We start from the raw sequence: 56,528 nt of genomic DNA on the forward strand, positions 1-56,528 counted from the left end.
TGACAACCTTGCGATCTCAAAATCGCCCAGTGTTAGATTACTTGGTTGAGGCATGTCGGGCTGCTCGCCAGGGAGAACCTGTTCCATCCTTGCTGCCTACTGATACCCCCACCCCGTGAACGATTACGTGAGATCTAAGACAAAACCCATCAACTCCCACTTCAGAAAAAAGTATCTTGATCCACTGATCAGCAAAGGAGGAGAGTTTGTTGAACTGAAAGAAGAAGAAATTAAACCTCTGCTTGCTATACGTTCTATTTATCAGAAGCGTGAATCAGACTACAAGGTAACAGAGGAACAAATTTCCAAGTTCATTCAGGAAAAGGGGGCTGACCATGCTTTAGGAGTTTACAACAAGCTACTTCTAGACATTTTGAGCGATCCGTCTTATCAGATGCCTCAAAATATCGCAGATGAGCCTGAGTCTTCAGTAGGTTCTGACAACAATCCTATCAACGATCCTGTCAACGATCCTGATGTAACTGAAGCTAATGATTTGAAAGAACTGTGGACTGAGAGTGATAACTCCTGATGATTGAACCAGTTTTGCTCGATCGGGCATTGTGTCTACCTGCTCCTGATATTACTGCGCTGCTTGAAGGGCAAAACATTGTGGCTATTCCAAAAGTAGCGGTGCAGCGAGGGTGGACATTCGCTCTTTATCCTTGTGATCTGTTAATAGATCATTTGTCTGTTCAGCAGCAATATCATTCTTATACTCACACATCGGCTCAAGCCGCTTTGGCTAGTTTAAACACTTCCACTGTCAAAATTGAAGCTTGGGCAAGGTGTGAGCTTAGTACGATGATTCATACCGCAGAGCCGTTAGAAGTTCTTTCCTGTTCCACTGTTTGGACAAAAGCAGCTCTACAAGAAGCCCTAAATCAGAGGCAACATATCTTTTTGGCGTATCTGAAAGTTTATAGGTTAGCCGAACCTGTTTCGGTTTCGGCTAATTTTGTTGCTTCTGATAAACGTGGAAAATTTGTTAGTTTGACGAGCTTAGTTTTAGAAAATAAGCTTTTGACTTCTGTTAAGGTTACTGAGTTTCTCCCCGTATTAGCTGAAGCTATTTTTTCACAGCGAAAGCAACAGTTAGAGGAAAGAAAAAAGCCTCCTTGTTTTGAATTAAGTAAACTAGTAGAAGTCATTTCTCTTAATACAAGTACTGCTGCTAAAGAAATCAGCCAGGAGGCTAGAGCTTTACTGGGTTGGCAAGCTAGTAGTAAAATTAGTCACCAACCTGATCCGGACTTAATTTGGATTGGTCGAATTGCTGAAGTTGGAAACTCAAGCGAAGGCAATGAATTTGAAAAGCTGGTTCGTAAAAGCCTTATCAGGCTTGGCTTCAGCAATTCTATTCCGAATCCTAAAGCGAGTCTTGATCCGGAAGCTACGGGCGGTGCTGGTGGTATTGACGTTTGTTGTAGAGAACCTTATCCCTTAATTGGTGAGTGTAAAGCCAGCAAGAATCAAAATGTACCTACTGATGTTTGCTCACAGCTGACCTATCTAGGTCAAACTCATTTTGCAGATGAATACGACAATTCAATTAAGGTCATTTTTGCTGCCGGATCTCTAACATCTCCAGCCAATAGAGTTGCAGTTGGAAACAAAATGAATGTTATGCGTCCAGAAACCTTACAAAGACTGCTTGAAGTTAAGGCAAAACATGCGGGAGCGATCGATTTATTAGTGCTGGAGCCTTGTTTAAGGGAAGCTCCGTTTGGAGAAGAGGCAGACACCAAAATCAATCGCTATATTGATAAAGTCTTGCAGGATATCAAACTGCGGTCGCAACTTGTTCATATTGTTAAGCAGCTCACCCAACCTGATAAAAAGCAACTAGAAACGGCACAAATTTGCAGTGCCTACAATTTCACTGTTTTTGGATTAGCCCATCAAAGTGATTGGCTCGACAATCAAACCGTTTATGAACTGCTAATCGAACTCTCCTCACCGCTAACTGGTTATCTGGGACGGCTTCAAACTGGTAATTTGAGTAGCGATCGCTTTTACTATCTGCGTGATTTGCTTATAGAGTAGGGCTAAGTTGTACGTTTTCGTAAAAAATGGCGCGGCTTGAAATTCGTGGCGCAACTCCAGAAAGAAGCCCCCTTGTGGAACAAGGCTTTTATGAAAGTTGGGATATCCGTAGAGCCGACACTCCATAGTCTTGCTTGACCGAAGACATTTCTCCATTGTGTTTAACCTACTGTTGTTCGAGGCACTACCGTGATTTAGCTGCTTTGTCAGGTCTGCCTCCTTCGCCTATGCACCAGCGATCGCCGTTTTGATGGCAACTTTGGCATGGTGATCGCCCGACTATAGAGGTTCTCACCTGAACGGAGACTAGGGAATCTGGCGATCGCGTCTGTGATGGGTTCATACGGTTCTGTTGAACGATCGCAACGTGTTCAATGACTTGGGCAACGGCCTCTGGATGGAAAACCATCACTACATCTGAAGCCCCATTCACCACGATCGTCTGATTTGCGTTAGCACGCTCTGCCGTAAAAGATGGCGCTGTCGCCGGAATGTTTACAGCCATTTTCATTTGCATTCACCACACTTCAACCCCTACATCCCACACCCATCTTGGCGAGACTGTGGCTGACTCGATTGAGAACTGCTGTAAGTCGCGATCGCCGGAGGAGGTTCAAGAGCAAGAGGCCACCAGATGCCAAAGCCCGCTGGGGATGTAGGGATAGATCACCATCCAGAAAAGAATGACCTGGCTCACATGACCGGCTACAATTTGCCAACGGTTCTGCCGCTGTACCCAGACGCGAGTAAAACGATAGGCTGCTGAAAACGCTTCACCGCTGCTGGTTCCAGCCAGTTCTGCTTTGAGAGTAACCACGATGCAATTGCTGTCATATTGATGAATTTGGCGATCGCTCGTCTCCACTTTTGTGAACTGAAAGAGTCCAGAGCGGTGTGCATCCAGATCAAATTGCTTATTGACGACCTGCCCTGTATGCATCGTCCAAACCAGGTCGTCGGCAATCAGTTCATCCAGCACAGGAACATCACTGGTGAGCATAGCCTGTCGCAACTTTTCTTCCAGATTTTCAATCGTTGTTTCCATTGACATAGTATGGTTGGGTAGATCGTTATCTGAAATCGAGCGCTTCATCCCCTCACTGGGTCAGCAATGACAACCCCTTTTTTGCTTCATTTACCAACGACTCAACCCATTCCAATCATTGCCAGTTTGCCGCACAGTGGGTTGCTCGTACCGCAAGACATTGCTGATCAACTAGAGCCATCTTATCAGCATTATCTGCCCAATCAAGATTGGCATTTGGATAAGCTCTATGACTTCCTGCCCGGTTTGGGAATTACGGTGCTGCAAGCCATCTATAGCCGTTATGTGGTGGATTTGAATCGATCGCCCAATGAACCATTGTTTGGGAATTTTTGGCAATCGATTATTGCAGAAAAGACGGCCTTCAATGTGCCTCTATATCAAACTCTTCCGTCTCAACAGGAGATTCAGCAGCGCGTTGAGCACTATTACCATCCCTATCATGATCGGCTTCAGAGCTTGCTGAATCAATTCATGGAGCAGTTTGGCAGGGTGTATTTGCTGGATTTACATAGTTTCTTTGGTTTGATTGAGGATGAAATTTGCTTGGGCAACGGTAATGGCAAGTCCTGTGGCGATCGCTTCATTTCCTCAGCGGAGGCTGCATTTTGCTCGAAAGGCTATCAGGTGGTTCGTAACAAGGTGTTTAGTGGCGGATACATTACCCAACACTACGGGCAGCTACCGCAAGTGGAGGCGCTACAAGTGGAAGTTCGCTATCCGGTTTACCTGAATGCAAACCAACTGGATCGGGCTGCTGTACCGGATTGGAAGGTTCCAGAGTTCGATCGAGCGAAGCACTTATTTGAAGCTGTTGTCTGCCAAATGCTTGATGTATTTTTTCACGACTAATCCTTCCCTTATTTGATAAGTTGGGAGGTACAGCCCAGTGGTAAAGGGATAAACTTTCTGTGATACTTCTATTGGACTAAAAGCAGCGATCGCTTCTCCATTATCGCAGTTCTGATGGCTGAATCTATTTCACCAGAGCATTTTCAAGACAGCAAGATTGTGGCGAATCTTTCAGAATCCTACGCAAAGGTTAGATTAGTAGTGGATGGAAAGAAAAACACCTGAAAAGAGAGCTATCAAGCTTGAATTTACTAGAACGGATAAGAAGTAGATGGCAAATAATTGGGCAATCGTCATTGGCATAAATGATTACATACATCACCCAGAACGAAAACTCAAATATGCGGTCAACGATGCTCAACGAATTGGCGACTTCTTGGCTCAGCAAGCAGGTTTTGGTGAAGCTAACGTTATCCGCTTCTTAGGAGATGAGACTCACCAGAGTAGCCCAACTTATCCTACTTGTTCTAATCTGCTACGAGCACTCAAACGGGATTTTCGACCTGAGCGTCTGAGTGAAATTGATCGTCTTTGGTTTTACTTTAGTGGTCACGGGGTAAGTTGCAATGGTCGCGATTACCTGATCACCTCGGACTGTTTAGAAGATGAGCTTGAGCGGTTTGCCTTGCCGATCGATGAGGTGATTGCTACATTACGACTCCATCAGAACGCGGACATTGTTTTGGTTTTGGATGCCTGTCGTCAAGTGATGGGCAAGAAAAGCTTTGATGACTCAATTGGAGAACAGACAATTGCATCTGCCCAAGAGCGCGGAATCACAACCATTTTTTCTTGCGATTATGGGCAATATTCCTACGAGCTAGAAGGGCTGCGGCAAGGAGCGTTCACCTCTGCTTTGGTTGAAGGATTAACTCAATACACACTGCCTAACTCTTTAGAGAGCTATTTACGACAGCGTGTTCTAGCCCTTAATTCCCAGCATCGGCAAGATCACGTCGAACAAACACCCCGAATCCGAGTTGAACCTACCTCAAAAGCTTTTCAACCGTTACTACCTTATGCTGTGACATCAGCGGATATTGAAGTGCTTGTCAATCGAGCGAAAGAAGGCGAAATAGAGGAAGACTTTGAAGCTGCAAAAAAACTTTGGTGGCAAGTGATTGATGTGTCTCAACACTCTACTCAAAGACGAGAAGCCCAAACTGCGATTGAGCGAATTAATGGGAAAATAGCTCGATTAGGTCACAATGGCACTACAAGAACTACGCCATCTCAACCAAAACCTTACCAAATATCTGAGGCATCTAAAGTCTCCCTTCAATCAAATATTCAAAAAAACCAAGCCACTTTAAATCGATCGACTTCAATAACGCCCATTGTTCCAGGTCAAATCCCTGAATTAGTTGCTTCAAATCTTCAAGAGTTTATCTTTGATGTTTTAGAAATTGATTCTTATGGAAAAGTCATCTCCCAGTATGCCGATAAAAATTGGTGTCTCATCGAGAAAATTGATAAAGTAAATATTGAAATGGTATTTATCCCTGGTGGAACTTTTCAAATGGGTTTGTCTGAATCAGAAGATACAGGCTATAGGCATGCTAGCCCTCAACATACAGTAGAAATCAAACCATTTTTGATGAGCAAAGTCCCCATCACATTTGCTCAGTGGAGAGAAATTGCTCAATTGCAACCTAATCCTAGAAAATTAAAGCTACGTCCTTCACGTTTCTGGGGAGCAAATCGACCTGTCGTAGAAACCTCTTGGCATGATGCAGTAGAATTTTGTGGTATTCTATCTCAAAAAACAGGACATACATATCGTTTGCCAACAGAAGCTGAGTGGGAATATGCTTGTCGGGCTGGTACCACAACGCCATTTCATTTTGGACAAACTATCACTTCGGATTTGGCAAACTATGATGGTACTCATACATTTTGCTTAGAACAAAAGGGAATCAATCGAGCAAAAACATTACAGGTTGGAGAACTAAGATTTGCTAATCCCTTTGGTTTATTTGATATGCACGGTAACGTTTGGGAATGGTGCCAAGATCATTGGCATGAAAACTATTATGGCACTCCAACCAATGGGGAGGCTTGGATTGACAGCACTGACAATCAAAATCGTATAATTCGAGGCGGTTCATGGCTCAATGAGCCTTCTAATTGCTCTTCCTCTTATCGATTGTGGAAAAATTCAAACCAAGTTTCTCGACATATCGGTTTCCGAATTGTACAGAGCTTTTAAGTCAAGAAAAGTCTAAGCTGTTGCATTGTTGCTACCGGCATCAGTTCTGTTTGAACCTAACGTTTTGTTCTGTTCGAAGACAGTTCTACGATATTCATACGCCTGAGCCACCCGCTCAGATTTGAGGATATTCAACACCCCTGTTTGTTGATTAATTTCATCGATGGCTTGAGCAATTTCACTTATTGAGACTTTAAAGAATTCTCTCCTGTCATTGAGCAAATTCACTCTCCTATCCTGAAATCGACTATGCAGGCGTTTTAGCGTATCTGAGGAATCCTCCGAGAAAATTTTGAAGTGAATGTCAAATGGGAAAGGAAGAGCAGGGTTCATTTCACTGATGTAGTCATCTTGCCGGACACTTTTACATATTCTATAGATGTCTTGTCCCAAAGAACCTATATTTGAGATCACATAGATGTAACCTGCTTTTCGCGCCCTATAACGCGATGTAGCCTGCTCTGTTTCGGTTTGAGCCTTCTCTAACTCTTGCTGAAGCCGATTATTTTCCAACTCTAACTGCCTACGTTTCTCACCCTCAACCTGCTCTATAGCTTGACGAACTTCTTCAATTCTCTGTCGATAAATCTCCTCTTTCTGCTCTGACTTCCTAATCTCTTCCTCAGCTTTTGCAAGCACTTTACGTTCGTTATCGTCTTTCCTTCTTTCTTGCTCCTGCTCTTTTTCCTGCTGCTTTTTACAAGCCATTTCATACTGAAGATATAGCTCTGTCAGTTTTAGATCGAGGTATTGCTGTGTGATTTCACAAGTAGTTGTCTCTGCAAGTTTATTCAGTCTCTTATAACTTCTAACTATTCGTTCTTTTGAAGCTTGAATATTACTATGCTTAACTTTGAAAATTACGTCATCAGTTTCAGTATTGAAAGCTATTAGTATAAATTTTCGAAGGTTGTCGGTTAACTTCTGCCCTTTTTTTTCGCTGTCGTTGAAAACTAATTTAGTTTGGCTCACTACGGCAGTTCCTTTCTTTATCATGCTTTTCTGTTCAGACTTCACCTTTTTCAGGCTTGCTGCATAACCCTCAGAATTGATAAAGTCATATTTTGGTTCATAGAACCCGAATGACTGAACGTATGCTTCCTCCTCAAGGCCAGATAGCTTCTGCCGCAGGTTATTAACTTGTTTAGTAATCTCCTCTTTAGTCCGAATCAGTTCGTCAAGTTCTCCTTTAGAAGCCGATCTTTTGTATTGATCTAATTCTCTACTAAGCCGATCTTGTTTATTTTGCATGAGCATTAGCTGCACACCTGCTCCAATTAGGCCCAGAGTGGCTAGTAAGAGTGGTACATCCATAAACTGAGTCCAGACAATTCTTCTAAGTCTCTGTCCATCAGTGCTAATTAATAGCAACTCAAGGAGAACGATTGTACTGCTGAGGGTGCATCCCAGTTATACTTTAAGTACAACTACTTAAAGTATGCAACCCTTTGCTAAACAGTCTTTCCTGAAGGAGTATACATAATTCACAGCATTTGAAGGATTCTAATCGCTTCTCTGCATTTACATTTTCAAATATTCATGTATACGCATTTCAATCATATCTGTATTCCAATCCTCATTAGTTTTGCTAAAGTAACTCAACCTGCTATCAAACTCGAGAAACTAAGCAGCCGATCGCTCCAGTCTTGAGAGAGTTGGGCAACGTGCAGCCGATCGCCAGAATTCGACCATAACGTTGAAAAATGGAGTTTCCAGCGGCTCAATTGGCGTTGCAGTGCCACTAATTCGGTGGCTAAATCTGGCTCTGTTTCCAGGTTGAGGCTAGGCACGACCCACTCAATAAAAAACTGGCTCTCTCGAATCAGGTCTTGGGCACGCTGCTCCTCTGCACCCACCTGAGCGAATGCTTTGATTTGAGCCAGGTTTGCAGCCAACCTGTTAATCTGAGTCGCAGTGTCATTTTGCAGATATTGGGTTTTAAGGATAGCCAAATCTACTGCCATTGCACATTTCCTAACAACTCTTGAACAATGCGGTTGACCTGTTCTCGAATTACCGAGTCTTGGATTTCCATCGAGCGATTGCCAACACCAGGACGAATGTTAATCAACGATTCGTAGCCTACTCTTTGTTGGAAAGGATACCAATCTGCGCCCCAAATATAGGCTTGCTCACTGCCCGTTTCCAGCAACACTTGTTCACAGTCAACATGCAGTTCTCCTCCTCCCGCTAAAATGCCTCGTTGTATATCTACTGCCAGTTTAATGTAGATACCCAAAGTTTTCAGCATTTGTTGCATTTGCTCTGGAGTTGCTCGATCGCGAATGATTTGGATCATTAGAGAAGTAACGGTAGAAGCTTAGTTCTCTTCGATTTCATCAATTTTGTGGCGATCGATTAAATCTTGGTTGTCAGGTTTGGCAAAATGTTCTTCCAATGCAATCTGCACAGTTTCACTAATACTTTGATTTTTGATAGCACTTAGAACCCTCAGAATCCTCTCAATGTCTGAAGTCAGATATACTCTAAGGCTTTTCTTGTCAGCGGACATAAGCAGTACATAGATATACTTACCTATGCTCCCACAGAGCTTTAGTCACTTGTGCTTAAGTGACTAAAAGCATATAGTAAATAAAATACTGCTTTGGAGCTTTTCCGATGATTACACTCTCCGATGATGAGGTTGCATTGTTGCGATCGCTCCTGATTGCCTTGCGCGGCATCAAAGTTCGCGATATTGATAAAGCTCTGGTTGTGCTGGCAAAGGCAGACAGGGGCGCAAAGCCATGATTGTGCTAACCGACGAACAGGCTATGACTGTGCATCGCTTGCTCACCTGCGTCCTGCTGAACGAAACCTACCAACTAGCCGACGTAGAAGACGCACTGATTTGGCTATCTCCCGAAAACCGCCAAATCCTTTGTCCCTTCGATTCCCTCTGGTCTAGAAATTTGGCTCAAGAAATTGTGCGCGAATTGAAGCAGGGTTAAATTGCTCAAACGTTGGTGATTGCTGAACCAACATGCTCTTTTCTGTCACAGAACCCACATTCCGCCCGTTGACTGGCACACTCACAATATTCAAACTGAAGCCCTCTCCCTGAAAGGATTTCAGAAATTATTGGTTCACTTGAACTAACGAACAGTAGTTCTCAATCGAATCGCCTCATTCTCAATAAACTGAGGGGCGATCGCTATGAAACTGATTGCTTCGTCATCAATAGTCGATCTGCCAGTGAAGGACGGAACGTCAGGTATAGCTTCGGCTCTAGCCACCTCATTTAAAGAAAAAGAGTGCGGCGCAAAGTGCCGCACTCTTTTCTTGAAGTGGAGTTTTACATCATCTCTCTAAACTGCGTAACGGCCTCGGTGTAGCGAATGGGCAGTACATACTCCAGGTTCTCATTGGGACGCGCAATGATGTGAGTTGACAGCACAGCGCCGCCATTAACCCGCTTGACCGACTCAATACCCGCAGCGATCGAGGCTTGAACTTCGGAAACATTGCCCCGGACGATGACGGTGACTCGACCACTGCCGATTTTTTCATAGCCGACTAAGGTAACCTGAGCCGCTTTCACCATGGCATCCGCCGCTTCGACAACCGCCGGGAAACCCAGGGTCTCAATCATTCCAACAGCAATTGACATAAAGATACGTCTAACCTTTTTGATGTTTTGAGGGTTGATAGACACCCAGATGTCAGTCACTGATTCCATTTGAACAAATCTGCCTGATGGGTTGATACGGTGCCCAACTCATATTCATCAGGTGTCCTTTGTTGCCTGTTTTATGGAATGCTGTGCGTGTTAGCTAAGTACGGTGGTAGTAGTTCTAAGAACCACACACCAAAGCCTTCACACCCAATAGCGTTACGCAACACTATCCATAAAATTCAGGATACGGTATCAAATAAAATCTTGATTTCTCAAAAGTGTATCTAACCATTAAGTGTACCGTTGTTCGGTCACGATATGGAATCGAGAGCGGAAGTTTCTAAGCTTCACATTTCTCTCTACCTACAAAAAATCTGAGCCTGCGGTTGAGCACGATCGTTACAAAATTAAGACCTATAACTGAATGGCACTGAAATAAGTGCGTTCATTCCGGGCTTCGACTACGCTCAGCCCTCACCAACGAGGGCTGAGCGTAGTCGAAGCCCAGTCTATACTAATGGCGCAACTTTATTTCAGTGCCATTCACCTATAAATTTCCTTGAAAGAGTGCTGCTAAACGGTACTCTCTCAAGGAGAGTTATTTTTGTCAGAACCCCAGGGACTGCAAATAGAATAGAACCCGGAGTTTTGTATCCAACATTCCGCCTTTGACTGGCACACTGGGTATAAACGATACAGCAATCAGCTTTATAGCGATCGCCCCCAATCTTGTTGAGGAGACGGCACAATTGAGAATCGACCTTCTTTAGTTCAAGAGAACTAACAATTTCTAAACCCGTTACCAGAAACGGGCTTCGGCTTTAATAGTTTGAGTGTGCCTTAGAGTTTTTCCGATGATACCCCTCTTTGAGGATGAGGTTGTATTGCTGCGATCGCTCCCAATTGTCCTGCGTGGCATTAAAGTTCGAGCTATTGATAAAGCTCTGGTTGTGCTGGCAAAAGCAGATTTAGAGGATGTCTTAAAAGTGCTAAGCTCCAACTCGAACCGCCCCCTAATCTCCCAACGTTAGGGGACTTCCGAATTAATTCTGTTTCAAAGTCCCCCAATTTTGGGGGATTTAGGGGGCTAGTTTAGAATGTTGAGCCATTCTCAGACACCCTCTTAAATTGTTCAAACAAATGATGTCGCATTGACCACAGAATCGTTGAGAGATGTCCTTGCTTTGAGCCAAGTCACTCGTCAGGAAACTAGAGAAATTAAGGAGTCGATCGCGCCATTTCTGCGAGTTGCTGGTGATGAACAGGCGATCGCAAAAGCTTGCTCCATCCCTCTTTCAACCAACGCATACGAGCTGTAACACACCAAAATGATGAGGCAACAACAACGGGGTTGATGCTACCGTTGAGAAGGTATCCCCCTTTACACTGACGAAACCAATAAGACCCTGAGAATGAGACATGGCAACGACAAAAATTAGAAAGACCCCCGGAATCTGCAACGGAGCCGCTTGTATTGGTCGAACGCAAATTGCAGTGTGGCAATTAATCGCTTTGCGCTCACAGGGATGTTCAGATGCTAACTTGCTCAGCGACTATCCCCAGTTGACCCGCGATGATTTGAAAGCGGCTCAGACCTACTACGCTCAACATCCAGAAGAAATTGATGACGCGATCGCAGCCGCCGAGAACTTAGAAAGCTAGCACAGCCGCAGCCCTGGATAGTGTCAGAGCGTTGCGACTCGATGCACCATGCACGATCAAACGTTCAAATTTGACAGGATCTGGTCGTACTTTTTGCTCAAAAATGACTTGATGGCGATCGGTTCTTCTGCCCTGATGTTCGCTTCCCTTAACAGCGACCCCGGATGCACAACACAGTCATGATTCGTTTCACAGAAAAATGCGATCGAGTACCGTGTTTTTTGAAGTTGTTGAGGGTTGGTTACACGAACCCGATGAGGCGCAGCGTGTAATGTATCTCCACTCCACCGTTGCATGACCTCACTGGCAATGATGCCAATGCAACCGGGCGGAATGTCAATGGATATCCATTCCCGATTGGGCGTTAAAATCTCTAAGCCACCCGTAGCGTCTTGCCAGAGTAGGGTAATGCCTGAGTAGTCTTGGTGTGCCCCCAGCCGGATAGAGCCAACATTGAAGTGGGGAGCCGGAGGATAATGCAGTAGCCGCAAGGTGCTGTTCTTGCCGTGCCGCTCAACAAGACTGCCTCCAGGCTGCTCATATGCTGTCTCGATCGCCGTTAATACCTCATTGGCTTGTTTCTGAAAGGCATAAAAGACCTGACAGAGTAACTCAGATACCCTGGTTAACTCTTTCTGATCAACGAGGCTCTCCGGCGAAATAGAGTTACCTCTCTCCTGATTCGATCGCCGGTCTTTTAAGGTTTTGACCCACTGAGCATAGGTGCCATTCTCCAGGTTGAGGTCTAGCACTTCTTTATAGTCTTCCTGGTCATCGCTCAGTTGCTCTTCCCCTAACGCGATGTACACGCCTTGCCAGGGAGATGCTAGCCGTTGAGCCAGCGATCGCTTTTGCCACTCGTTTAGCCCAAAGAAGCTACGCAAACTGCCGAGCAAAGCACCGTCGTCGATCGACGGCGACACCGGAACGTAGGCCGCCCCTACCTGAGCCAGCGAATGCTGGAGATGCTGAGCAAAGTCTGCCTGGTAGACAGTGGGGTCAGGGAGGGTAGGAATATGGGTTGTGGTTTTCATGCGTCTTCGAGGAATTTGCGGGGTTGACGAGAAGGACTGGTTAAGGCTATTGAGAACGATTGGACTAAACTTACCCCATACAGAGAGCGGCTGCGATCGCAATTGGACTGGACACGGCAACCTGGAGCGATTGTATGGGTGTGAAGAAACCAAAGCCCCTATATCCACCTATGGCATCCAATAGAATAGCGCAGGGGCTTGGGGGCTGAAAGTGCTTCTACCCTTTTGCATTTCTCAGCAGCAATTGACAGCCACACGAGAATGGGTTCTGGCTCTCAATCCGAACGTCCTGAAGCACTTCGATCGGCAGGTTACTGTGATAAATTAACGAGTCGTAATCCATCAATGCGTTCCACTTAATCTTGTTGGTTGGAAAGCCAACCTGTGATGCGGCATCAGCGATCAACTCTTGCCATTTCTGAATTTCTGGATCTCGGGATTTACAGTAATCTAAAATGGCGATTAGGGCACCCGCTTTCGTTACCCGCAACATCTCTTGCAGCGATCGAACTGGATCATTAACCACACAGAAGGTAAATCCTGATGCTGCTGCATCAAAGCTATCATCTGAAAGATCAAGCTGTTGCAGATCGGCTAGCTTTAGAGTGACCTGAGCAGACACGGGCTTGGCACGCGCCTGATTCAGCATTTCATGGGAGAGATCAATCCCTGTAACAGACACTCCCTCAGGATACGCTGGAAGGTTAAGCCCGGTTCCTACGGCGGCATCTAATACGGTCTGCCCTGGACTCAGTTCTAAAGACGCAATCAATGGTTCGCGCTCAACATGCCAGTAGCGCAACATGATTGCTTCATAGTCTGCTGCACCATGATTGTAGGTTTCAATGACCTTTTCTGTTTGCATATGCCCTGTTCGTCAAATGCTTGCAGTCTACCATTCTGCATGGGATGTAGAGGATGTTTTGCAGGGCTAATTTATAGCCCAACAGTATACCCTGCGAGAAGCACGCTACGGGCAATAACGTCTGGGTCTATTGCAAGGGTTATCTGCCGAATGCTACGCCCTTACAGGAGACATTTTTCTTTGGCAACCGGATCAATGATGCTAAACAACCACATCCGCCCGTAGAGGCGCAGAGCAGTGCGCCGACGGACGGATGTGGTAAATAGAGAAGCAATGTGCGGGGCGATCGCCCCATTAAACGGTTCTAGACAAAATCTGAGGCTGTAATCGTATTGGCTCGCACACCAATTAAACGGGCTAACTGGTCTTGTCCATCTCTAATCAAAGTATTGCGACCTTGTTGAGAAATCGTGAGGCTGCCAAACTGCAACCCATTGGTTAGAGCCATGCGATCGTTGCCTTTAAAGTCTGTAACGATGTTGAGTCCGTTTCCTTTTCTCAACACAAATACATCGGCACCCCCTTTGCCCGTTAGGGTATTCCTGCCTAGACCACCATCGATCCTGTCTTTGCCAATACCGCCATCAATGACATCGTTGCCACCTAGCCCTCGAATGACATCATTTCCGGCTAACCCCTTCATGACATCCCTGCCGCCTGTTCCCACCAGTCGGTCATTCCCTTTGGTGCCCGTAATGGCATCCTTTGCGCCACCTTGTTGCTGCGATATCTGAAGTTGTCCTCGAACTTCACCTCCCGGGTTGCGGGTGGTATGGACGTTCCAATAAAGCCCAACATCCTGGTTTGGTGTTGCGCTTTGGATTTCTCCCACGAAGTTGCTGAGCGGCAGGGTCGAAGCATCCGTTTGCTCCCAAATGCCGGATAGGGTCACAGAGTTGTCGGCATTTCGGACAATCTTGAAGTCATCGGCATCCTGGTTGGCCGCTCCCGCCTGAAACAGACTGAGCGCAACAGGACCATTGACACCGCGATCGCCATCATGAATATGAATTAGCGTCACATCATCACTGGTATCGGGAGTGAACGGTGTTGTTCCCAGAACTCGACCAAAATCAACGCCAGATACCGTCAGGCTGTATCTCAGCGCATCGCCTGCTGCATTCAGTGCCAGAGAAGAAGAACCCGTTGCCCTGGAAGTATTGGGCGGAACCTCCTGAGTGCCGGTCAGCGAAGCAGACAGGTTAACTGGCTTCGAAGGCTGAAGCTGTCCTCGAACTTCACCCCCTGGGTTGCGGGTGGTATGGACGTTCCAATAAAGCCCAACATCTTGCTTGGCTCCACGAATCTCGTTTGCGAAGTTGCTGAGCGGCAGGGTTGAAGCATCCGTTTGCTCCCAAATGCCGGATAGGGTCACAGAGTTGTCGGCATTTCGGACAATCTTGAAGTCATCGGCATCCTGGTTGGCCGCTCCCGCTTGAAACAGACTGAGCGCAACAGGACCATTGACACCGCGATCGCCATCATGAATATGAATCAGCGTCACATCATCGCTGGTATCGGAAGTGAACGGTGTTGTTCCCAGAACTCGACCAAAATCAAGACCAGATACCGTCAGGCTGTAGCTGAGCGCATCGCCTGCTGTATTCAGTGCCAGGGAAGAAAAACCCCTCGCCGTAGAAGTATTGGATGGAACTTCCTGAGTACCTGTCAGCGAAGCAAACAGCGGAACAAAGCTGGTTCCAAGAGCAACAGGAAAGGGAGTGGTACCCTGACCGGGCGCGTCGTGAGTGTGGTTTGGATCTGTGCTGGGTGACATGGAAACTTCCTACCTTTTCAAGCTGTACGTTAGAAGGTAAACAGACGAAATTGTCAGAAATTGCTATTCAAGTCTCAGTTGTTTGCAGCAGAAAATTTCTACCCAACAACCATTGAAATGACAACTGTTCGATTCAATGAAGACACCTCAAAGCGATCGCTCAAGATGATCACTGTGAAACACCCATCAATTGCTCGATGCAGATTCAGGTTAGAAACGAAAACACTTTCGGCTCAAGCAGGTAGAGACGCTACATTCTTACGGTGATGAGAGCTAAATGCATAGAACAGCTATATCAGCAGTGCAATAGTTGCGTGAACAATGAAGGCGGTAAATGCAGAACTGTAGACTAACGCTTAGGCTGTTTTGCTCAACTTTCTTGCTCAACATTGTTCCTATTCGCCCCACAGTCTAACAGATCCAACAAGATTGGCAACAGTTACGCCCATTTGATGCTCAAACCGCTCAGCAATGCCCAAGATTCAATACGTTGCGGTGCCGTTCTGCGGTAGTTGGAACACGAAAGCTACATTGGTTCCAGTTAGCTTTATCGCCTCTCCAACTCTCTCCACTACCGACTGGAACCTGTGGGCAAAGTATACGTCAGCATTGCTGGGTGTGGCTGAATAGACATTGCTGGACGTATGAATATGGAGCGGTTATGGCTTTGAGCGTTCCCAAATTTCCTAAAATCAAAACTTTTCAGAATTGAGTATTCAAAGCTCGTCTCTTTTTCATAAATTACAGCCATTTTCGTTTGCATTCACCACATCTCAAACCCTATACCCCGCACACCCATCTTGGCGAGACTGTGGCTTACTCGATTGAGAACTGCTGTATCTTCTCTCCCGTTTGTTAAGCAGCTTCAAATCTCGCTTGTAGTTCATCAACTCCGTTCTCTTCTCTCAAATCAAGAGACTACGTCTGACCGCTTTGACCATGCGATGCACCTGAACGTCATACTATTATTGGTTGAACCACAAAGATGTATACGGCTCACTCTTTAGTAAAGTCGGTACACTCCAGTGATTGATGAGATGCGATCGTTAAAAAAATCTGCGAAGTAATTCGTTGGAGAGCAGTAATGGAAAAGTGGTACAAGGAAGATCTTGCGTACATTCATGATGTTGGACATAGTGACTACGCTCTCAAATCTGCTCCTGGTATCCTCGAAATTCTAGATCAAAACAGTATTCGAGAAGGACTGGTAGTAGACTTGGGCTGTGGAAGCGGGGTGTCAGCGTTAGAACTTACCAAGGCTCATTATCATGTTCTCGGAATCGATATTTCTGAGTCCCTCATTACTATTGCTCGAACTAGAGTCCCAAACGCTGAGTTTCGAGTTGAGTCCCTCTTTAAAGCTCACATCCCGACTTGTAGTGTTGTTATTTCAATTGGTGAATGTTTTAATTACCTGTTTGACGCAGATAACAATTGGCAAACGTTAGTTCAACTCTTCAATCGCATCTACACCGCATTGATGCCGGGGGGCGTTTTTATCTTTGACATTGCAGAACCAGGTCAAGTGCCAGAGGGCTATAAGACCAAAAGCTTCACTGAAGGAGACGATTGGATGGTTCTTGTTGAGAAGGAGGAGGATCGAGAGCAGTCAACGTTGATGCGTCGCATTATTACCTTACGAAAAACGGGTATACATTACAGGCGAGATGATGAAGTACATTATTTACGTTTATATAGAGCAACAGATATTGCTGAAAGACTTGGTCAAGTGGGTTTCCAAACTCAAGTGATGAATAGTTATGGTCACTATGAACTGCCAAAAGCCCATACGGCCTTCATTGCACGCAAGCCAATGTGACAGTGTTTGACTAATGCGAGGCGGATTGCAACCCCTTTTGGGGATCTCAAGTGGTTCTATATATTGACCTGCTCTTGATGACCCAGGCATTGTTATCAGTTCTGATAATACTGAATAGACTTTGAGGTTAGATTATCAGCAACGCCGCTTTTTCGTTAGTAAGCTTGATTTCGTGAGAGGTGCTACCCCATATCTCCTCAACGCTAATTCTCCTGTGCTTCGGCTACGCTTCAGCCTGTGAGAGCGCGGTTTGAGCATAGTCGAACCGCCTTCACGGCTCACGTCCAGGCAAACCCTCGGCTCAAAACGCTGCTTGAGGGCGATCGCCAATCCTTCGTCTGCGCCATTAATCATCGTAAATTCTGGAGAAGCCCTTTGTGCGGTTGAAGCTAAAACTGTCTCAACCGAAACCATTGCCCTTGGTATTCAATTTCATCTATCCATTCGCAAAACGCTATTACCATAGAGTTTGTTTGTGAACGTAGCAAACGTGCTACAGTCACTCCTCGAAATCCCCGGAACTGGAGGGTTAGCGCCTGTGTCAATTCAGCAGAGAGCGGTTTGAGTGCCCTCAGCCCCTTGAGAACATCCTTATAGACCGTAAGTGTCCGTTTAAGCAGGGATGCGTATGAACAGCACACCAGCATCTGTTAATCAACAAAGTAGCCATGATGGTTCCAGGCTTCGCCTGGACAACGAAATTTTTATCTCGTATTCTCGCAAAGATCAATCGTTTGTTAAGACATTAGACGCGGCATTGCGGCAGTTGAATCGTAACCCCTGGGTAGATTGGGATGACATTCATAAAGGAGAAGAATGGTGGGCTGCGATTCAACGGGGCATAGAGGGAGCCAATACATTTATCTTTGTAGTGTCTCCCGATTCAGTTGCCTCATCGGTTTGTCGAGATGAAATTGAACATGCGGTCAAGCATAACAAGCGGCTGCTGCCAATCCTGCGACGAGAAGGGTTTGCTCCAGAGCAACTGCACCCTGCGATCGCCAGTCACAATTGGCTGTTCTTTCGGGAAATAGAGGCGTTCAATTCAGCTTTTAGCGAATTAATTCAGGCGATCGACACGGATCTGGATTACGTTCGTGCCCATACGCGATTGTTGGTACGGGCGATCGAATGGCAAACCAAAGCACAAAATCAAAGCCGGTTGCTGCGGGGTATTGATTTAGACGAAGCTAAGCAATGGCTGGTTCAGGGCAACGGTAAAGACCCACAACCAACGGCTCTGCATGTTCAATACATTGAAGCCAGTCTTCAGGCTGAAACTGCTCAGTTGCGGGCACGGCAAAAAGCTAAGTGGATCGTTAGTTTAACCACCGTTGCTGTCAATATGGTGCTGGTTATTGCAGGATGTTCGTGGTTTTACAACTATGTCACCGAGCAGTCGTGGCAACGAGTGCAGGAGAATTTAGAGAGTGCTTTTAAAGCCGGACTGATTGGTATTGACGGAGACGACTTTGAAGAACTGTCAGACCTCGATGATGACGGTTCTCCAATGGATAGCGAATATTATCAGGAACATCAAGATTGGCTGCATACAGTTCACGCCGCTTTTCCTCGTGCTGTCCTGCGAACCTACATCCAAGCAGAGGCGGCCAATGAAATTATTTGGATTGGGGATAGCTCCAGAGCAACGCAGACTGTGGGCATTCAAGCTCTCGGCAGTTATTCTACTCAATTTAATACAAGCTACTCTCCGAACTATGGCAAACCGCGAGAACTAGAAGATATGTCCTTATCTGCGCTTGGGACGCAGATCAGCGAAGCTGTCAACATTGTGATTACACAACCCTACACGGATGAATTTGGCACCTGGGTTTCAGCCTATGGCGGGCCAATTAGAGACTCGGATGGAGAAGCCGTCGGTGGATTAAGGGTTGACTTCAGAGAAGACTACGTGAGGCAAGTCCAGCAAGATGCCCGCCAGGGCTTGATGGTGATTTATGTTATTAGTTTTATTTGGCTACTGCTGCTGAGTTCCATTATCCTGCGGGTTACACGTCCCGCTGAGGATAGGTTAACACGATCCCAGCGGCAATAACTTTACTCGTTTGCTGTGGAACCTGGATAGAAAAGCGATCGCCTTTGCCAATACCATAGGACAACATGAGCACAAGGCCGTGTGCCTATCAGGTTAGTTGGTGGCGGGCGATCGCTTCAATGGCTGACTCAATCACTGACTAAACTCAGACGTTACTTTTGGCTGGCGGTTTTATTGCCCCAGGCGATTGTGGCTCGTACCAAAAATACACCGACGGTAAGGGTGCCAACAATTACCAGCGTGAGGATAAGCGTCAGGGGCGTTAGCGTTGTTAAACTGTCCATAATTATCGGTTTGATCCAAACATTGCCTTTTGAGATTAAAAGTTATGCTCCGACTTTCCCTCTTACATAAGTAGGATCAATGGCTAAGAGGGTGTCTGAGAATGGCTCAACATTCTAAACTAGCCCCCTAAATCCCCCAAAATTGGGGGACTTTGAAACAGAATTGATTCGGAAGTCCCCTAACGTTGGGAGATTAGGGGGCGGTTCGAGTTGGAGCTTAGCACTTTAAGACATCCTCTAAGGAGTATTCCTGCCATGCTACCGAAGGTAATATCTCCACCTAATCTCTAACTAAAGGCAGAAGCGAGGTTGGCAGTAAATTACCCGCAAAAGAATAAACGGCGTTGCTGAATCATTGACGGTTATGAATTCGTCCCACAGCGTTCAACTTTAGACGTTCCGAATCTTCAAAGCTCATCAGAATGATGAGGTGTAGAGAGCGATCAGAGCCATGACTGCATTAATCTGTGCGGATATGGTTGCCGATCGCCCCTTAACAAATAGCCCCACTCATCTGGCAGTGAGTGGGGGTTAGGAGGGAGACAAAGCGTATCGCTAGTGAATCATTGAGATGATCACCGTTTATTAGCGATTTAAGGTACTGTCGCGTTCGCTATCAAACCGCTCGGTCAATCGGTTCAAGCCTTCGTTGAACTCATCCTGGTGGCGATCGGTCAGCCGATAGAGTCCACCATTGAAGGCATCTTGGTGACGATCAGACAGGTTCGTTTCAGTGGTTAGCCCCTTGTTCAGGTTGTCGCGATAGGATTCACTAAAGCGATCGGTCAGCCGATAGAGTCCACCGTTGAAGGCATCTTGGTGCCGATCAGACAGATTCACATCTGTCGTTAAGCCTTTGTTTAAGTTATCGCGGTACGAATCGTTGAAGCGCTCGGTGAGGGCTGAAGCGGGAGCACTGGCGATCGCAGATAAAGCAACAACAGACAAACTAGCAAGAATAAGGCGTTTCATGGTTTTAGCTCCTTCGTTCCTTTTGTGAGATGCAGGGGTTTCCTGGCTTGATTACTAGAATGCGCCTGAAGCCTGAACCTCACTTGAACGGCAACTGAGAGCAAGCTAATCCTTGGCTGAGAAAGCTGAGAAGGGCGATTGCCTTCTGCAAGTATGCCGGGAGAATCGTGAACCAGTGACTATAATCTGGCTAGCCCTGAGGATTGAATAGCAACCAGACAGGGCAGTCGTTTGGCGACAGAATAGTACCGTTCAGCTTTAAAAGTCTGCTATACAAAAGCTGAGGTAAATTGATGCGCTTTGGTAAAACGGTCTATGGTCAGGTGGCTTGGATTCAATCGTAAGAGGGAGCGAGCGCAGGCCTATGCGAATGGGCTAAAGCAAGACTTCAACAACCTGATTGACGAATTGAAGCTGGAGCCGTTGCAAACGCGATTCCTCAAGTCTCGCTGGCTCGAACAGGTTTTGTGGATGGAAGGACGCGCCGCCTACTGCCGCGATCGCTACTATAACCTGCGTTTAATGACCATCATTGGTGGTGTCCTTGTTCCAATTTTGGTGACTCTACAGGCAGACAGTGCAACAAATATCAATTATTTTTTTCGAATTGGGGCGATCGGTTTAAGCGGTTTAGTCGCCGTTAGCTCAGCGGTCGAAGAGTTTTTTCACTATGGGGAACGCTGGTATCATTACCGCCGAACGGTGGAGTCACTCAAGGCAGAAGGATGGCAGTTTTTTCAATTGAGCGGTATCTATCGCCCTTACGCGGTACAGGGGCACAGTGCTGCTTTTCCTCTCTTTTCTGAGCAAATTGAGGACATCATACGCCAGGATGTAGACATTTATGTAAATCAAATGACACGAGAAAAGAAAAAGGAAAAGTCAGAATCATAGGTTGCTCAGTGGGACTGGGGCAGTGATGGCTGGCTCAATGCCCCAGTGACATCCAGCGATCGCTCAATCAATCGATTTAAAGCGGATAGGTTCGTGGAGAATGCTGAACGGTAATCCAATGATCGGTAGTAAACTCTGCGATCGCCCAGTCGCCCCCAAAACGACCAATTCCACTATTCTTCTCGCCACCGAAGGGAGCATTGGGGAGATCATTGACCGTCTGATCGTTAATGTGCGTCATGCCCGCATCCATGCGTTGGGCAAAGCGGAGTCCACGTCCCTCATCACGGGTAAAGACTGCGCTCGCCAACCCATATTCTGTGTCATTCGCAACCTGCAGCGCGTCTGCCTCATTGCGGACTTTGATGATAGGAGCGATCGGGCCAAATAACTCCTCCTGAGCAATGTTCATTCGATTTGTGACCTCTGCAAAGACATGAGGTGGTAGCATCAACCCATCTGGATCGCCACCCAGCAATTGACGCGCACCTTCCTGCCGCCCATTTTCAATGTGCTGGAGATGAGCATTCAACTGGGCTTCATTGATGATGGGGCCGATATCAGTATCGGGGTCGTTTGGGTCGCCTAGCTTCAACTGACGGACGCGATCGACAAAGCGATCGACAAATTCATCATAAACATGCTCATCAACAATAAGCCGATTGGTACTCATGCAGATCTGGCCGGAGTTCAAAAACTTACCAAACACAGCCGCATTGACTGCAAGCTCCAGATCAGCGTCGTCTAATACAACCAGTGGACTGTTGCCGCCCAATTCGAGCGAAGCCCGTTTCATGATCGGGCTGGAGACTGCCAACTCGCCAATGTGTCGCCCCGCTTTCGTCGATCCGGTGAAGGTAACGACGCGCGGAATTGGGTGGCTGACGAATGCATCTCCAATCTCGCGGGCTGGCCCCGCTACAACGCTAAGCACACCGGGTGGAAGTCCCGCTTCTTCAAAAATCTTGGCAAAGATTAGCCCTCCCGTAACAGGCGTATTTGAGGGGGGTTTTAGCACCACCGCGTTGCCCAGCGCCAAAGCAGGAGCAACCGATCGATTGGCAAGATTGAGGGCAAAGTCCCAGGGGCTAACCACTGCCACCACACCCACTGGACGGCGATAGACGCGGCTTTCTTTACCGGGGATATCAGACGGAAGAATGCGTCCCTCAACCGCATAGGGAGCAAAAACGGCCTGTTCCATCACATCCCGTGCCGCCTTCCATTCCAGCATGGCTTTTTTGCGTGGGCTACCGGCCTCCCGAATAGACCATGAGATAATCTCATCCTGACGGGCATCCATGATGTCGGTTGCACGACGCATGATGTGCGATCGCTGACTGGGTGGAGTGTCTGCCCACGCCACTTGAGCCTGTTTCGCCTCTTGATACGCGTCTTCGAGATCACGTTGATTCGCCGCTGCAAGTTCCATAATCACGGTTTGGTGATATGGATTAATTGGTTTCAGTTTGTGTTCAGAGCGGCCTGTAACCCATCGCCCACCAATGAATAAGCGATCGAATCCGGTATAAGGAGTGGGTGAGTTGGCCGTTGAATCAGTCGTTTTGTTTGGGGTCGTTGCTGTCATGGAAAGTCTCCTGAGCAGTTTTCGGGCGGATACCGTCGATCTAAGAAGGGGATCAATCGGCAAGTCGTACCGAAACCTGAATAGTCCTAAATAGCTATGGACTTTCGTTTTAGCGGCGATCGCGGTTCTGCTTCATCTACCTTATGGTTCGAATGAGGTTAAAGAGGACGGTTCATGAGCGGATGAGCCGTCGGATTGGAGCGATCGGCGTTGGAGAGGAGCGATCGCCCCAATCTGGCATCATTTCATAGAGTCCTCCTGTACAATCATTCCATCCCAGGAAGCAGAACCGTCCATTCTGGTTTGGTTCTCTGTGTCTCAGTTCCTCATCCCCTTTTCCCTATGGAGACCGATCCGTCTGTCTATCTCCAAAAACAAGGTACTCAATTTGTGCGCGTCCTCTGGTGCGACAACGCCAACGTCATTCGGGGTAAAGCGTTTCATACGAATTTTCTAGCAGACCATTACCAGCATGGAGTCGGCATTTCGATCGCTCAACAAGCCATTCCAGTGATGTATGATGCTGTCGCTCCTGGCAGTGGTTTGGGGCCTGTGGGTGAAGTATGGCTGGTACCCGATTGGTCTACCTTAAATGCCCTGCCCTATGTTCCCGGTCATGCACGAGTAATGAGTGATATGCACCTGGCAGGCGAGCCTTGGGCGTTGTGCCCACGCGGGTTCCTGCGGCGGATGATTGCTCAGGCCGCCGCCGAGGGGCTGCAAATCATGGCGGCCTTTGAAAATGAATTTTACTTATTGCAGTTCACCGCAGACGGCATGTTTCCTGCGGATGATACGGTGTTTGCTTCTACCCTGGCGATGGATCTGAATCATGCCGTGATTGGAGCGATCGCCAATGCGCTGTTAGCTCAAAACATTCCGGTCGAGCGCTACTATCCCGAATCTGGCCCCGGCCAGCACGAAATCGCAATTCGCTACACCCACGCAATGCAGGCGGCAGACTGGCAAATCGCTTTTCGAGAAACGGTGCGGGGCGTAGCGCTTCAGCATGGATTACGAGCTTCATTCTTACCCAAAATTTTTGCTGACAAAGCCGGAAGCGGCTGTCATTTGCATTTGAGCCTCTGGCGCGATGGTCAAAACCTTTTACCCGCTGCGTCTGGAACAGGAGACCTCTCGCCGATCGCCCGATCGTTTGTTGCCGGAATTTTAGCTCATCTTCCGGCATTGATGGCGCTTACGGCACCCAGCCCAAATTCCTATCGGCGGCTTCAGCCCCACTTTTGGAGCGGTGCCTATCGCTGTTGGGGCATCGATAACCGAGAGGCGGCGGTCCGGGTACCCAGCAATCCGCAACCGCCCAGCCCCACGCACATTGAGTTAAAAACGGTGGATGCTTCTGCCAATCCCTATCTGGCTCTGGGTGCGGCGATCGCCGCCGGATTAACAGGGATTCGGCAACAGCTTGATCCGGGCGACCCGGTGAGCATTGACCCAGGTTTCCTGCCTGACCTGGAGCGGCAGCGACGGCAGATTGACCGTTTGCCCGACTCGCTAGGGCAGGCGATCGCTCACCTGACCCAGGATGATCTGTTGCTGCAAGCGCTTGGCGCTGAACTGGCTCAAGCTTTTCTGGCGGTGCGTACGGCTGAATGGCAAGCGATGAAAGGTATGGTACTCGAAGAAGAAATTAAGCTATTGCTAGAGCGGTATTGATGGAGCTAACCCATATTCCAGCGATCGATCAACATGCCCACAACCTGGTGCGCTCGGAAGTGGCAACCACCACACCTTACAGCGCTGCGTTCACTGAGGGCTATGCGGCTGAAATTCGCGATCGCCATGCTCGCCACACTCTGTGCTACCGTCGCAGCGTACGGGATGTGGCGACTCTGCTAGACTGTGAGCCAACCGAAGCGGCTATTCTGGCCTGTCGAACCCGGCTTGGCTTAGATACCCTGACCGATCGCTGTTTTAATGCCGCCAACCTGAAGTCGATCGTGCTGGATGATGGCTTTCTGCCCGATCAGATCCTGCCGTTGGCATGGCATCAGCAGTTTGTGCCCACCCACAGACTGTTGCGGGTAGAGTGGTTAGCCGAACAACTGATTGCTCAGGTCAATCGGTTTGAGATTTTTCTGGAATGGTTTCGCAGTGAACTGAACCCACCGCCCGCCGGAGTGGTGGGTTTTAAGAGCGTGGCCGCTTACCGTACCGGACTCGACATTCAACCGATTCCATGGGAGGTGGCAGAAGATGCTTTTTATGACCTCAAATATCGGTTCCCAGATGCGCGTGTGCGGCTATCCAATAAAGCTCTAATCGATTTTCTGGTTCATCAAACGCTGGCGATCGCCGCCCAGTACCAGCTTCCGGTACAGTTTCACACGGGCTTTGGTGATCCAGACCTCGACTTGCGGCTCGCCAATCCGCTGCATTTGCGACCCGTACTGGAGGAGCCGCTCTATCGGTCGGCACCGATTGTTTTACTTCATGCGGCCTACCCCTTTACTCGCGAGGCGGGCTATTTGGCCTCGGTTTACCCTCAGGTCTATGTCGATTTTGGTCTGGCTGTGCCGTTGCTGAGCGTAGCAGGAATGCGGCAAACGGTGCAGATGCTAATGGAACTCAGCCCGACGAGCAAGTTGATGTATTCCTCGGATGCCCACTTCATTCCAGAACTCTATTACCTGGGAGCAAAATGGGGACGCGAAGCGCTGGGGCAGGTACTCGATCAGGCGATTTGCGATCGCGACCTTACGGTACAAGAGGCTGAGGCGGTGGCGATCGCTATTCTTCACCAAAATGCGACTGACCTCTATCCCATCGAGAGTTAGTCTGGTTTTAAGGCAGTCAATTATTCTCTTAGCTGTTGGCAAGCACCGATGTTGCCAGTACGGGAACTTCTATTTGGATATTGCGAGACTTCGAGAATTGAACCACAGAGAGTCCATCGGCTGACGCGGCGATAAAGGCGAAGGCAATGGTGATCGCCAGGGCATTCAAAAAGGCATTGATGGGGGAAGAGGAGTCAAGCTTCATAGGAGTGGCTGAGCAGTAGGGGGTGAACTGTCGCGATCGCCTGAGACAACCCCATCTTATTCAACTTTTTTAGGAACTCCAATGGTTCAACCGTAGGTTTACTGAAGTCTCATTAGAGATTTATATTTCTTGAAAGTTTAGTTAAGTGATACTACGTAAGTTTCTCAATTGAATGCTGTTTAGCTGGATGGCGGACTGCTGAAAGCCCTTGAGAGAAAAAATTTTCTAAACTATTTTAGGTAAATAAGGATCGTTCCTTGACTGGCTAACCCATCTCTGTGGCGGCAGGTTTTAGCAGATCATGCTCAGCTTAACCGCTAGCATCGTACTAAGAAGATGTTTGCAAAGGGTTGGTAGGTTACTCAAACAGATCTCTAAATCTCCAAGCTTAGGTGATTGCTAGGCCCGTTCTGCTTCAACGTCTCCAGCGTTGAGGGATTCAGGGAGCGAATTCATTGGCTACCGTTCAAACATGCCCACCTACACCTACTGTGAAACGGAGGTTTTAGCACTTTTTGTCAGTCAATCAGGTGTTGTTCGATCTACATGTTGTTGACGTTCTTCCTAAAATCTGTGGCAAACGAAAAAGATAAGGCTCAAGATCAGTTCCTCTATCCCATCGCTCGCTATCGAGGCGAGTTTTCGCCAGAAAATCTGGCGTTTAATGCCAATCTGCAAGAGTTTGCTCAGCGGGTATCGTTGATTTGTGGCTTAGAAACGGGGGGCAAAGTTTCATCCGATGAAGCGTACGAACAGATCAAGCAGTTGTGGCATCAGTTCAAAGTATCGAAGGGCAACTTACTAGACGAGGAAAAACCACCCCCGCCCGAACTGCCGCCCGAACAGTAGTGGTTTGATGTCCAAACTAATTCTGGAGTGCTTGCCTCTAAAGCCCAAAATAACGTTCAACGATGCTCAAAATCTGTTCGGAAGCGTGCCCGTCTCCAAACGGATTCACGGCAGTTGCCATAGTTTGGTAAGCTTGGCGATCGCTAAGCAGCTCAAATGCTGCCTTAAAGATGTGGTCTGGATGGGTGCCCACTAACTTGGCTGTACCCGCCTCGACCGCTTCTGGCCGTTCCGTTGTTTCGCGCAACACCAGAACGGGCTTTCCCAAACTGGGAGCTTCTTCTTGCAACCCACCGGAATCGGTGAGCAGTAAATAACACCGCTGAATGGCTCCCACCAGTTCGGCGTAGTCCAACGGCTCGGTCAAGAAGGCGCGGGGATGGTTGCCCAACATAGCGCTTAGCGGTTCTCGTACCGTTGGGTTACGGTGCAGCGGCAGCAGCAAGGCGGTATCAGGAAATGTTTCTAGAATCTGCAAAAAACCGTTCGCAATGTCTTGCAGCGGTTCTCCCCAGTTTTCGCGCCGATGAACAGTGGAAAGAATGACCCGATGTTGCTCCCAGTTCAGGTTGGGAATGTGGCAGGCGGGTTGTCTGGCGGCAACGGTTAGCAGTGCGTCAATTACGGTGTTGCCCGTTTGGTGAATATCCCCAACAACGCCCGATTGATGCAAGTGTTCAACTGATTTAGAGGTTGGTGCAAAGTGAAGCTGGGTTACTTGCGAGATCAGCCGTCGATTGGCTTCTTCCGGATACGGATTGTAGAGATCGTTGGTGCGAAGACCCGCTTCAACATGCCCCACCGGAATCTGTTGATAGAATGCAGCGATCGCCGCCGCAAAAGCCGTGGTGGTGTCTCCTTGGACTAGAACAATATGTGGCTGAATCTCGTGAAACAGTTTTTCTAACCCGCTCAAACTGCGGCATGTGATGTCGGTCAAGGTTTGCTTGTGCTGCATAATCGCCAGGTCGCGATCGGCAGTTAGCTCAAATAGTTGCATTACCTGTTCCACCATTTCGCGGTGTTGCCCGGTAAGAACGACATGGGTTTCAAACTGGGGCGATCGCTGAAATTGTTGGATCACTGGAGCCAGCTTAATCGCTTCTGGACGAGTCCCTAAAATGATACAAGCGCGAATTGGCATGATAAAAATGAGACGCTAAAGATCAACAATAGAGGTAAGTAAGAGGTTGTTTGAAACGTAGCAAATGGACAGCATTCGCTTTCTACATCTCCCGACTTGGGGAGCTTAGCACTTGCAGCAAGCCAGAAAAGGGGACGGTTCGAGTGGCCTCAGCCCCTTTGCACATCCTCTAAAACTTGTTTCTATTAGCCGTTGGCTAACGCTGCTCGACACGAGCAGATCAATCTGTTGCCTACACTACACTTCATTCCCCCTTTGCGTCATGGCCTCTTGCCGCCTCATCACTTAAAATTCATCACTTAATGAATCCTACGCAAACACAACTGTGCGGTTTCCATAGACCAGCACCCGATTTTGCAAGTGCAGCCTCACTGCCCTGGCCAGCACCACGCGCTCCAAATCCTTGCCTTTACGAATCAGGTCGGCCACTTCATCGCGATGGCTCACCTTCACTACATCCTGTTCAATGATTGGGCCTTCATCTAAATCTTCGGTGACATAGTGGGCAGTTGCACCAATCAGTTTGACTCCTCGTTCATAGGCGCGATGATAGGGATTAGCCCCCGCAAAGGCAGGTAAAAAGGAGTGGTGAATATTGATCACGTGCGGAAATTGAGCCATGAAAGTGGGACTAAGAATCTGCATATATTTAGCCAGCACCACCAGATCGATGTCATATTGCTGCAACAGCGCCAGTTGCTGAGCTTCCTGCTCTGCTTTGGTGTCAGCGGCGATCGGCAGATGGTGATAGTCGATATCAAACTGTTGAGCAATGCTTTCTAGCTGGGGATGGTTGCTAATAATTAGCGGAATCTCTGCGGCAAATTCCCCAGCACGCTGTCGCCAGATCAGGTCGTACAGGCAATGGTCTTGCCGACTGACCCAAACTGCAATTCGCGGCCTGGTATCGGAAAAGTGAAGCTGCCAGTTGGCCTGTAGCGGTTGGGCGATCGCATTAAAGGCAGGGCCAATTAGCTCACGTGGCAGGTTGAATCCGTCCAGTTGCCATTCAATGCGCGTTAAAAACAGTCCCGCCGTACAATCGGTATGTTGGTCAGCATGAATAATATTGCCGCCATTGGAGTAGATGAAACTCGCAATCTTGGCAACCAACCCCCGTTGATCGGGGCAGGAAACTAACAGTGTGGCGGTGGGGCTGGATGGCATACGGACGACGTTGCAAAGGACACGCCTGAATACAGCAGACATTAGGATGCATCTTAACAGCCCAGGGGAAGTCATTCCACTCGAACGGCGCGTTCGGTAACATAGCGCTGTAGCGGCGCAATACACTCGTCGCTACAGTGCTACTTGGCTGGTTTGGTTAGATGGGTTTGATGCCCGATGCCAGAAACGGTAGCGATAGGCGAAACTAAGCAGCAAACTCCCACATCACCGGATTGTCGTCCAGTTGATCGGTAACGCCGCGCCCGATCGCGTCAATTTCAGTTAAGTCATCCTTTGTTAACTGAATCTCCATTGCTTTGGCATTTTGGGTCGCCTGATCGGCGTTACGCGCACCCACAATTGCACTGGTTTGAGGTTGAGCAATCAGCCATGCCAGTGCCAGTTGTGCCAGCGTACACTGCTGGCGTTCGGCGATCGGGCGCAGTTTTGCCAGGGCATCCTGGGCACGTTGGTAGGTTTCCCCTTTGAACAGCTTGTTTTTGGCGCGAATATCACCCTCTTCAAACTGATGATCGGAGCCAAACCGTCCGGTTAATAATCCCTGGGCTAAGGCCGAATAGGCAATGATCGCAACGTTTTGCTCAACGCAATGGGGCATTGTTTCTTGTTCAACTCCACGCCAAAACAGGTTGTAAGGCGGTTGAAGGCTATCAATTCGCCCAAATTGCATGGCTTCTGCAAGTTGCTCGCGTGAGAAATTAGAAACGCCGATCGCTCGAATTTTCCCCTGCTGTTTTAATTCATTCAACGCCTTCATGGTTTCCTCGATCGGCACCACGTCGCTGTTGAATGTGCCAGCAGGCCAATGGATTTGATACAGGTCGATATAGTCCGTTTGCAACCGCTTCAATGAGTTTTCGCACGCCTCCAGCACCTGCTGATAGTGGAGGTGATTTGCAAACACCTTCGTCGCCAGAACGACTTTGTCTCGTACTCCAGATAATGCTTTGGCAACTAACTCTTCAGAATAGCCGTCCCCATACGCTTCAGCCGTGTCGAATGTGGTGATCCCGGCATCAAAGGCAGCTTTCATTGCGTCAATGACGGGTTGATCTTCAACGCCAACCCATCCAGATTTACCGGCTTGCCATGTCCCAAAAAGGATAGGAGTAATTTCAATCTCAGTGTTGCCGAGTCGTCGCGCCATGTTTACTTTCCTTTACAGCCTTACTGCATCCATGCTTAGAAATTTTGGTTGCAAATGTCCAGTGCCTCTAGAAAGATTCTGGGGCGATCGCGCCATGATGGCGGTTTGAGCGACACGGCACCACGGGCTGATCTGCCAGATGTCCTAAATTGACAGATTCTAATAACACCGTCCATGCCCTGGCAACATCAGCATCGTGCGGTTGAGATTGACGCAATGTCGCCAGGGTCATCAACGCATCCTGCCAAATTCCGGCTGCGGCGTAAAGAGCGGGGCGATCGCTGGCAGTTGCCGTCTCCAATTGCTGAGTTAGGGCAGTATCCGGTTCAATCCGCTGAATCCATCCCTCAGTTACCACATCAGCCGATCGATCCTGCTCATTGCAAATGACAGCAAAATACCAGTGATAGTCCAGACCGATTTCCAAAGCAGGCAGGTCTGTCGGATTGGGCAAACTCATAATGCCCCCCGTCTCGTCCGGTTGAAAAGTGGTCTTGTAAACCTCCTGGTCGTTGGCATCTAGCAGCGTGAATTCCAGTTGGGCTGCCGTGTTGGGCGGCAAATACCAGAAGAGATCTGGACGTTCCGACACCGTCAAACTCAAGTTGGACTCTGGCATCAGGGCCGTAAGCGCTGTTTGTCCCGCGATGCAACCGCCGCGCGTGCCGCCGCCGACCCGTCGTCCGGGGAGTCCTCGCTGTGGTGGCACAAACTCCTGGGCTAAGGCAGCCAGTGGCATTCCGTGAATTAAGCCCATCGCTAGGACGATCTGAACTAGCCTTAGCGCCAGTGGAAGGGAGTAAAATCGGTTGAGTTGAGGCATTTTCTAGGCTGTTGGGCTATTTCCTGCCATTACACTACATTCTATCCCTGTCTTTAACCGGATAAACGCTCTACTCGATTAGCCGAGATTGCCCTACCGCTAACCGTGATCGGCAGAGGCGGTCGCCCCTCGCACTAAAATTACCGTCTGGTTGCTGTGACGGGCGATCGCCTCTGGAATGTTGCCGCTGATCACCTGTTTCAGCAATCCTTCTCGGCTGGCTCCCAGCATGATGACGTCAGTCGCCTCTTGCTGGGCAAGTTGAGTCACCACTTCTGGTACCGAATTGCCCCAAACGGGCAGAGCCGCAACCGGGCAGTTGAGCCGATCGCTCAGGTCTGCCACAACTGCCGTTAACTGGGTGGTGTCGGGCTTTTGTTGATGAGCTTCGAAGATCTGACAAATCAGCACATCCGGCTGCTCTGCCAGAGCCGTTAGAGCCGGTAACAGTTGCAGCGCTTCCTGGGCATTTGGCCCCCCTGCAATCGGCACTAACCAGCGATTGAACTGTTTGAATTCCTCCAGTTTGACTAATATCACCTCACAGGCAGCCTGCCGGATCAATGTGTCCACCGCATTGCCAAAGACCCGTCCGGGGGTGCTGGTACTGCCCTTCCAACCCATCAACGTTAAATCAATATGCCGTTCTTTGATGCATTCCAACATGGCCTGAGCCGCATCATGAGCAACTCGCGCTTGGGTATGCACTGGAACTTGCCATTTTTGCCCAAAGTGTTCTGCCTGTCGCAATAAGCGGCGACTCATCGTCGTGCGAACTGTTGTTTCTGCGGGTGAATGGCTGCGAGGCACAATGATGACGTGCAAACACTCCAATTCATAGTCGCGATCGCGGGCAATTGCTGCCGCCAACTTCAGCAACAAAGGTGCTGTACGAGGATTACTCAACGGTACGAGAATCCGTCCAGCCCCAACGGCAGGCGATCGCGTTTGGTACACCACATACGAGGGTTCTGGCTGAGGCCCAAACTGCCTGGTTTCTCCGCTCAAATAATCAGACTCGGCTCGGATAATATCAGCCCGGGTAATAATGCCAACCAGTTTATGCCCCTCGGTCACTGGCAAACGGCTGAGCTTAAACCGATTGAGTAAGTAAAGCACCTGAGTCAGCGGGTCTTTTGGGCTAACGGTCACAGGTTGAGGTGTCATGATGTCCCGTAGGAACACCTCTGCGGTGCTGGACGAGCGGCGTGTCATATCCGCCAGATCCGATTGCGTCACAATGCCAACCAGTTTATCGCCGTCTACCACTGGAAATCCCCGATGGTGGGAACGCGAGAAAGCCTGCATCGCTTCAGATACAGGCAAGTGGCTAGAAAGCGTTTCAACTCGACGCTGCATCAAGGTGGCTGCTGTCAGAGTCGTCCATAAGTTGCCGTTTCCCGTCGCATCCTTTTCCAGGTCGATGCCGTTCCAGGCCAGTAAGCGGCTATAGATTGAGCCACTAGCAAAGCGATCGGCCACCAAATAAGCAATCACAGACCCAATCATCAGCGGCAAGACCATGTTGAAGTCGGTTGTCATTTCAAACACAATCACGATCGCTGTAATTGGGCCTCTGGTAACAGCACTGAAAAAGGCTCCCATCCCCGCTAAAGCATAGGTTGTGGTTGAGCCAATTCCTGGAAACGCCTCTGAAGGCAAGCCCAGTAAGGGTTCAATACTATGTGCCGAGAATCCAACCAAATAGCCAAGGGATGATCCCAAGATCAGCGCTGGAGCAAAAATTCCTCCTGGTGCCCCAGAGCCATAGGCAACCAGGGTCAGGCAAAACTTGACAACAAATGCCAGCAAAATGACCTGCCACTGAGCCTCGCCTCGGTTCACAAATTCCTGTAACCCAGTGCTGTCTCGAAAGGCGGCTGGCAGCATCACCACGATCGCTCCGGTAATCAGCCCTGCCAGCCCAATCTTCCACGGCAATCCCAGCTTTATAACGCGACGATAGAAAGCCAGACTGACAAAAATTCCATTACTAAACAACGCGCCGAGCAAGCCAGCCAGTAGCCCCAGCACAATAAAAAACGGCACATCCTCCAGTGAAAAACTGGCCTGAAGTTCAGTCATGCTGGGTGCAAGATTGAGTCCCTGATCGCCCAATAATCGGGAGACGACGGCTCCCACAAACGATGCCAAAATCGCCGTACCCAGGGTCAATCCAGAAAAGTCTTGCAGAAACTCTTCCACCACAAACAGTACGCCTGCGATCGGGGCATTAAATCCTGCTGCCAGCCCTGCCGCTGCTCCCGCTGCTAACAATTGACGACGATATTCGGGGGAGGTGGGAATCCACTGGCTGAGCTGTGCCGCCAGAGCCGCGCCTACCTGCACTGTTGGCCCCTGCCGCCCCAAGTTAAACCCCGATCCCATGATCAAGATGACGCTCATCATCTTGGCGATCGCCACCCGTAAATTGAGGGCGATCGGTACGTTTGCCAGAGCCGCTTTCACCTGCGGAATGCCGCTACCTGCCGCCTCTGGTGCCAACCGTTCCACGAGCCATCCGGCTAAAAAACCGCCAACCAACCCAATCAGCGGCAAGGTTATCCAGGCTGGAAACGCATAGGATGCATAAACTCGCCATCCTCCCAACCATCCCACCCCTTGCTTGAGCAAAACAGCGGCTAACCCTGAGACCACTCCAATCACACATGCTTCAAAAATGGCGAGGCGTTTTGATCCCAATAGCAAGTGACGTAACTGCCGAGGGATAGAAAGAGACCACATGGAGCTAGACGCAATGAAGGAAGAAAGGCTGATACCACCCCATCACCCCCGATCGCCAGGTCGGTTCACGGTGGTGAGCTATCTGCTACGAGCCAGATATCCTCTAAGCGTAGTGCAATAAAGCGCAAAAAAAGGTAGGGAGCTAACAGCTCCCTACCTGGTACTAGCACTTCGAATGGTTCAATAAGGTTCAATGCAGACCACAGCGCTGTTCGATTGGGACTATCCCTACCAGCGTGCGTCAGTTATGTCGGAGATGCGATGCTACTTCTTTCGCTTTTTAGGAAATGGAATATCCATCACCGAGTGAAAATCTTGTTGCACTTTGTGGGTCAGGCGATGAGACACCTGGCGTACAATTTGGTTGAGCAGGCGATCGCCCGTCGTTTGAATTAGAGACTTTGGCAGTGCTTGAATAAAGCGAGGAAATTGGATGGAGACGGTCAGATTCAGCTCCCATTCCACCTGAGTCAGGATAGAGGGGAGGGTTGATGTTGCCTCAGCCAGGTTAGTTTCTGCCTGAACAAGCTGTAAAGCGGCTTGAAAATCGACTTCATAGCCGGGAGGAACGTAGTCTGGAATTGGAATGGTTTTGATGCGGTAAACGCCTTGCTCTTGCGGCAGCAAGTCTAAACCAATTTTGGGTTCAACATCGTAGCCGAAGGAGCCAAACCGCCCAATGGTGAGGGCATAGCCGTTCTCGCCAACAGGTTCTGCTGTCATGGGGTGGGCACACCGCTGAAACCAACCCCGATGTGCATCTAGATATTGGGCGACAGTCTGTGCATCAGCATACATTTCCATGCAGCTTGAAAAGAACCCGTGGAAGTGAGACGGTTCACAACCGATGCGGGCTGCGTCTTCTACACCGGAAGAGTGGCTATCAATGAAGTCAGATGTTACACCCAGTATCGATTTAGAAGCATCTAAAGGCTGATGTTCTGCTGAATTTGCCTGCATAAACCTGCGTTCCTGCTATGTTGCCATCTATTCTTCAGGTTTGCTAAATCAGGTCAGCTTGCCCGTGAGTGAAAGATCTCAACGATAACGTTGCTGATACCCAAGGATGTAACCTGCATTCAATACAAGCTGATTAATCAACTCGATATCTGAATGAGAATCCTTAAACCTCTATCTTGCGGAAGTCTATCGGTCGAGCGATAACCCCTTAGTTCGTTCAGCATATCCTGTTACTTAAAAGCATGACCACCTTTTAATTACGGAGAGGTGTATGAGGGTTTGCCTGGTTTGCCAAGGGCAACCTGATTGATTTACGGAGAAATCGTTGACAGATTACCCTTGCCGACAGACCTAGATGACTACACGGATTGCTAATAGGTTTCCTCATCTTTCTTAGCAAATTTTGTGGAAAAATCAATAGAATTTGACCTATTTGCTTTGTCCTTTTCGTATGGTTCACCCCAATTAGTTCAACCCATTAATTAATAGAGTAGAGACTATGAAAGCATTTGTAGCAGGAGCTACTGGTGAAACGGGACGCCGGATTGTTCAGGAGTTAGTGCAGCGAAATATCCCGGTTCGGGCGCTTGTTCGTGATCTGGAAAAAGGGCGACAAATACTGCCTGCTGAAGCTGAACTGGTAGTGGGCGACGTGCTAAAGCCAGACAGCCTCCGGAGTGCGATCGCTGACTGTACAGTTCTTATTTCTGCCACTGGGGCGGCTCCCAGCTTTGACCCGACAGGCCCCTATAAGGTTGATTACGAGGGCAATAAGCACCTGGTGGACGTTGCCAGAGAAAAAGGAATTCAGCAGTTCGTGATGGTGTCTTCGCTGTGTGCTTCGCAGTTTTTCCACCCGCTCAACCTGTTCTGGTTGATTTTGTACTGGAAAAAGCAAGCAGAGGACTATCTTCAGAAGAGCGGCTTACCCTATACGATTGTGCGTCCCGGCGGGCTGAAAAACGAAGATAACTCTAACTCGATCGTCATGTCTGGGGCAGATACATTGTCGGAAGGCAGCATCCCGCGCACCAAAGTGGCTCAAGTTTGTGTGGAAGCTCTGTTTCAACCGGCATCCAAGAACAAAATTGTCGAAATTGTGGCCAAGCCAGAAGCGCCAGCTAAGCCATTTGAAGAACTATTTGTTGGGGTGGCGTAGCTGCCGACTAAAATGGGGGACAGTTGCGCTGGAGTTGTTCATTGCTGCCAGTTACTCCTGTTACCCCTGAGAAGTCTGTTGCCGATCGCCCCTGGTTGTGGCGTTGGCTTAGTCAGACTGGCCCATTCTTTGCAAAGTGCCTGATTGTGCTGGCAATGGTCAGCATTTTCTGGCAGATTCGGCAATCTCGGCTGGAGCGATCGCCCCTTGACCCCACCTGGGATGTTACCCCGACTCCGCTGGTGATGCAGGGTGGCGATCCGTACATTCGCGCCTTGATGCGAACCATTTCTGCCGCAGAATCGAACAACGCTCGCCCCTACTCCATTCTCTATGGGGGCGAGCATGTTGCCGATCTCAGCCAGCATCCAGACATTTGCATCCCCATTGTGGCAGGGCCAAACGTTGGTGACTGCACCACAGCAGCGGGGCGCTATCAGTTCATTACAACCACCTGGCTAGAAAAAGCAGACCAGTACCATCCGGTTCCCAGCGGCTTCTTATTCTGGGACTCTTACAGCTTTAAACCGGAGTATCAGGATCGCGTTGTCTATGCCTGGTTAACCGACGCTAATGCCTGGGGGGCTGATTTGCCCCAACTCCTCAGGGAGGGGAATTTGACAGAAGTGTTGTGGTTGTTGTCTCCTACCTGGACGAGCTTGGGGTATGGCATTGAACCCAACTCGATGACAGACCAGTTGCCAGAGATTTACCAGCAAATGCTGGATGAAGAGATGCAAGCGTCGGAGCGGTGATGGCAGAGGGGCGATCGCTCTCCAACTGCATACGGTTGCGATCGATGGTTCGCTAAACCGCGATCAGGTCAAAAAAGGCATCGTCCAACTCGTAGCCTAATATCTGAGTCATGAACTTGACTTTGGCACGGTTCGGCGTTCCCTGTTGCTGTAGCCAGTTCAGCACGACAAACACCTTACTCATCACAAAAATTTCGAGCGCTTCGGGGTTGAACTGAATGCCTTCGGTGGGGCTAAACTGATGCGGCACCAACATGGCGGCATACCGGGCAAGTTCACCCGATTCCCAATCCAGGAGAAAGGGCATCCAGGGGTAACGAGCGTCGAGCTGCACAAACCAAAGCCGAATTTCTGGGATTTCTGATAGCTCCCTTGGATCGGTTGGATCGCGTGGGTAGTTGACCTCAAACTGCACGAGTTGCCCTTGTGTGGCGATCGCCCCTGCCTGTTGCCACTCGTTCACCAGCGTTTGCACTGGAGTCAGATCCAGCGTATGAATCTGATCTGCGTTGAGGATGATTTTGGTCGCCATTCAACAATCTATCCTTTGCCACGTCCACCCCTCACTTTAGCTGAAGTTGTGAACTGTGCTGCGGGTTCTTGCAAGTTGTTGTATCTGTGGTGCGCTTCGCAACTACAACTAATGGTCATGGTTTAGTGAAAAGTGATTTAGCGAAAAGACGGGTCAGTAGGTTGCGATCGCCCAACTGATTTCGTTACCATAATGTGTCTGACTAGATTTTGCCTGCTTGTTCACTGCCCTGGACTGATTGGGGCTATTTTTGTGCAACAAGTTAAGGTTTTTGAAACTAGTCGTGTGTGGGCGAGTCACAAACGCTAAACTATAGTGCAGTGCTAGTAGTACAAGTGTTTTGATTTTCCGCTCAGCCTCTGGCAAATTGGCGCAGTTAGTAAGCAGTTAGTAACTAGGGAAGCTCATGGCAAAACGGATTCAATTAGTCTTAAACAAAGACGTTAGCAAGCTTGGTAAAAGCGGAGATCTGGTGGATGTTGCGCCTGGGTATGCTCGCAACTATTTGATTCCCCAGGGAATTGCCGTTCGCACCACTCCGGGCGTTCTTAGGCAGGTTGAGCGGCGACGTGAAGCCGAGCGTCAGAGATTATTGGCAGAAAAGCAGCAGGCTGAATCTCGCAAGGCGACTCTGGAAGTGGTTGGGCCAATGACGATCGCCAAGCAGGTTGGTGAAAAGGATGCTATCTTCGGTACCGTCACCGATCGAGAAGTGGCGGAGTTGATTCAAGCAAAAGCGGGAATTGAGATCGACCGTCGGGGAATTGAAGTCCCAGAAATTCATAAAACTGGCAGTTACAAGGTTGAGATTAAACTTCATCCCGAAGTGTCTGCGACAGTCGAAATCCAGGTCGTTCCGTCCTAAGCGATTTTTGGCTGCTTTTGTATTCCCCTTAGTGGCCTTCAGTTATGGTTCAAGAGCTTAACTTTCAGGCATACAGCGATCGCCTTCCGCCCCAGAACATTGATGCGGAGGAAGCGATCTTGGGGGGGATTTTACTCGACCCGGAAGCCATTGGTCGGGTTGCGGAACTGCTGCGTCCAGAGGCGTTCTACATCAGCGCTCATCAGGAAATCTATCGGACTGCTCTTAAGCTGCAAGCGCAAGGCAGCCCAACGGATCTGATGAGCGTTACTACCTGGCTGCATGACAATAATCTGCTGGAAAAGGTGGGTGGGCAAAGCCGCCTGGTTCAACTGATCGATCGCACCATTAGCGCTGTCAACATCGACCAGTATGCCCAACTGGTGATGGACAAGTATTTGCGCCGCAAGCTGATCCAGGTGGGAACTGAGGTTGCTCAACTGGGTTACGAAACAACGTCTTCGTTGGAGAAAATTCTCGACCAGTCTGAGCAGAAGATTTTTAGCATCACGCAGGATCGACCGCATCAAAGCCTGGTTGCCACGTCCGATATTCTGACCTCTACGTTTTCAGATATCGAGAGTCGCTCCCTGGGCATGGTTTTGCCTGGGATCTCCTGTGGCTTTTATGACCTGGACGCAATGACCCAGGGCTTTCAGCGCTCTGATTTAATTATTGCTGCGGCTCGTCCGGCGATGGGCAAGACGAGTTTTGTGTTGAATATTGCTCGCAACATTGCTGCATTTCACAAGCTGCCAGTGGCCGTGTTCAGCCTGGAGATGTCGAAAGAGCAGTTGGTCTATCGCTTGCTCTCTAGCGAAGTGCAGATTGAAAGCGGACGGTTGCGATCGGGTCGTATTGCCCAAAATGAATGGGAGCCGTTGGGGCACGCTATTAGCGTTCTGTCGCAGTTACCCGTCTTTATTGACGACACGCCCAATATTTCGGTGACGGAGATGCGATCGAAGGCTCGTCGTCTGCAAGCTGAACAAGGTGGAGCGTTGGGCTTAATTTTGATCGACTATCTGCAACTGATGGAAGGCAGCGGTAGCGAGAACCGGGTGCAGGAACTTTCCCGCGTGACGCGATCGCTCAAGGGATTAGCCCGTGAACTGAATGTGCCGGTGATTGCGCTGTCGCAGTTGAGCCGAGGGGTTGAAGCCCGCACAAATAAGCGACCAATGATGTCTGACTTGAGAGAGTCTGGCTCGATCGAGCAAGATGCTGACATCATTATCATGCTGTACCGGGACGAGTACTACAATCCAGATACGCCCGATCGGGGTATTACTGAGGTCATCATTAATAAACACCGAAATGGCCCGGTGGGTACGGTGAAACTGTTGTTTGAACCGCAGTTTACTCGATTCCGCAACCTGGCATCACCCAATCGGGGAACCGTGTAGGCGTGGTTTAGGCTTGGCGATCGCTCGTTTCTGCTAAAAATTGCAAAATAGCGGTATTAACGGCGGTTGGATTGCTTCCAGAAGCGTTGTGCCCGCAGTTTGGGATGATTTGCAGCCGCGAGTGTGGCAAACGGGCATGAAGCATTTCGCCATCTTTTTGGGGAAACCAGCGGTCTTGATCGGCCCAGAGAATTAGACTGGGACAGCTTACGTTAACCAAATCGTCCTGAATCTGGCGAATTAAGTTTGGCTGATTCTGCTGTAGGCGGTTAATTTCCTGTGCGGCCTGCTGTAGATCTACGGCAAACTGGGTCAGTGGTCCAGAACGGTAGATGTAGGGATAGGTTAACCAGTAAATTTCTTCGGACGTGATTTCAGCAGGATTCACGACGACCTCTTCGCGGGCGATGCGGGTAATTTCGCGAATGGCTGGCGCTAAGGGCTGCGCCAGCCGAAACTGCTCTACCAACTGCACCAGCTCCAGCGGTAAGTACGATAACCATCGCATTCCCCAACTGGGTAGCTGTTGCGGAAACACAGGGGCATTAATTAACACCAGGCGATCGATCAATTCGGGTTGGGTTTCAGCGACGGCTAAAGCGGTTAACGCTCCCATCGATTCCCCCACCACAATGGCAGGGCGATCGCTGAGTGTTGTAATGATTTGCGCCAGTTCAACAATTTGGTGACCCACTGTTTCATTCTCAGGAGCGGCCTGAGAAAATCCATGTCCTTTTGCATCTGGACAAATCACCCGAAAATAGCGCGACAGGGGAGCCACACTTTTGCGCCAACTGTAACTCCAACTGCCGATACCGTGCAGTAGCAGCAGGGGTTGCCCTTCGCCTGCTGTGCCGTAGGCGATCGCGACATTGCGACCGTTTGCATCTTGAATATGTAGCGTTTGCCGTCCCTGCGGAAACGTTGATTGCCACCAGCTATCCATTTGATTTTCGGGTGATAGGAGTTAGGTGTATGCGTCGATGGGCAAGCAGGAGCAAACCAGATGGCGATCGCCATAGGCATTGTCGATCCGGCCAACCGCTGCCCAAAATTTATTGTCGCGAGTCCAGGGAGTGGGGTAAGCCGCTTGCGATCGCGAATAGGGACGATCCCACTCGTCGCTTATGAGAACGGATGCCGGGTGCGGAGCATTTTTCAACACATTGTTTTGGCGATCGGCTTTGTCTTGCTCAATCTCACGAATTTCTGCACGTATTGCAATCATGGCATCACAGAATCGGTCTAGCTCTGGCTTCGCCTCGCTTTCGGTCGGTTCTACCATTACGGTACCCGCAACAGGCCAGGATACGGTGGGTGGATGAAAGCCATAATCGATCAGGCGTTTGGCGATATCATCCACTTCGATCGCCGCTGTTTTTTTGAACTGGCGCAAATCTAAGATGCATTCGTGTGCCACCAACCCGTGTTTGCCTTTATAGAGAACGGAGTACTGACCCTCTAGTCGTTTGGCAATATAGTTGGCGTTGAGAATGGCGACCTGGGTTGCCCTGGTTAAGCCAGCCGTCCCCATCAAAGCAATATACATCCACGAAATCGGCAGAATGCTGCTGCTACCCCAGGGCGCGGCTGATACGGCACCCATTCGGGTCGGTGCCTTGCCGTTCGCGGTTGCCGGTTGGCGGTTGCTGGCTCCATCGATGTTGATGACGGTATGACCGGGCAAAAACGGCACCAGATGAGCCTTGACACCGATAGGCCCCATTCCGGGGCCGCCGCCACCGTGGGGAATGCAGAAAGTTTTGTGCAGGTTGAGGTGGCAAACATCTGCCCCAAAATCTGCGGGACGGCACAACCCAACTTGCGCGTTGAGATTGGCTCCATCCATGTATACCTGCCCGCCGTTCGCGTGAATGATGTCACAGATATCTCGAATGCCTTCCTCAAACACACCATGGGTTGAAGGATAGGTGACCATCAGGGCTGCTAGCTGCTCCTGGTGCTGTTCGGCTTTAGCTTTGAGGTCAGTGATGTCAATGTTGCCATTGCTGTCGCAGGCCACCACCACCACTTTCATTCCGGCCATCACCGCACTGGCTGGGTTCGTGCCATGCGCCGATTCTGGAATCAGACAAATGTGGCGATCGCCCTCTCCACGGTGCTGATGATAACGACGAATCACCAGCAGCCCGGTATATTCTCCTTGCGAACCGGCATTAGGCTGAAGCGAGATGCCATCAAATCCCGTAATTTCGGCCAGCATTTGTTCGAGCTGCTGAAACAGAAGTTGATATCCCTGGGTTTGCTCCAGCGGCGCAAAGGGATGAATTTGAGCAAACTCTGGCCAGCTAACGGGCAGCATTTCAGCCGTGGCGTTAAGCTTCATTGTGCAAGAGCCGAGCGGAATCATCGCTGTTGTTAGCGATAAATCCTTGGACTGTAGCCGATGCATATAGCGCAGCAGTTCTGTCTCGGAGTGATAGGTATTGAAAACGGGATGGGTGAGATACGGTGAGGTTCGATAAAACGGCGAGGACGGCTCAAGCGGGGAGCGGGGTGAGAGGGTCTCCAGCGAGAACGGAAGCGATCGCTCCCCGGCAAACACCTGCCAGAGATCCTGTACGTCTTGCAACGTAGTCGATTCGTCTAGCGATATCCCTAATGTGTGGGCATCAATGATCCGCAAGTTAATCTGATGGGCGATCGCCCGTTCCACGATCGCCGCTTGCTGTTCCCCAACCTCTACCCGCAGCGTATCGAAGAAGGGTTCTGCCCCAAGCGAATAGCCCAACTCTGCCAAACCCGTCGCCAGAATCACTGTCAGTTGATGAATCTGTGCGGCAATCTGCTTGAGTCCGGCAGAGCCGTGATACACCGCATACATTCCTGCCATCACCGCGAGCAGCACTTGCGCCGTGCAAATGTTACTGGTGGCTTTTTCCCGCCGGATGTGTTGCTCGCGGGTTTGCAAGGCCAGTCGCAGGGCTGGCTGGCCTGCCACATCTCTAGAAACCCCGACTAAACGCCCGGGAATTTGCCGTTTGTAGGCATCTTTGGTAGCAAAATAGGCGGCATGAGGGCCACCATACCCCAACGGCACTCCAAAGCGTTGAGTGTTGCCGATCGCAATATCAGCCCCAAATTCGCCCGGTGGTTTGAGCAACGTCAGACTGAGTAAATCAGCCGCAACGGTAACCAGCGCCCCTGCCGCATGGGCGCGATCGACAAATCCCTGATAGTCATAAACAGCACCATCACTGGCCGGATATTGCAGCAACGCTCCAAAAATAGGCTGATCAAATTCAAACGTACGGTGATCGCCCACAATGACCTCAATTCCCTGTGGTTTTGCCCGCGTCTGGATCACATCGAGCGTTTGGGGATGGCACTCCTGCGATACCCAAAACGCCTGCGCCTTGCCTTTATACAATCCGTAACTCATGGTCATGGCTTCTGCTGCCGCCGTTCCCTCATCCAACAGGGACGCGTTAGCAATTTCCAGTCCTGTCAGGTCAATCACCATCGTCTGAAAATTGAGCAGGGCTTCCAACCGACCCTGAGCAATTTCGGGTTGGTAGGGCGTGTATTGGGTATACCACCCCGGATTTTCCAGAATGTTTCGCTGAATCACAGGCGGTGTGATGCAGTTGTGATATCCCATGCCGATGAAGGAGCGAAAGACCTGGTTTTTGCTGGCGATCGCCTTCAGTTCCTTGAGCAACTCATGCTCGCTGCGCCCTTTCCCAAGCTGGAGCGGTTGTTTCAGCCGAATTCCAGCCGGAATGGCCTGATCAATCAGCGCGTCTAAGCTAGGAAATCCCAGATATTCCAACATTTGCTGAATTTCTTCAGCATTCGGGCCAATGTGCCGTTGCTGAAAATCATGCTGCGATCGCTGCCAATGCGAGGCGATATGGGCTGCGCCTGACTCCTGCACCTGCTCTAAACGGGCAGACGATACAGTTTGCGCTGATGGAGAAGCGGTTTGCGTCTCATCAGTTATACGGTTCAGTTCGGGCATGTCTTGCAGGAAAGTAAAAGGCTCTGAGGACATAGAAGCTTTGGATTATTCAGGAACAATGGCGAAACAGCAGGCTTAACTCTTAACTATTCTGAAACAACTTGAAATAAATCGTAGGAGACAAGGCTGATCTCATCGAACTATTGCACCTGCTGATTGCATTCCTCAGATATTGTTTCAAGCCTGATTGATCTGTAAGTATCGAATGTGTCTAAACGACACTCTTTCACCATAGCAAGTCATCCAAAGCCGCTGAGGCAACCCCTAAAGTAACCCTACTCTCCCTCGACCTGCGCCTGATATTCTGCCGCTGAAAGCGTGTCGTCTAACTCGCTGGCATCTTCTAGCCGAACCCTGAGTAGCCAGCCGCCTTCATACGGATCGTTGGCTAACTGTTCTGGTGAGTCGATCAGGATATCGTTACGCTGGAGAATGGTTCCAGAAACGGGAGCGTTGAGGTCTTCCACGGCTTTTACAGATTCAATGGTGCCGAAGCTTTCCCCTTTTTCGATCGCATCTCCTTCTTCTGGCAATTCCAGAAAGACGATATCACCCAGTTGATCGACCGCAAAGGCTGTGATGCCAATCGTTGCGGTGTCTCCTTCTAGTCGCACCCATTCGTGCGAATCGAGGTACTTCAGGCTGTCAGGATATTCAAACGCCATAATGCTCCTTCGTTGCAGCAATAAACGCTAACTCACTACTCATAGCCTACATTGTGCGTTTGTAGAAGGGGCGTTTGGTTACTGTAGCCGGATAGGTTTTGCCGCGAATTTCAACCTCTAATGCCTGATCGACCCTGGCAAGGTGAGTGGGTACATAGGCTAGGGCGATCGCGTATCCCAGAGTTGGCGACAGGGTGCCGCTGGTGACTGTGCCGATCGCCTCCTGTTTGTAGAGAATGGGATACCCGTGTCGCGCAATGTTGCGCCCCTCCATCCGAATACCCACCAACCGACGGGCGACTCCAAATTGCTTCTGCTCTGCCAGCACCGCCCGACCCATAAAGTCGCTGTTGCGATCGAGATGCACTAGCCACCCCAACCCGGCTTCTAGAGGAGTCGTCGTTTCATCAATATCCTGCCCATACAGTGCCATTGCTGCTTCGAGCCGCAGCGTGTCTCGCGCACCCAGGCCGCACGGTGTAACCCCGGCAGCTAAGAGCGATCGCCACAGCTCAATCCCTGCGCCTGGATCAAGCATGACCTCAAACCCGTCTTCCCCGGTGTACCCGGTTCGAGCCACAAATGCAGGTTTCCCCAGCACATTGCTCTCAAAGTGACCAAAGCGACCAACGGTGGCCAAATCATGTTCAACAAAGGGCTGAAACGTTGGAGCCGCTTCTGGCCCTTGAATCGCAAGCAAAACTTGAGTAGGCGACCGATCTTCAAACACCAGGTTTGCCTGATCGAGATGAGACAGTAACCAGTCTCTATCCTTAGCAGTGGTGGCGGCGTTGGCGATAATCATCACGTCCTGAATGCCAGCCGTATCGGCACCCTGGTAGTAGATGATCAGGTCGTCAATAATCCCGGCCTGTTCATTCAGCAAAACGGTGTATTGCGCTTCACCCGGTTGCAGGTGCTCCAAATCGGACGGAACCAGATACTGAAGCTGTTCTAGAACGGTTGCCCCTTTCAGCTTGAATTTCCCCATGTGAGAAATATCAAACATCCCCACCTGCTGCCGTACCGCCTGATGCTCTTTGGTGATGCCCTCGTATTGTACGGGCATTTCCCAACCCGAAAATGGAGTGATCCGGGCTTTGGATTCAGCATACAGCTCATACAGCGGAGTGCGTTGCAGGGGCGAGATGGGCAATCCTGCTAGGTCGCTTGATTTAGCCACAGACAGTTCTATCCTTGCGGTCAACACTCCGATCCTAGATCCGAACGGAAGAGTGATGCTAACGATCCACCACTGATTCTCGAATTCGCTTTAGCAAGTCATAGAATGGCGACCAGTTATCTTCAAGGGCGATCGGCTCCCAAATCGCTTCAATTTCAGGCCGAATGATGATGGTGGCTGGGTTATGTTGGTTCAGCCGCTTTGCCACCTGCTCCATTTCGTCGAGGGGCAAACTCGCCAAAACTCGGTGATAGCATTGCCGCCAGCGATCGACGAGCGTATGCACATCATCGGCTTGAGCAGATGATTCTGTAGACTCAGGCTGAGCCAAAATAGTTGCTGCATCGTCTCGCCAACGGTGTGAAAACTGCTGCCGGAGTGCCAGAAAAAAGTCGTGATACCCCACCTGAGTAGTTTGCAGCAGTCGAATGGTGTGCCTGAGCAATTCCTCGGCTTGCTCTGCTGGAAGCTGGTCAAATCCCAGTTTGTGCATCATCCGCTGCCGATAGGTGAGGTCATAGCGCTGATCAAACTGCGCTAAACCGACGTTCATCTCGTCTGGTGAAATCACCGCCTTGAGGGGGGCTTGCAGCAGTTCCAAATTTAAGCGACAGATGATAGGTTGGTTGCCGTAGCTGTAGCGGCCAAAGTAGTCAAAATAGGCAGCAGTGAATTTAGGATCGTAGCGATCGACAAATGCATAGGGGCCATAATCAAAACTTTCGCCTGTAATCGACATGTTGTCGGTATTCAACACCGCATGGCAAAACCCCACCGACATCCACTGTGCCGTCAGGTCTGCTACTCGCTGCACCAGTTCTGCATAGAACCGGGCATATCGATCGGCCTGATGGATTAAATGCGGGTAATAGTGTTCGATCGCGTGATCCAGCAGCGGTTGAATTAAATCGGGGCGCTTGAGGTAATGCAGTCGTTCAAAGGTGCCAAACCGAATGTGCGATCGGCTAAAACGCACCATCACCGAAGCGCGAGTTGGAGACGGTTCATCGCCACGCCACAGCGATTCCCCTGTTTCAATCAGGCTCAGACAGCGAGACGTGCGTACCCCCAACCGATGCAGCATTTCAGCCGCTAGCACTTCCCGCACTCCGCCTTTAAGCGTTAGCCTGCCATCGCCCCCTCTAGAGTAGGGCGTTGTTCCAGAACCTTTGGTGCCGAAATCATATAGCTCACCATCAACCCCGCGTACCTGTCCGTAGAGGAAGCCCCTGCCGTCTCCTAACGATGGGTTGTATTCGCCAAACTGATAGCCGTGGTAGCGCAAGGCCAACAGCGGTTGACGTTCCAAAAAGTGGCCGAACGCCAGAACAAAATCGGCATCTGTGACCGTTTGCGGATCGAGTCCGATTGTCTGCAACACTTCATCGTTGCGAAAGCGCAAGATATGGTTGGGGAAGCTTGCCGCACTAACCACATCGTAGTAATCATCACCCAGGCTTTGTAGTGCAGGTTCGTAGCGGAGCGACAGGAATGGATTGGTAGACGTATCTAAGCTTGATAATGGCAACATCACAAACGCTTGGCTGAGTGTTTCCAACAAGGCTCTGTTGGACGGCCTGAATGGCAAGTCTGGCCAGACCCAATCTTGATGAATGAGTCTGTGGGTTCAGTCCATCTTCGATTGTGCCAGCTTTACAGCGACTCAACCATTGAAAAGCGCAATAGTTGAGCGATATCATGCTTTTGAAATACCAGTGAAATACCAGGGATAAGGATGAGCCAGCCTCAAAAGAGCAGAGAAGCGGCTGTTTGAATTTGGTTTAGGGGAGCGATCGCCCTCGGCAATTCGGGTAGTTTCACAATGGTTTGCTGACTAAAGGCGGTTGACTGCATCTCCTGCTCTGGCTGAAATCGATTTTGAACGATGTAACGCTGGCTAATTCCCATCTGCTCAAGGGATTGAGCCAATCTTTCGGCTTCTGACACGATCGCTGTCTGCGCTTGAAGCACTCCAATAAATTCCGTGTAGTTCGGGTCTTGAAGTTTCTTCTGCGCTTGCATCACCCGTTGACGCAGCGATCGCAGCCGTCCCATAAACTCCGTTCGCCCCACCACATCCTGGTATTTAATCCACAGTCTAAAAATCCAGGCAAGCCAGTCTCCCAATGCGGTAGGCATTTCCAGAAATCTAAGCAGGTGCCCGGTTGGAGCCGTATCCAGCACAATCAAATCCTGCGCTTTTTGCTCCAGCAGTTCCATCACGGTGATCAGTGACAGCATTTCATCAATTCCCGGAAGCGCCTGTGCCACAATCTGCCGCCACGCCTGCGGCCCATAGGCAATTTTCAGGGAGTCGTCTCCTGTCTCACCGCTCATCATTTCTGCCAGTTCCCACAGGTAATCTGCGCGAAACTGATCAAGAATGCGATCGGCATCTACTTCTTGAGCGCTGAGGTTGCTGGTCATCTGAATGGGTTCATGCCCCAGTAATGATCCAAACGCATCTCCCAACGAGTGAGCCGGATCGATGGAGATTACCCGAACGTTCCGCTCGGGGTGACGTTGCGCCATGCCATAGGCGATCGCCGCCGCTATCGTCGTTTTGCCGACCCCTCCCTTGCCGCCCACAATGATGAGTTGTCGCCCTTCTATCACAAAGTCATTGAAGCAAGGCAGCAGTTTTTGAGGGGTTTGGACGATTTGCGTCTTGTGAGTGATGTCTACGTCATGCACTCGCTGAGCCATCTGAATCTGTTCAACCAGTGCATCCAGAGCCGCAACGCCAACGGGTTCTTTAAGCTGCTGTGGAATCGCAAAAACCGATCGAGAGTCGGCTAGTTCCAGATATTGATTCAGTAGATGGTGCTGTTCTACGACCGCTCCTCGCTCGGTTTGCCAGTGCATAGAGTCTGTTGAGAGATGATTGACAAACAGGCCGCCCACTGGAATCTGGAGATTTTCCAAAGCGCTAAGAAAGCGTTGGGTTTCCAAATAGCTCATTGGTTCAGCGATCGCCACCACTAAACACGCCGTTTGTTGCTGGTCTTGGAGCAATTGCCGTCCTGCTGCCAAATCGGCCTTCATTTCCACCAAAAAAGCATCGGCCTCGTCCGCCACATATCGTCCGGCAAAGGTTTGACTGATAACGCGATGCTTCTCCTGAAATAAATCCAGCGCTTCAATGAAGTTGTCCAAAAAGTCCATTAGGCCGAACAGGTTAAGGGTGTGGCCACTGGGAGCCATGTCCACCACCACTCGATCAACGACGCGATCGCGCAACAGTCGCTGGATTTCCAGAATGCTCATCAACTCATCCAGGCCAGGAAAACTCAAATCCCATACTGGACTCAGATCGTTCCCCTGGACAAAACTTCCCCGCTCCACTAATAGCTCAAGTACTTCTCCGTAGCGGGTTTTGAACGCTTGCAGCAGGGCTTGAGCGTCTAAAGCTCTAACCGATAAATTGGGCAAATCTGCCATAGAGCGTGCTGTGTTCTCCACCGGAACCTGTAGCACATCGCCTAACGAATGAGCTGGATCGGTAGACAGCAACAGAATTTGCTCATCGGGAAATTGTCGTGCCCAATAGCGGGCAAAGCCACATGACAGCGTTGTTTTGCCAACACCTCCTTTCCCGCTAAACATGGCCAGATGAAGCGTGTTGAACTGGCTCAAGCGGTCTTGAGTGGTAGTGGGTAAAACGTGAAGCGATTTTGCATTTTGAAGCGGCATCATGTGGCAACGATCCTCTGAATTACATCAACAGAGCAGCACATCCAGAGCCAGGCTTGAGGAGTCCTACACCGTTAGAGTGCCCAACAAACGGGGATAACTATAGACTGAATAACTGTGCAGGGACGGTGGCATGAGCGATTTCTTCAAAGGATTTGAACAGCTCTTAGAACTTGCAAAAGCGCTAGAAGAAAAGGCGGAAAAAGGAGAGATTAAAACCGACATTCAATTTAACTCCCGCAGCTTAAGCAGCATTCCGCGCCAGGGCAACATTCCAACGGGTGGCATGGGTACGGGGCGTGTCCGGCCTAACCCTGATGCGTCTCCAGACCCGGTGATTGTAACGCCGCCCCCAGCCGATGCCCACACAGCATCTTTAAAGGACATTGGCGGCCTGGCCGACATTCTTCGGGAATTAAGAGAGCTGGTCGAACTGCCGCTAAAACGTCCAGAACTGCTAGCCAAACTGGGGTTGGAGCCAACGCGCGGTGTTCTGCTGGTTGGCCCTCCAGGCACCGGCAAAACCTTGACTGCACGAGTTTTAGCTGAAGAGTTAGGTGTAAACTACATTGCGATCGTGGGCCCTGAGGTAATGGGCAAGTACTACGGCGAAGCGGAAGGTAAATTACGCAGCATTTTTGAAAAAGCCAGCCGCTCTACCCCCTGCCTGGTGTTTATTGACGAAATTGATAGTCTCGCGCCCGATCGCAGCAAAGTAGAAGGCGAAGTTGAAAAGCGCTTAGTCGCGCAGCTTTTAGGTTTAATGGATGGGTTTGCTAAAACCAACGGCGTGATTGTTCTGGCGGCTACTAATCGTCCCGATCACATCGATCCGGCATTGCGTCGCCCCGGTCGTTTCGATCGCGAAGTGCAGTTTCGAGTTCCCGATCGCGACGGACGGTTGGAGATTTTGAAAATCCTCACCCGTACAATGCCGCTAGATGAGTCGGTGGATTTGGGGGCGATCGCAGATCTCTCTGTTGGGTTAGTAGGTGCTGATTTAAAGGCGGTTTGCCAGAAAGCGGCTTATACGGCTCTGCGTCGTCAGGTACCCTCCCTGGATCATCCCATTCCAGAGACCATGACCTTAACCCAGGTTGATTTTCTGCAAGCCATTCGAGAGGTCAAGCCCTCCGTTTTGCGCTCCGTTGAGGTTGAATCACCCGATGTGACATGGGAGCAAATCGGAGGATTAGAAACAGCTAAGCAAACCTTACAAGAATCGGTTGAAGGCGCGTTGCTTTATCCTGAACTTTATCAACAGACCGGAGCGAAAGCACCACGCGGCATCTTACTTTGGGGGCCACCGGGTACCGGGAAAACGCTACTGGCAAAGGCGATCGCTTCTCAAGCTAGAGCCAACTTCATTGCGGTTAATGGCCCTGAGTTGCTGAATCGCTGGGTGGGTGCGGCAGAGCAGGCCGTTCGAGAACTATTTACCAAAGCACGGCAGGCCGCGCCCTGTGTTGTGTTTGTTGACGAGATTGACACCCTGGCTCCGGCACGGGGCAGTTTTCAGGGTGACTCTGGTGTGAGCGATCGCGTCGTCGGGCAACTGCTGACCGAGCTGGATGGGCTGCAAGGCTGTGCCAACGTTTTGCTCGTTGGAGCAACAAATCGCCCTGAAGCGCTTGACCCGGCACTGCTAAGAGCTGGCCGCTTAGACCTCCAGCTCAAAATTGATTTGCCTGATTTGCAAAGTCGTCTGGCAATCTTGCAGGTTCATAACCACGATCGCCCCCTGTCACAGGTTGACTTAACCCAGTGGGCAAGCGAAACAGATGGCTGGAACGGTGCTGATTTAGCCCTCTTGAGCAATCAAGCTGCCCTGGAAGCAATTCGCCATTATCGCGCTCAAGGGTTCACCGATCCCAGCAGCATCCAAATTACGACTGAAAACTTCGCGTCTGCACATCAGCTACTGGCAGCCCAAAAGCAACGCTAGTGATGTCCATCGTAGAGGATGGTTTAAACGTACTGATTGCCACTCGAACCGCCCTAATTCGAGGGGTGGGGGGTGAAACAGAATCGACTCGGAAGTCCCACAAGGTTGGGGGATTTAGGGGGCGAATGCAGCATATTTGATACTTCTAAAACATCCTCTCAGACGGAAGAGGTTTGAGGCTAATGCAGAATATTACACCCTTCTCAGGCATCGGCTCAAACGTATCCTTTCTTCATCTCTATTCAAGGCGATAAATTTATGCTTTCCGGTCAATCTTCTGATGTCGTTCGTCAGCAGGCACTCACGCTATTAACAGCCAGTTTCATTGCTCAAGGCCATCCAGAGCAATATGCAAAACATATGGCGACAGCGGCTATATTTCAAACCGATCTAGAGCTACGAAATGCACAACTTTCTCGTTTGTTAAACTGGTTAAACCAAGAACATAAGGATGTGTATCAACAGGCTTCGGCTCTGGTTGAATCAACCCGCGAAGAGTTTGAGCGACGAGTTCAAGAATAACCAGTTGTCATCAGGTACTCTTGCGAAATGGTTGGTATTCCGTGGCTATACGGCAATCAAAGCATTCAAAAATAACCTTACTTTAACTTGTATGACTCAGGCAGAAAAGTGCCGTTGTAGCAGCATTTAAACTGCTCTACGTTTGGCGTACCTGCCATAACACTTCTGGAGTGCAGATGAAAACCTGCATTTCAGAAGTGTTTGTCTGTCAAAAAATAAGAGTGATCGCCAGTAGCCAGTTTGCCAGGCCAGTTGTGGGTTTTGCTCAATACACAAAAATGTTTGATTTTATGTATTGATTGTTTCGTTTTGTAATTAAAGTTAGTGATTTATATAAACCGGGCAGGATTTGAATAGCTCCATTTTTAGGGTTTGTTCGCAAACTTACTTAGTGTCGTCGTATACGACGAGCCGGGGGATGGAGTGATGTCAATCAGCAGATTCTTGGGCGACTGTTAGGCATATTCAGTACTTCACCGTAGGTCAATTATTTTAATTAGTTGAAGTTCAGCAATTTCGCTGTCATTCCTAACAGGATTAAGTACTTAAATTGTACGAGAGAACCCAATCTTCTGTTTGTCCCTAAAAAGAACGATTGGCACGTTAAATTTGCATCAAAGTAGTTAGTTAGGTAATTAATCATGGCTGTTGAAAAAGTAAACTCTTCCTCTAGCTTGGCTGAAGTGGTCGATCGCATCCTCGACAAAGGAATCGTGGTTGACGCTTGGGTTCGTGTTTCTCTCGTTGGTATTGAACTGCTTGCTGTAGAAGCTCGTATTGTTATCGCTTCAGTTGAAACCTATTTGAAGTATGCCGAAGCGGTTGGTCTAACCTCTCAAGCTGCTGTCCCCTCTGCATAGTTTTCGAAGAATTGGGGAGCCTGCAAGCTCCCCAACTAGTTCATCTACCTGGTATCCCTGACCTCGCAGGAGGAGGTTTCCATGATGTCTCTTAAAGATGCATGGCGAGAGCAACAGCAGCAACGGCAGCAAGAAGCGGCTCAGCGCCATCAGCAAGTCTGTGAAACTCTAGCTGCATTCCAACGCGATCGCCACACCAAAGCCATTCAACTTCGTGATGACCTCAGCCTATTTCAGCTAGAGCTACAAGAAAACACGCGCAATCTTTTGGTTCACATTAGCCAACAGCGACAGGCGCAAGCGCAAGAGGTCACTCGGCAATTACAAGATTTTTCCCAACAGCTTCAGGCGCAAACCGCGCAGTTCTTGAATCTAGTTGCAGCGAACCGTGTGCTGATGTCGCAACAGCTCACCCAAGAATTGAATCACTTTCATACTGATCTGCACCAATCTGTTGCAGTGCTGCGGCAAGACTTACAGGCAAACGTGCAGCAGATTCAACATTATGTTCAAACTCTGTTGCAAACCAGCCATGAGCAGCGAGTGCAGCGACATTCTCTGCTCTTTCAAGAACTGACCCGCTATGTAGAGACATTGCGTTCAGAGGTGGAAACCTACCTGGCTGAACTGGAACTGATGCGACAAGACCGGGCACAGCAGTTACAGCAGACTCTTCAGCACGATCGCGATCGCCGTACCGCAGAAGTCAATGCTCTGTTCCAACAGTTATCGATCTTTCGAGATGAGCTTCGCCAATACTGCGCCAGTTTGCGTCAAGCGGTTTGGGGAGATTCTCCGACGACGGGTCTAACTGCCGCAGCACCATCGTTGGCAGCAACGCTTCAGTCTCTACCCACTGTGCCCGTGGCAAAAGGCCGAGAACAACCTGTTGCTTTAGTTGAATTGGTTGAACCAACCCAGGCCGTTGTCAAGGCAACCCCTGCAACGAAGCCGACTGCTACGGCCACGGAACCTCTAGAAGAATCTATTTATAACTACATTCATCAAATTCAAGGGGCACGGCTCACAGAAATTGAAACTTCATTGAAGATTAATCGATTTCAAGTGGTAGATGCCCTGCGTGCCCTGATCAAAAAAGGACTGATTACTCAGCGCGATCGCGTTTATTTAGTTCAAGAGGAAGCGATGTGACTACTGTTTTCCATGCCCGCCCCCGGCGCTTTGTTAGCACTCCATCCGTTGATCGAGTAGCAGCTAGAGCCTTACGTTATCTGCAATCTGGCTATTCCATCCATCTACGAGGTCCTGCTGGAACGGGTAAAACGACCCTGGCACTTCACCTTGCCGATCTGCTCAGCCGCCCCATGATGTTGCTGTTTGGGGACGATGAATTCAAAACCTCGGACTTGATCGGCAATCAGTCGGGCTATACCCGCAAGAAGGTTGTCGATAACTATATTCATAGTGTTGTCAAGGTTGAGGATGAACTCCGGCAAAATTGGGTCGATTCTCGGCTAACCCTGGCCTGTCGAGAAGGGTTTACCCTGGTGTACGACGAATTTAATCGCTCGCGTCCCGAAGTAAACAACGTTTTGCTGTCGGCACTAGAGGAAAAATTGCTGGTGTTGCCACCCAGCAACAACCGCACTGAGTATGTCCGGGTTAACCCAAACTTTCGGGCGATTTTTACCTCTAATCCAGAGGAATATTGTGGAGTACACAGCACCCAGGATGCGTTGCTCGATCGGCTCATCACCATTCATATGCCTGAGCCGGATGAACTGACTCAGCAAGAAATTGTTGTTCAAAAAACAGAGATCGACCGAGAAAGTGCTCTAATTATCGTGCGCTTAGTCGCAGAGTTTCGACACCGAACCAATACTGATAATGCGTCAGGGCTGCGATCGTGCTTGATGTTGGCAAAAATCTGCCACGAACACGAAATCCTGGTCATGCCAGAAAACTCCGAATTTCGGGATGTTTGCCAGGACATACTGCTCTCTCGTGCCAGCGTCCCAATGAACAAAGCGACTCAGATGCTGTGGGAGTTGTTCAACGATTTGATTTGCAACGATATCAGCGCTGACAAACCGTCTGATTTGGAAGTGGATAGCCATACGCTAGCAGCCATTGACTTTGACCTTGAGCCTGAACCTGCTATGACGGTTGCTGCTGAACAGGTACCCCATGAGCAGGAGGTGTATAACTACTTGCAGCAGGCGCAAAATGCTCGACCTTCTGAAATTGAATCTGCCTTAGGAATTAGCCGCTTTCAAGCTGTCAATGCGCTCCATGCTTTAACTGAAAAGGGGTTATTGACGGCTCAAAATAGTGTAGAGCAGCCTTCTGTTTATCAGGTTCACAGTAGCCCACTTCAGCAGGTTGAATCATTATGACGATTGCTCCCCAAACCTATCCTGCCAACAACACTAACCGCACTATCACGACCTCAACCCAGGGCTCTACATTGGCCGATGTGCTTGAGCGGGTGCTTGATAAAGGCATTGTGATTGCAGGGGATATCTCGGTGTCGGTTGGATCAACAGAGCTACTCAGTATTCGCATTCGGTTACTGGTGTCTTCTGTAGATAAGGCCAGGGAAATTGGTATCAATTGGTGGGAGAGCGACCCCTATCTCAGCAGCCAGGCTCGGCAACTGACGGATTCTAACCATCAGCTTCAAGCCCGAGTTGAGAGTTTAGAAAATGAGCTGCGATCGCTCCGAAGCGCTCAGGGATAACAAACGAGTGCAGCGACGCATTGAAATTCGGCTCTAAAGTCCAACCCGGTGTTGCTCTACACTTCAGACGCTTTAACCTCTACCTCGCTGAAGGATGAACCATGATCACCATCAAAACAATGAAGCAGATCGCCACCTGTAAAACTATTCCGAGTTTTCGCTCTAGCGGCGCTAGAGGGCGATCGCTTTCCCTTCCTGCCGATCGCGCACGCATGGCCGCAGGCTACCAGCACCTGCTAACCCAAGAATCTCAGCGGCAATGGCGCTCTCGTGTTTGGCAAGAGCGTAACCTGGGCACTCTGTGAGCGTGAGCCAAGCTAATCCATACTCTTGACTCCAAACGATACTGGCAACGGTTGATTACCAGTTGGCGATCGACGCTTTGTAGCGTGGTGTATCGCTTGCCTCTACCACCAGTCATCGTTTCTCTTCATTGAGTTCTAAACGAACAAACTAAGGCGCATCAAGCCTTTAGCCCAACCATGCCCCTCGATCCCTCTATTCAAATCTTTCCTGATAGCGCTCTTCAGCCTGAGCCTCTTCCGGCCAAGAAAATGGAAGCAGGATTAGCCCCACTTCTGCTAACCGTTGTTGAGTTAATTCGGCAGTTAATGGAAGCTCAGGTCATCCGCCGCATGGAAACTGGAGACCTGGGTGATAACGATCTGGAGCGTGCTTCCGATAGCTTGAGAAAACTGGAAGAGCAGGTTGTACATCTATGTGATGTGTTTGAGATCGATCCAGCAGACCTCAACATTGACCTGGGCGATCTGGGTTCGCTATTTCCCCAAACAGGAGGATACTATCCTGGCGAAACATCTGCTAACCCGTCGATTTTAGAATTGCTCGATCGCCTCCTAAATACCGGAGTGGTATTACAGGGAGAGCTAGATCTGGGTTTGGCTCAACTTAATTTAGTTCACGCTAAGCTGCAACTCGTTTTAACATCAAAACCTATTTAATTGGCTGTCGATTGTCATGATTGACCTGTAACAGGTAGCTCGAATCAGGCCAGCCTTTAACCATCATTCAGGTTCAATTACTCCACTTAATCGTCTGAGAAATAGCAATGGGATGCGGTCTTTATCTATACGGAATCTTTCCAGCTCCTGGCCCTCAAAATCTTGATTTGCAAGGACTGGATCAGCAATCGGTACATACTCATCAAACGAATGAATTTGTCTTCCTGTTCTCTGAGGCTCAGCAAGAAAGGTACTTAGCGAGCCGCCGTAACTTGTTGGGGCATGAGCGAGTCTTGGAACAGGCAATGCAGCAAGGTTATCGCACCTTGTTGCCTCTACAGTTTGGATTGATTATTGATGATTGGCAATCCGTTGAGCAACTGTTGATTGTTCCCCAGGGTGAGCGGTTGCAGCAGTTGTTTGGCAAGCTAGAAGGCCGACGAGAAGTGGGTGTTAAGGTTGTGTGGGAGCCGGATGCCGAGCTGGAATCGCTGATGGCTGAAGACGCAGCGCTACGGCACGAGCGCGATCGCCTTGAAGGGAAATCGTTGAGTATGGATCAAATTGTGCAAATTGGTCAGGCGATCGAGCAAGGTTTGACAGTCCGGAAACAAGAGATTGTGACGACGTTTCAGCAGGCGTTAAATCCGCTAGCTATTGACGTGGTAGAAAATGATTTGCTGACCAGCGCCATGATTTACAACGCAGCGTATTTAATTC

57 protein-coding genes (1 of these 57 running past the window's edge) are annotated in these 56,528 nt (G+C 49.5%); 31 read left to right on the plus strand and 26 right to left on the minus strand.

Annotation, left to right across the window (positions count from 1 at the left end; all coding sequences use genetic code 11):
- Positions 1–115 precede the first annotated feature (115 nt).
- Together IQ268_RS04195 and IQ268_RS04200 are read left to right on the plus strand one after the other, a co-directional pair.
- The gene (locus IQ268_RS04195) at positions 116–532 is read left to right on the plus strand and encodes a hypothetical protein (protein ID WP_193875878.1); all 417 of its coding nucleotides are present in this window, start codon (positions 116–118) and stop codon (positions 530–532) included.
- On the plus strand, positions 532–2,046 hold the full coding sequence (locus IQ268_RS04200) for a DUF1802 family protein (RefSeq protein ID WP_193875880.1): 1,515 nt from the start codon (positions 532–534) through the stop codon (positions 2,044–2,046). The genes IQ268_RS04195 and IQ268_RS04200 overlap by 1 nt, the downstream gene beginning before the upstream one ends.
- Positions 2,047–2,230: 184 nt before the next feature.
- Here the strand turns inward: IQ268_RS04200 and IQ268_RS04205 are convergent, their stop codons facing one another.
- Together IQ268_RS04205 and IQ268_RS04210 are read right to left on the minus strand one after the other, a co-directional pair.
- Positions 2,231–2,557, minus strand: a complete 327-nt coding sequence (locus tag IQ268_RS04205; RefSeq protein WP_193875882.1) for a hypothetical protein — start codon at positions 2,555–2,557, stop codon at positions 2,231–2,233.
- Between the two features lie 102 nt (positions 2,558–2,659).
- On the minus strand, positions 2,660–3,091 hold the full coding sequence (locus IQ268_RS04210) for a nuclear transport factor 2 family protein (RefSeq protein ID WP_193875884.1): 432 nt from the start codon (positions 3,089–3,091) through the stop codon (positions 2,660–2,662).
- Between the two features lie 66 nt (positions 3,092–3,157).
- On the opposite strand from IQ268_RS04210, the gene IQ268_RS04215 reads away from it, so the two are divergent.
- Positions 3,158–3,943, plus strand: coding sequence for an N-formylglutamate amidohydrolase (locus tag IQ268_RS04215; protein ID WP_193875886.1), 786 nt, complete (start codon positions 3,158–3,160; stop codon positions 3,941–3,943).
- A gap of 271 nt (positions 3,944–4,214) precedes the next feature.
- Entirely contained in the window at positions 4,215–6,152 is a 1,938-nt protein-coding gene (locus IQ268_RS04220; protein ID WP_193875888.1) for an SUMF1/EgtB/PvdO family nonheme iron enzyme, read from the plus strand.
- Positions 6,153–6,164: 12 nt separating this feature from the next.
- Here the strand turns inward: IQ268_RS04220 and IQ268_RS04225 are convergent, their stop codons facing one another.
- The 3 genes from IQ268_RS04225 to IQ268_RS04235 all read right to left on the minus strand — a co-directional run bounded on the left by IQ268_RS04225 (position 6,165) and on the right by IQ268_RS04235 (position 8,451).
- Positions 6,165–7,466: a DUF4041 domain-containing protein gene (locus IQ268_RS04225; protein WP_193875890.1), complete on the minus strand. Its 1,302-nt coding sequence runs from the start codon at positions 7,464–7,466 to the stop codon at positions 6,165–6,167.
- A gap of 284 nt (positions 7,467–7,750) precedes the next feature.
- A complete protein-coding gene (locus IQ268_RS04230; protein WP_193875892.1) occupies positions 7,751–8,116 on the minus strand; it encodes a hypothetical protein in 366 nt (121 codons plus the stop codon).
- Positions 8,107–8,451 (minus strand): DUF5674 family protein, encoded by a 345-nt coding sequence (locus IQ268_RS04235; RefSeq protein ID WP_193875894.1) that lies wholly within the window; start codon positions 8,449–8,451, stop codon positions 8,107–8,109. The genes IQ268_RS04230 and IQ268_RS04235 overlap by 10 nt, the downstream gene beginning before the upstream one ends.
- A gap of 320 nt (positions 8,452–8,771) precedes the next feature.
- Here IQ268_RS04235 and IQ268_RS32730 point away from each other — a divergent pair, with 320 nt between their 5' ends.
- Positions 8,772–8,903 carry a hypothetical protein gene (locus tag IQ268_RS32730; protein ID WP_255527140.1) on the plus strand — a complete coding sequence of 44 codons (132 nt, stop codon included), beginning with the start codon at positions 8,772–8,774 and terminating at the stop codon, positions 8,901–8,903.
- Entirely contained in the window at positions 8,900–9,103 is a 204-nt protein-coding gene (locus IQ268_RS04240) for a hypothetical protein (protein WP_193875896.1), read from the plus strand. Before IQ268_RS32730 ends, IQ268_RS04240 begins: the two co-directional genes overlap by 4 nt.
- A gap of 344 nt (positions 9,104–9,447) precedes the next feature.
- Here IQ268_RS04240 and IQ268_RS04245 read toward each other — a convergent pair whose 3' ends face one another.
- A complete protein-coding gene (locus IQ268_RS04245) occupies positions 9,448–9,762 on the minus strand; it encodes a carbon dioxide-concentrating mechanism protein CcmK (RefSeq protein ID WP_193875898.1) in 315 nt (104 codons plus the stop codon).
- A gap of 860 nt (positions 9,763–10,622) precedes the next feature.
- Here IQ268_RS04245 and IQ268_RS04250 point away from each other — a divergent pair.
- From IQ268_RS04250 to IQ268_RS04255, 3 genes are all read left to right on the plus strand, one after another.
- On the plus strand, positions 10,623–10,799 hold the full coding sequence (locus IQ268_RS04250; RefSeq protein ID WP_193875900.1) for a hypothetical protein: 177 nt from the start codon (positions 10,623–10,625) through the stop codon (positions 10,797–10,799).
- A gap of 153 nt (positions 10,800–10,952) precedes the next feature.
- On the plus strand, positions 10,953–11,087 hold the full coding sequence (locus IQ268_RS32735) for a hypothetical protein (protein ID WP_255527141.1): 135 nt from the start codon (positions 10,953–10,955) through the stop codon (positions 11,085–11,087).
- Between the two features lie 100 nt (positions 11,088–11,187).
- Positions 11,188–11,430, plus strand: coding sequence for a DUF433 domain-containing protein (locus tag IQ268_RS04255; protein ID WP_193875902.1), 243 nt, complete (start codon positions 11,188–11,190; stop codon positions 11,428–11,430).
- A 56-nt stretch (positions 11,431–11,486) separates the two neighbouring features.
- On the opposite strand, the gene IQ268_RS04260 is transcribed toward IQ268_RS04255, so the two are convergent.
- Positions 11,487–12,464, minus strand: a complete 978-nt coding sequence (locus IQ268_RS04260; protein WP_193875904.1) for an isopenicillin N synthase family oxygenase — start codon at positions 12,462–12,464, stop codon at positions 11,487–11,489.
- On the opposite strand from IQ268_RS04260, the gene IQ268_RS04265 reads away from it, so the two are divergent.
- Positions 12,463–12,648: a hypothetical protein gene (locus tag IQ268_RS04265; RefSeq protein ID WP_193875906.1), complete on the plus strand. Its 186-nt coding sequence runs from the start codon at positions 12,463–12,465 to the stop codon at positions 12,646–12,648. The genes IQ268_RS04260 and IQ268_RS04265 overlap by 2 nt on opposite strands.
- 33 nt (positions 12,649–12,681) lie before the next feature.
- Here the strand turns inward: IQ268_RS04265 and IQ268_RS04270 are convergent, their stop codons facing one another.
- Positions 12,682–13,329 (minus strand): class I SAM-dependent methyltransferase, encoded by a 648-nt coding sequence (locus IQ268_RS04270; protein ID WP_193875908.1) that lies wholly within the window; start codon positions 13,327–13,329, stop codon positions 12,682–12,684.
- 304 nt (positions 13,330–13,633) lie between these two features.
- The gene (locus IQ268_RS04275) at positions 13,634–15,106 is read right to left on the minus strand and encodes a CHRD domain-containing protein (protein WP_193875910.1); all 1,473 of its coding nucleotides are present in this window, start codon (positions 15,104–15,106) and stop codon (positions 13,634–13,636) included.
- 471 nt (positions 15,107–15,577) lie between these two features.
- On the opposite strand from IQ268_RS04275, the gene IQ268_RS04280 reads away from it, so the two are divergent.
- The 4 genes from IQ268_RS04280 to IQ268_RS04295 all read left to right on the plus strand — a co-directional run bounded on the left by IQ268_RS04280 (position 15,578) and on the right by IQ268_RS04295 (position 18,981).
- Positions 15,578–15,736: a hypothetical protein gene (locus IQ268_RS04280; protein ID WP_193875912.1), complete on the plus strand. Its 159-nt coding sequence runs from the start codon at positions 15,578–15,580 to the stop codon at positions 15,734–15,736.
- 454 nt (positions 15,737–16,190) lie between these two features.
- Complete coding sequence (locus IQ268_RS04285) at positions 16,191–16,925, plus strand: trans-aconitate 2-methyltransferase (protein ID WP_193875914.1); 735 nt, start codon at positions 16,191–16,193, stop codon at positions 16,923–16,925.
- A 250-nt stretch (positions 16,926–17,175) separates the two neighbouring features.
- Positions 17,176–17,391: a hypothetical protein gene (locus tag IQ268_RS04290; RefSeq protein WP_193875916.1), complete on the plus strand. Its 216-nt coding sequence runs from the start codon at positions 17,176–17,178 to the stop codon at positions 17,389–17,391.
- Positions 17,392–17,553: 162 nt separating this feature from the next.
- Positions 17,554–18,981 (plus strand): TIR domain-containing protein, encoded by a 1,428-nt coding sequence (locus tag IQ268_RS04295; protein ID WP_193875918.1) that lies wholly within the window; start codon positions 17,554–17,556, stop codon positions 18,979–18,981.
- Between the two features lie 152 nt (positions 18,982–19,133).
- On the opposite strand, the gene IQ268_RS32740 is transcribed toward IQ268_RS04295, so the two are convergent.
- The gene (locus tag IQ268_RS32740; RefSeq protein ID WP_255527142.1) at positions 19,134–19,265 is read right to left on the minus strand and encodes a hypothetical protein; all 132 of its coding nucleotides are present in this window, start codon (positions 19,263–19,265) and stop codon (positions 19,134–19,136) included.
- Between the two features lie 585 nt (positions 19,266–19,850).
- A complete protein-coding gene (locus IQ268_RS04300; RefSeq protein ID WP_193875920.1) occupies positions 19,851–20,237 on the minus strand; it encodes a hypothetical protein in 387 nt (128 codons plus the stop codon).
- A 315-nt stretch (positions 20,238–20,552) separates the two neighbouring features.
- Here IQ268_RS04300 and IQ268_RS04305 point away from each other — a divergent pair, with 315 nt between their 5' ends.
- Positions 20,553–21,131, plus strand: coding sequence for a DUF4231 domain-containing protein (locus tag IQ268_RS04305; RefSeq protein WP_193875922.1), 579 nt, complete (start codon positions 20,553–20,555; stop codon positions 21,129–21,131).
- Between the two features lie 76 nt (positions 21,132–21,207).
- Here the strand turns inward: IQ268_RS04305 and IQ268_RS04310 are convergent, their stop codons facing one another.
- Complete coding sequence (locus IQ268_RS04310; RefSeq protein ID WP_193875924.1) at positions 21,208–22,719, minus strand: aldehyde dehydrogenase family protein; 1,512 nt, start codon at positions 22,717–22,719, stop codon at positions 21,208–21,210.
- A gap of 342 nt (positions 22,720–23,061) precedes the next feature.
- Between IQ268_RS04310 and IQ268_RS04315 the strand changes: the two genes are divergently transcribed.
- Positions 23,062–24,396, plus strand: a complete 1,335-nt coding sequence (locus IQ268_RS04315) for a glutamine synthetase family protein (protein ID WP_193875926.1) — start codon at positions 23,062–23,064, stop codon at positions 24,394–24,396.
- Entirely contained in the window at positions 24,396–25,517 is a 1,122-nt protein-coding gene (locus tag IQ268_RS04320) for an amidohydrolase family protein (protein ID WP_193875928.1), read from the plus strand. Before IQ268_RS04315 ends, IQ268_RS04320 begins: the two co-directional genes overlap by 1 nt.
- 28 nt (positions 25,518–25,545) lie before the next feature.
- Here IQ268_RS04320 and IQ268_RS04325 read toward each other — a convergent pair whose 3' ends face one another.
- A complete protein-coding gene (locus tag IQ268_RS04325) occupies positions 25,546–25,722 on the minus strand; it encodes a hypothetical protein (RefSeq protein ID WP_193875930.1) in 177 nt (58 codons plus the stop codon).
- Positions 25,723–26,268: 546 nt separating this feature from the next.
- Between IQ268_RS04325 and IQ268_RS04330 the strand changes: the two genes are divergently transcribed.
- Positions 26,269–26,571, plus strand: a complete 303-nt coding sequence (locus tag IQ268_RS04330; protein ID WP_193875931.1) for a hypothetical protein — start codon at positions 26,269–26,271, stop codon at positions 26,569–26,571.
- 37 nt (positions 26,572–26,608) lie between these two features.
- Here the strand turns inward: IQ268_RS04330 and wecB are convergent, their stop codons facing one another.
- The 6 genes from wecB to IQ268_RS04360 form a co-directional block, all read right to left on the minus strand.
- On the minus strand, positions 26,609–27,715 hold the full coding sequence (gene wecB, locus IQ268_RS04335) for a non-hydrolyzing UDP-N-acetylglucosamine 2-epimerase (RefSeq protein ID WP_193875933.1): 1,107 nt from the start codon (positions 27,713–27,715) through the stop codon (positions 26,609–26,611).
- 309 nt (positions 27,716–28,024) lie between these two features.
- On the minus strand, positions 28,025–28,882 hold the full coding sequence (gene purU / locus IQ268_RS04340; RefSeq protein WP_193875935.1) for a formyltetrahydrofolate deformylase: 858 nt from the start codon (positions 28,880–28,882) through the stop codon (positions 28,025–28,027).
- A 205-nt stretch (positions 28,883–29,087) separates the two neighbouring features.
- Positions 29,088–30,050, minus strand: a complete 963-nt coding sequence (locus IQ268_RS04345) for an aldo/keto reductase (protein ID WP_193875937.1) — start codon at positions 30,048–30,050, stop codon at positions 29,088–29,090.
- A gap of 67 nt (positions 30,051–30,117) precedes the next feature.
- A complete protein-coding gene (locus IQ268_RS04350) occupies positions 30,118–30,873 on the minus strand; it encodes a DUF928 domain-containing protein (protein ID WP_193875939.1) in 756 nt (251 codons plus the stop codon).
- Positions 30,874–30,972: 99 nt separating this feature from the next.
- Positions 30,973–33,618: a chloride channel protein gene (locus IQ268_RS04355; protein ID WP_193875941.1), complete on the minus strand. Its 2,646-nt coding sequence runs from the start codon at positions 33,616–33,618 to the stop codon at positions 30,973–30,975.
- Between the two features lie 264 nt (positions 33,619–33,882).
- Positions 33,883–34,578, minus strand: coding sequence for a DUF1997 domain-containing protein (locus tag IQ268_RS04360; RefSeq protein WP_193875943.1), 696 nt, complete (start codon positions 34,576–34,578; stop codon positions 33,883–33,885).
- A gap of 499 nt (positions 34,579–35,077) precedes the next feature.
- Here IQ268_RS04360 and IQ268_RS04365 point away from each other — a divergent pair, with 499 nt between their 5' ends.
- Both IQ268_RS04365 and IQ268_RS04370 read left to right on the plus strand, forming a co-directional pair.
- Complete coding sequence (locus IQ268_RS04365; RefSeq protein WP_193875945.1) at positions 35,078–35,737, plus strand: SDR family oxidoreductase; 660 nt, start codon at positions 35,078–35,080, stop codon at positions 35,735–35,737.
- A gap of 155 nt (positions 35,738–35,892) precedes the next feature.
- Positions 35,893–36,492, plus strand: coding sequence for a glycoside hydrolase family protein (locus IQ268_RS04370; RefSeq protein WP_193876265.1), 600 nt, complete (start codon positions 35,893–35,895; stop codon positions 36,490–36,492).
- A 52-nt stretch (positions 36,493–36,544) separates the two neighbouring features.
- On the opposite strand, the gene IQ268_RS04375 is transcribed toward IQ268_RS04370, so the two are convergent.
- Positions 36,545–37,024 carry a CRR6 family NdhI maturation factor gene (locus tag IQ268_RS04375; protein WP_193875946.1) on the minus strand — a complete coding sequence of 160 codons (480 nt, stop codon included), beginning with the start codon at positions 37,022–37,024 and terminating at the stop codon, positions 36,545–36,547.
- Positions 37,025–37,430: 406 nt separating this feature from the next.
- Here IQ268_RS04375 and rplI point away from each other — a divergent pair, with 406 nt between their 5' ends.
- Entirely contained in the window at positions 37,431–37,889 is a 459-nt protein-coding gene (gene rplI, locus IQ268_RS04380) for a 50S ribosomal protein L9 (RefSeq protein WP_193875948.1), read from the plus strand.
- A 44-nt stretch (positions 37,890–37,933) separates the two neighbouring features.
- Entirely contained in the window at positions 37,934–39,295 is a 1,362-nt protein-coding gene (dnaB, locus tag IQ268_RS04385; RefSeq protein WP_193875950.1) for a replicative DNA helicase, read from the plus strand.
- Between the two features lie 7 nt (positions 39,296–39,302).
- On the opposite strand, the gene IQ268_RS04390 is transcribed toward dnaB, so the two are convergent.
- The 6 genes from IQ268_RS04390 to IQ268_RS04415 all read right to left on the minus strand — a co-directional run bounded on the left by IQ268_RS04390 (position 39,303) and on the right by IQ268_RS04415 (position 48,731).
- Positions 39,303–40,241 (minus strand): alpha/beta fold hydrolase, encoded by a 939-nt coding sequence (locus IQ268_RS04390; RefSeq protein WP_193875952.1) that lies wholly within the window; start codon positions 40,239–40,241, stop codon positions 39,303–39,305.
- A 21-nt stretch (positions 40,242–40,262) separates the two neighbouring features.
- Entirely contained in the window at positions 40,263–43,310 is a 3,048-nt protein-coding gene (gene gcvP / locus IQ268_RS04395) for an aminomethyl-transferring glycine dehydrogenase (RefSeq protein WP_228035088.1), read from the minus strand.
- Positions 43,311–43,552: 242 nt separating this feature from the next.
- Entirely contained in the window at positions 43,553–43,942 is a 390-nt protein-coding gene (gene gcvH, locus IQ268_RS04400; protein ID WP_193875954.1) for a glycine cleavage system protein GcvH, read from the minus strand.
- 46 nt (positions 43,943–43,988) lie between these two features.
- Positions 43,989–45,125: a glycine cleavage system aminomethyltransferase GcvT gene (gene gcvT, locus IQ268_RS04405; protein ID WP_339383544.1), complete on the minus strand. Its 1,137-nt coding sequence runs from the start codon at positions 45,123–45,125 to the stop codon at positions 43,989–43,991.
- A gap of 58 nt (positions 45,126–45,183) precedes the next feature.
- A complete protein-coding gene (locus IQ268_RS04410) occupies positions 45,184–46,656 on the minus strand; it encodes a YdiU family protein (RefSeq protein ID WP_193875956.1) in 1,473 nt (490 codons plus the stop codon).
- Between the two features lie 215 nt (positions 46,657–46,871).
- Complete coding sequence (locus IQ268_RS04415) at positions 46,872–48,731, minus strand: ArsA family ATPase (protein WP_193876271.1); 1,860 nt, start codon at positions 48,729–48,731, stop codon at positions 46,872–46,874.
- 220 nt (positions 48,732–48,951) lie between these two features.
- On the opposite strand from IQ268_RS04415, the gene IQ268_RS04420 reads away from it, so the two are divergent.
- The 9 genes from IQ268_RS04420 to IQ268_RS04460 all read left to right on the plus strand — a co-directional run.
- Positions 48,952–50,763 (plus strand): AAA family ATPase, encoded by a 1,812-nt coding sequence (locus tag IQ268_RS04420; protein ID WP_193875958.1) that lies wholly within the window; start codon positions 48,952–48,954, stop codon positions 50,761–50,763.
- Positions 50,764–51,021: 258 nt separating this feature from the next.
- Positions 51,022–51,285 (plus strand): hypothetical protein, encoded by a 264-nt coding sequence (locus tag IQ268_RS04425; protein ID WP_193875960.1) that lies wholly within the window; start codon positions 51,022–51,024, stop codon positions 51,283–51,285.
- 641 nt (positions 51,286–51,926) lie between these two features.
- A complete protein-coding gene (gene gvpA / locus IQ268_RS04430; protein ID WP_193875962.1) occupies positions 51,927–52,145 on the plus strand; it encodes a gas vesicle structural protein GvpA in 219 nt (72 codons plus the stop codon).
- Between the two features lie 81 nt (positions 52,146–52,226).
- The gene (locus IQ268_RS04435) at positions 52,227–53,297 is read left to right on the plus strand and encodes a hypothetical protein (RefSeq protein ID WP_193875964.1); all 1,071 of its coding nucleotides are present in this window, start codon (positions 52,227–52,229) and stop codon (positions 53,295–53,297) included.
- On the plus strand, positions 53,294–54,502 hold the full coding sequence (gene gvpN, locus IQ268_RS04440; RefSeq protein WP_193875966.1) for a gas vesicle protein GvpN: 1,209 nt from the start codon (positions 53,294–53,296) through the stop codon (positions 54,500–54,502). The genes IQ268_RS04435 and gvpN overlap by 4 nt, the downstream gene beginning before the upstream one ends.
- Positions 54,499–54,846, plus strand: coding sequence for a gas vesicle protein (locus IQ268_RS04445; protein WP_193875968.1), 348 nt, complete (start codon positions 54,499–54,501; stop codon positions 54,844–54,846). Before gvpN ends, IQ268_RS04445 begins: the two co-directional genes overlap by 4 nt.
- A gap of 101 nt (positions 54,847–54,947) precedes the next feature.
- The gene (locus IQ268_RS04450; protein ID WP_193875970.1) at positions 54,948–55,151 is read left to right on the plus strand and encodes a hypothetical protein; all 204 of its coding nucleotides are present in this window, start codon (positions 54,948–54,950) and stop codon (positions 55,149–55,151) included.
- 249 nt (positions 55,152–55,400) lie between these two features.
- The gene (locus IQ268_RS04455; RefSeq protein WP_370584644.1) at positions 55,401–55,808 is read left to right on the plus strand and encodes a gas vesicle protein K; all 408 of its coding nucleotides are present in this window, start codon (positions 55,401–55,403) and stop codon (positions 55,806–55,808) included.
- A gap of 107 nt (positions 55,809–55,915) precedes the next feature.
- On the plus strand, positions 55,916–56,528 hold the 5' portion of the coding sequence (locus IQ268_RS04460) for a GvpL/GvpF family gas vesicle protein (RefSeq protein ID WP_193875974.1). The gene runs 122 nt beyond the window's last position; the window shows 613 of its 735 coding nt (coding positions 1–613); it begins with the start codon at positions 55,916–55,918; its stop codon lies off the right edge, out of view.

The organism is Oculatella sp. LEGE 06141 (genome assembly GCF_015207605.1).
In the GTDB taxonomy this organism is placed as follows: domain Bacteria; phylum Cyanobacteriota; class Cyanobacteriia; order Elainellales; family Elainellaceae; genus Oculatella.

Coding starts and splice junctions, on each gene's coding strand:
- IQ268_RS04200 (WP_193875880.1), top strand. CDS start 532: ATGATTGAACCAGTTTTGCTCGATCGGGCATTGTGTCTACCTGCTCCT.
- IQ268_RS04205 (WP_193875882.1), bottom strand. CDS start 2,557: ATGAAAATGGCTGTAAACATTCCGGCGACAGCGCCATCTTTTACGGCA.
- IQ268_RS04210 (WP_193875884.1), bottom strand. CDS start 3,091: ATGGAAACAACGATTGAAAATCTGGAAGAAAAGTTGCGACAGGCTATG.
- IQ268_RS04215 (WP_193875886.1), top strand. CDS start 3,158: ATGACAACCCCTTTTTTGCTTCATTTACCAACGACTCAACCCATTCCA.
- IQ268_RS04220 (WP_193875888.1), top strand. CDS start 4,215: ATGGCAAATAATTGGGCAATCGTCATTGGCATAAATGATTACATACAT.
- IQ268_RS04225 (WP_193875890.1), bottom strand. CDS start 7,466: ATGGATGTACCACTCTTACTAGCCACTCTGGGCCTAATTGGAGCAGGT.
- IQ268_RS04230 (WP_193875892.1), bottom strand. CDS start 8,116: ATGGCAGTAGATTTGGCTATCCTTAAAACCCAATATCTGCAAAATGAC.
- IQ268_RS04235 (WP_193875894.1), bottom strand. CDS start 8,451: ATGATCCAAATCATTCGCGATCGAGCAACTCCAGAGCAAATGCAACAA.
- IQ268_RS32730 (WP_255527140.1), top strand. CDS start 8,772: ATGATTACACTCTCCGATGATGAGGTTGCATTGTTGCGATCGCTCCTG.
- IQ268_RS04240 (WP_193875896.1), top strand. CDS start 8,900: ATGATTGTGCTAACCGACGAACAGGCTATGACTGTGCATCGCTTGCTC.
- IQ268_RS04245 (WP_193875898.1), bottom strand. CDS start 9,762: ATGTCAATTGCTGTTGGAATGATTGAGACCCTGGGTTTCCCGGCGGTT.
- IQ268_RS04250 (WP_193875900.1), top strand. CDS start 10,623: ATGATACCCCTCTTTGAGGATGAGGTTGTATTGCTGCGATCGCTCCCA.
- IQ268_RS04255 (WP_193875902.1), top strand. CDS start 11,188: ATGGCAACGACAAAAATTAGAAAGACCCCCGGAATCTGCAACGGAGCC.
- IQ268_RS04265 (WP_193875906.1), top strand. CDS start 12,463: ATGCGTCTTCGAGGAATTTGCGGGGTTGACGAGAAGGACTGGTTAAGG.
- IQ268_RS04260 (WP_193875904.1), bottom strand. CDS start 12,464: ATGAAAACCACAACCCATATTCCTACCCTCCCTGACCCCACTGTCTAC.
- IQ268_RS04270 (WP_193875908.1), bottom strand. CDS start 13,329: ATGCAAACAGAAAAGGTCATTGAAACCTACAATCATGGTGCAGCAGAC.
- IQ268_RS04275 (WP_193875910.1), bottom strand. CDS start 15,106: ATGTCACCCAGCACAGATCCAAACCACACTCACGACGCGCCCGGTCAG.
- IQ268_RS04280 (WP_193875912.1), top strand. CDS start 15,578: ATGCCCAAGATTCAATACGTTGCGGTGCCGTTCTGCGGTAGTTGGAAC.
- IQ268_RS04285 (WP_193875914.1), top strand. CDS start 16,191: ATGGAAAAGTGGTACAAGGAAGATCTTGCGTACATTCATGATGTTGGA.
- IQ268_RS04295 (WP_193875918.1), top strand. CDS start 17,554: ATGAACAGCACACCAGCATCTGTTAATCAACAAAGTAGCCATGATGGT.
- IQ268_RS32740 (WP_255527142.1), bottom strand. CDS start 19,265: ATGGACAGTTTAACAACGCTAACGCCCCTGACGCTTATCCTCACGCTG.
- IQ268_RS04300 (WP_193875920.1), bottom strand. CDS start 20,237: ATGAAACGCCTTATTCTTGCTAGTTTGTCTGTTGTTGCTTTATCTGCG.
- IQ268_RS04305 (WP_193875922.1), top strand. CDS start 20,553: ATGGTCAGGTGGCTTGGATTCAATCGTAAGAGGGAGCGAGCGCAGGCC.
- IQ268_RS04310 (WP_193875924.1), bottom strand. CDS start 22,719: ATGACAGCAACGACCCCAAACAAAACGACTGATTCAACGGCCAACTCA.
- IQ268_RS04315 (WP_193875926.1), top strand. CDS start 23,062: ATGGAGACCGATCCGTCTGTCTATCTCCAAAAACAAGGTACTCAATTT.
- IQ268_RS04320 (WP_193875928.1), top strand. CDS start 24,396: ATGGAGCTAACCCATATTCCAGCGATCGATCAACATGCCCACAACCTG.
- IQ268_RS04325 (WP_193875930.1), bottom strand. CDS start 25,722: ATGAAGCTTGACTCCTCTTCCCCCATCAATGCCTTTTTGAATGCCCTG.
- IQ268_RS04330 (WP_193875931.1), top strand. CDS start 26,269: ATGTTGTTGACGTTCTTCCTAAAATCTGTGGCAAACGAAAAAGATAAG.
- wecB (WP_193875933.1), bottom strand. CDS start 27,715: ATGCCAATTCGCGCTTGTATCATTTTAGGGACTCGTCCAGAAGCGATT.
- purU (WP_193875935.1), bottom strand. CDS start 28,882: ATGCCATCCAGCCCCACCGCCACACTGTTAGTTTCCTGCCCCGATCAA.
- IQ268_RS04345 (WP_193875937.1), bottom strand. CDS start 30,050: ATGGCGCGACGACTCGGCAACACTGAGATTGAAATTACTCCTATCCTT.
- IQ268_RS04350 (WP_193875939.1), bottom strand. CDS start 30,873: ATGCCTCAACTCAACCGATTTTACTCCCTTCCACTGGCGCTAAGGCTA.
- IQ268_RS04355 (WP_193875941.1), bottom strand. CDS start 33,618: ATGTGGTCTCTTTCTATCCCTCGGCAGTTACGTCACTTGCTATTGGGA.
- IQ268_RS04360 (WP_193875943.1), bottom strand. CDS start 34,578: ATGCAGGCAAATTCAGCAGAACATCAGCCTTTAGATGCTTCTAAATCG.
- IQ268_RS04365 (WP_193875945.1), top strand. CDS start 35,078: ATGAAAGCATTTGTAGCAGGAGCTACTGGTGAAACGGGACGCCGGATT.
- IQ268_RS04370 (WP_193876265.1), top strand. CDS start 35,893: ATGGTCAGCATTTTCTGGCAGATTCGGCAATCTCGGCTGGAGCGATCG.
- IQ268_RS04375 (WP_193875946.1), bottom strand. CDS start 37,024: ATGGCGACCAAAATCATCCTCAACGCAGATCAGATTCATACGCTGGAT.
- rplI (WP_193875948.1), top strand. CDS start 37,431: ATGGCAAAACGGATTCAATTAGTCTTAAACAAAGACGTTAGCAAGCTT.
- dnaB (WP_193875950.1), top strand. CDS start 37,934: ATGGTTCAAGAGCTTAACTTTCAGGCATACAGCGATCGCCTTCCGCCC.
- IQ268_RS04390 (WP_193875952.1), bottom strand. CDS start 40,241: ATGGATAGCTGGTGGCAATCAACGTTTCCGCAGGGACGGCAAACGCTA.
- gcvP (WP_228035088.1), bottom strand. CDS start 43,310: ATGTCCTCAGAGCCTTTTACTTTCCTGCAAGACATGCCCGAACTGAAC.
- gcvH (WP_193875954.1), bottom strand. CDS start 43,942: ATGGCGTTTGAATATCCTGACAGCCTGAAGTACCTCGATTCGCACGAA.
- IQ268_RS04410 (WP_193875956.1), bottom strand. CDS start 46,656: ATGTTGCCATTATCAAGCTTAGATACGTCTACCAATCCATTCCTGTCG.
- IQ268_RS04415 (WP_193876271.1), bottom strand. CDS start 48,731: ATGTTTAGCGGGAAAGGAGGTGTTGGCAAAACAACGCTGTCATGTGGC.
- IQ268_RS04420 (WP_193875958.1), top strand. CDS start 48,952: ATGAGCGATTTCTTCAAAGGATTTGAACAGCTCTTAGAACTTGCAAAA.
- IQ268_RS04425 (WP_193875960.1), top strand. CDS start 51,022: ATGCTTTCCGGTCAATCTTCTGATGTCGTTCGTCAGCAGGCACTCACG.
- gvpA (WP_193875962.1), top strand. CDS start 51,927: ATGGCTGTTGAAAAAGTAAACTCTTCCTCTAGCTTGGCTGAAGTGGTC.
- IQ268_RS04435 (WP_193875964.1), top strand. CDS start 52,227: ATGATGTCTCTTAAAGATGCATGGCGAGAGCAACAGCAGCAACGGCAG.
- IQ268_RS04445 (WP_193875968.1), top strand. CDS start 54,499: ATGACGATTGCTCCCCAAACCTATCCTGCCAACAACACTAACCGCACT.
- IQ268_RS04450 (WP_193875970.1), top strand. CDS start 54,948: ATGATCACCATCAAAACAATGAAGCAGATCGCCACCTGTAAAACTATT.
- IQ268_RS04455 (WP_370584644.1), top strand. CDS start 55,401: ATGGAAGCAGGATTAGCCCCACTTCTGCTAACCGTTGTTGAGTTAATT.